Origin of the sequence: Halorubrum californiense DSM 19288 (assembly GCF_000336875.1) — an archaeon.
Taxonomy (GTDB): Archaea; Halobacteriota; Halobacteria; order Halobacteriales; family Haloferacaceae; genus Halorubrum; species Halorubrum californiense.
This window is the reverse complement of the sequence record NZ_AOJK01000064.1, coordinates 56,167-112,811: the sequence shown is the minus strand read 5'-3', so window position 1 is coordinate 112,811 and position 56,645 is coordinate 56,167. Positions and strand designations below refer to the sequence as shown.

At 69.6% G+C, this 56,645-nt stretch carries 53 protein-coding genes, 1 tRNA gene and 3 pseudogenes (2 of these 57 only partly in view); 39 read left to right on the top strand and 18 right to left on the bottom strand.

The annotated features are described in order from the left end of the window. From C463_RS13180 to C463_RS19960, 4 genes are all read right to left on the bottom strand, one after another. Window positions 1-949 carry the 5' portion of a TAXI family TRAP transporter solute-binding subunit gene (locus C463_RS13180; protein ID WP_008444576.1) on the bottom strand. The gene continues 95 nt to the left of window position 1, outside the view, so 949 of the gene's 1,044 nt are visible here — the first part of the coding sequence; it begins with the start codon at window positions 947-949; its stop codon lies beyond the left edge, outside the window. A gap of 190 nt (window positions 950-1,139) precedes the next feature. Further along, a complete protein-coding gene (locus C463_RS13175) occupies window positions 1,140-2,654 on the bottom strand; it encodes an acetyl-CoA hydrolase/transferase C-terminal domain-containing protein (RefSeq protein ID WP_008444574.1) in 1,515 nt (504 codons plus the stop codon). Beyond that, complete coding sequence (locus tag C463_RS13170) at window positions 2,651-3,307, bottom strand: MaoC family dehydratase (protein WP_008444572.1); 657 nt, start codon at window positions 3,305-3,307, stop codon at window positions 2,651-2,653. Before C463_RS13170 ends, C463_RS13175 begins: the two co-directional genes overlap by 4 nt. 95 nt (window positions 3,308-3,402) lie before the next feature. Beyond that, window positions 3,403-3,531 (bottom strand): hypothetical protein, encoded by a 129-nt coding sequence (locus tag C463_RS19960; RefSeq protein ID WP_008444571.1) that lies wholly within the window; start codon window positions 3,529-3,531, stop codon window positions 3,403-3,405. A gap of 148 nt (window positions 3,532-3,679) precedes the next feature. Between C463_RS19960 and C463_RS13165 the strand changes: the two genes are divergently transcribed. After that, window positions 3,680-3,928 (top strand): antitoxin VapB family protein, encoded by a 249-nt coding sequence (locus tag C463_RS13165; protein ID WP_008444569.1) that lies wholly within the window; start codon window positions 3,680-3,682, stop codon window positions 3,926-3,928. Then, a complete protein-coding gene (locus C463_RS13160) occupies window positions 3,918-4,310 on the top strand; it encodes a type II toxin-antitoxin system VapC family toxin (RefSeq protein WP_008444567.1) in 393 nt (130 codons plus the stop codon). Before C463_RS13165 ends, C463_RS13160 begins: the two co-directional genes overlap by 11 nt. Window positions 4,311-4,422: 112 nt before the next feature. Here the strand turns inward: C463_RS13160 and C463_RS13155 are convergent. Continuing rightward, a tRNA-Ala gene (locus tag C463_RS13155) sits at window positions 4,423-4,494 on the bottom strand. A 259-nt stretch (window positions 4,495-4,753) separates the two neighbouring features. On the opposite strand from C463_RS13155, the gene C463_RS13150 reads away from it, so the two are divergent. From C463_RS13150 to C463_RS13140, 3 genes are all read left to right on the top strand, one after another. After that, window positions 4,754-5,542 (top strand): DUF120 domain-containing protein, encoded by a 789-nt coding sequence (locus C463_RS13150; protein WP_008444565.1) that lies wholly within the window; start codon window positions 4,754-4,756, stop codon window positions 5,540-5,542. Continuing rightward, window positions 5,542-6,249 carry a 3,4-dihydroxy-2-butanone-4-phosphate synthase gene (ribB, locus tag C463_RS13145; protein WP_008444558.1) on the top strand — a complete coding sequence of 236 codons (708 nt, stop codon included), beginning with the start codon at window positions 5,542-5,544 and terminating at the stop codon, window positions 6,247-6,249. Before C463_RS13150 ends, ribB begins: the two co-directional genes overlap by 1 nt. 106 nt (window positions 6,250-6,355) lie before the next feature. Further along, window positions 6,356-7,285 carry a branched-chain amino acid transaminase gene (locus C463_RS13140; protein WP_008444557.1) on the top strand — a complete coding sequence of 310 codons (930 nt, stop codon included), beginning with the start codon at window positions 6,356-6,358 and terminating at the stop codon, window positions 7,283-7,285. Between the two features lie 89 nt (window positions 7,286-7,374). On the opposite strand, the gene C463_RS13135 is transcribed toward C463_RS13140, so the two are convergent. Both C463_RS13135 and C463_RS13130 read right to left on the bottom strand, forming a co-directional pair. Further along, the gene (locus C463_RS13135; protein WP_008444556.1) at window positions 7,375-8,103 is read right to left on the bottom strand and encodes a DUF502 domain-containing protein; all 729 of its coding nucleotides are present in this window, start codon (window positions 8,101-8,103) and stop codon (window positions 7,375-7,377) included. Between the two features lie 102 nt (window positions 8,104-8,205). Then, complete coding sequence (locus C463_RS13130) at window positions 8,206-9,045, bottom strand: proline dehydrogenase family protein (protein ID WP_008444555.1); 840 nt, start codon at window positions 9,043-9,045, stop codon at window positions 8,206-8,208. Between the two features lie 129 nt (window positions 9,046-9,174). On the opposite strand from C463_RS13130, the gene C463_RS13125 reads away from it, so the two are divergent. The 6 genes from C463_RS13125 to C463_RS13105 all read left to right on the top strand — a co-directional run bounded on the left by C463_RS13125 (window position 9,175) and on the right by C463_RS13105 (window position 14,732). After that, on the top strand, window positions 9,175-9,717 hold the full coding sequence (locus C463_RS13125) for a CDP-2,3-bis-(O-geranylgeranyl)-sn-glycerol synthase (protein ID WP_049905923.1): 543 nt from the start codon (window positions 9,175-9,177) through the stop codon (window positions 9,715-9,717). Window positions 9,718-9,889: 172 nt separating this feature from the next. Further along, window positions 9,890-10,072, top strand: a complete 183-nt coding sequence (locus tag C463_RS13120; RefSeq protein ID WP_049905922.1) for an HVO_0416 family zinc finger protein — start codon at window positions 9,890-9,892, stop codon at window positions 10,070-10,072. Window positions 10,073-10,158: 86 nt separating this feature from the next. Next, entirely contained in the window at window positions 10,159-10,317 is a 159-nt protein-coding gene (locus C463_RS19275; RefSeq protein ID WP_004598729.1) for a DUF7563 family protein, read from the top strand. 106 nt (window positions 10,318-10,423) lie between these two features. Further along, window positions 10,424-12,268, top strand: coding sequence for a UvrD-helicase domain-containing protein (locus C463_RS13115; protein WP_008444552.1), 1,845 nt, complete (start codon window positions 10,424-10,426; stop codon window positions 12,266-12,268). Further along, entirely contained in the window at window positions 12,265-13,647 is a 1,383-nt protein-coding gene (locus C463_RS13110) for a M24 family metallopeptidase (RefSeq protein WP_008444551.1), read from the top strand. The genes C463_RS13115 and C463_RS13110 overlap by 4 nt, the downstream gene beginning before the upstream one ends. Window positions 13,648-13,778: 131 nt before the next feature. Further along, window positions 13,779-14,732 (top strand): BGTF surface domain-containing protein, encoded by a 954-nt coding sequence (locus tag C463_RS13105; RefSeq protein ID WP_008444550.1) that lies wholly within the window; start codon window positions 13,779-13,781, stop codon window positions 14,730-14,732. Between the two features lie 82 nt (window positions 14,733-14,814). Here the strand turns inward: C463_RS13105 and C463_RS13100 are convergent, their stop codons facing one another. Next, window positions 14,815-15,114: a DUF7533 family protein gene (locus C463_RS13100; RefSeq protein ID WP_008444549.1), complete on the bottom strand. Its 300-nt coding sequence runs from the start codon at window positions 15,112-15,114 to the stop codon at window positions 14,815-14,817. 150 nt (window positions 15,115-15,264) lie between these two features. Between C463_RS13100 and C463_RS13095 the strand changes: the two genes are divergently transcribed. Further along, on the top strand, window positions 15,265-15,915 hold the full coding sequence (locus C463_RS13095) for a riboflavin synthase (RefSeq protein ID WP_008444548.1): 651 nt from the start codon (window positions 15,265-15,267) through the stop codon (window positions 15,913-15,915). 31 nt (window positions 15,916-15,946) lie between these two features. Here the strand turns inward: C463_RS13095 and C463_RS13090 are convergent, their stop codons facing one another. Then, window positions 15,947-16,654, bottom strand: a complete 708-nt coding sequence (locus tag C463_RS13090) for a phosphoglycerol geranylgeranyltransferase (RefSeq protein WP_008444547.1) — start codon at window positions 16,652-16,654, stop codon at window positions 15,947-15,949. Between the two features lie 91 nt (window positions 16,655-16,745). Continuing rightward, window positions 16,746-17,825 (bottom strand): tubulin/FtsZ family protein, encoded by a 1,080-nt coding sequence (locus tag C463_RS13085; RefSeq protein ID WP_008444545.1) that lies wholly within the window; start codon window positions 17,823-17,825, stop codon window positions 16,746-16,748. Window positions 17,826-17,899: 74 nt separating this feature from the next. Between C463_RS13085 and C463_RS13080 the strand changes: the two genes are divergently transcribed. The 12 genes from C463_RS13080 (at window position 17,900) to C463_RS19955 (ending at window position 30,753) form a co-directional block, all read left to right on the top strand. Beyond that, window positions 17,900-18,544, top strand: a complete 645-nt coding sequence (locus tag C463_RS13080) for a DUF7310 family coiled-coil domain-containing protein (RefSeq protein WP_008444528.1) — start codon at window positions 17,900-17,902, stop codon at window positions 18,542-18,544. Between the two features lie 7 nt (window positions 18,545-18,551). Next, window positions 18,552-19,016 (top strand): DUF7311 family protein, encoded by a 465-nt coding sequence (locus C463_RS13075; RefSeq protein ID WP_008444527.1) that lies wholly within the window; start codon window positions 18,552-18,554, stop codon window positions 19,014-19,016. 73 nt (window positions 19,017-19,089) lie between these two features. Then, window positions 19,090-21,030, top strand: coding sequence for an ATPase, T2SS/T4P/T4SS family (locus C463_RS13070; RefSeq protein ID WP_008444526.1), 1,941 nt, complete (start codon window positions 19,090-19,092; stop codon window positions 21,028-21,030). Then, the gene (locus C463_RS13065) at window positions 21,027-22,853 is read left to right on the top strand and encodes a hypothetical protein (protein WP_008444525.1); all 1,827 of its coding nucleotides are present in this window, start codon (window positions 21,027-21,029) and stop codon (window positions 22,851-22,853) included. The genes C463_RS13070 and C463_RS13065 overlap by 4 nt, the downstream gene beginning before the upstream one ends. Before the next feature lie 85 nt (window positions 22,854-22,938). After that, window positions 22,939-23,439 (top strand): DUF7283 family protein, encoded by a 501-nt coding sequence (locus tag C463_RS13060; RefSeq protein ID WP_008444524.1) that lies wholly within the window; start codon window positions 22,939-22,941, stop codon window positions 23,437-23,439. 6 nt (window positions 23,440-23,445) lie between these two features. Continuing rightward, entirely contained in the window at window positions 23,446-23,910 is a 465-nt protein-coding gene (locus C463_RS13055; RefSeq protein ID WP_049905921.1) for a DUF7285 family protein, read from the top strand. Then, the gene (locus tag C463_RS13050; RefSeq protein WP_008444522.1) at window positions 23,901-24,560 is read left to right on the top strand and encodes a DUF7284 family protein; all 660 of its coding nucleotides are present in this window, start codon (window positions 23,901-23,903) and stop codon (window positions 24,558-24,560) included. Before C463_RS13055 ends, C463_RS13050 begins: the two co-directional genes overlap by 10 nt. Continuing rightward, a complete protein-coding gene (locus C463_RS13045) occupies window positions 24,554-27,802 on the top strand; it encodes a DUF7286 family protein (RefSeq protein ID WP_008444521.1) in 3,249 nt (1,082 codons plus the stop codon). Before C463_RS13050 ends, C463_RS13045 begins: the two co-directional genes overlap by 7 nt. A 79-nt stretch (window positions 27,803-27,881) precedes the next feature. After that, window positions 27,882-28,334: a DUF5791 family protein gene (locus tag C463_RS13040; protein ID WP_008444514.1), complete on the top strand. Its 453-nt coding sequence runs from the start codon at window positions 27,882-27,884 to the stop codon at window positions 28,332-28,334. Continuing rightward, window positions 28,331-29,233, top strand: coding sequence for an SDR family oxidoreductase (locus C463_RS13035; RefSeq protein ID WP_008444513.1), 903 nt, complete (start codon window positions 28,331-28,333; stop codon window positions 29,231-29,233). Before C463_RS13040 ends, C463_RS13035 begins: the two co-directional genes overlap by 4 nt. Window positions 29,234-29,357: 124 nt before the next feature. Then, window positions 29,358-30,533: a DHH family phosphoesterase gene (locus C463_RS13030; RefSeq protein WP_008444512.1), complete on the top strand. Its 1,176-nt coding sequence runs from the start codon at window positions 29,358-29,360 to the stop codon at window positions 30,531-30,533. 88 nt (window positions 30,534-30,621) lie between these two features. Further along, window positions 30,622-30,753, top strand: coding sequence for a hypothetical protein (locus tag C463_RS19955; RefSeq protein ID WP_008444511.1), 132 nt, complete (start codon window positions 30,622-30,624; stop codon window positions 30,751-30,753). A gap of 56 nt (window positions 30,754-30,809) precedes the next feature. On the opposite strand, the gene pan1 is transcribed toward C463_RS19955, so the two are convergent. Next, window positions 30,810-32,027, bottom strand: a complete 1,218-nt coding sequence (pan1, locus tag C463_RS13025; RefSeq protein ID WP_008444510.1) for a proteasome-activating nucleotidase Pan1 — start codon at window positions 32,025-32,027, stop codon at window positions 30,810-30,812. A 184-nt stretch (window positions 32,028-32,211) separates the two neighbouring features. On the opposite strand from pan1, the gene C463_RS13020 reads away from it, so the two are divergent. The 4 genes from C463_RS13020 to rad50 all read left to right on the top strand — a co-directional run bounded on the left by C463_RS13020 (window position 32,212) and on the right by rad50 (window position 36,993). Continuing rightward, window positions 32,212-32,475 carry a MarR family transcriptional regulator gene (locus tag C463_RS13020; protein WP_008444509.1) on the top strand — a complete coding sequence of 88 codons (264 nt, stop codon included), beginning with the start codon at window positions 32,212-32,214 and terminating at the stop codon, window positions 32,473-32,475. 86 nt (window positions 32,476-32,561) lie between these two features. Further along, entirely contained in the window at window positions 32,562-32,939 is a 378-nt protein-coding gene (locus tag C463_RS13015; protein ID WP_008444508.1) for a hypothetical protein, read from the top strand. Further along, entirely contained in the window at window positions 32,936-34,303 is a 1,368-nt protein-coding gene (gene mre11 / locus C463_RS13010; RefSeq protein WP_008444507.1) for a DNA double-strand break repair protein Mre11, read from the top strand. Before C463_RS13015 ends, mre11 begins: the two co-directional genes overlap by 4 nt. Continuing rightward, a complete protein-coding gene (rad50, locus tag C463_RS13005; protein WP_008444506.1) occupies window positions 34,300-36,993 on the top strand; it encodes a DNA double-strand break repair ATPase Rad50 in 2,694 nt (897 codons plus the stop codon). Before mre11 ends, rad50 begins: the two co-directional genes overlap by 4 nt. A gap of 28 nt (window positions 36,994-37,021) precedes the next feature. Here rad50 and C463_RS13000 read toward each other — a convergent pair whose 3' ends face one another. From C463_RS13000 to C463_RS19270, 3 genes are all read right to left on the bottom strand, one after another. Further along, window positions 37,022-37,462, bottom strand: a complete 441-nt coding sequence (locus C463_RS13000) for a DUF7346 family protein (protein ID WP_008444505.1) — start codon at window positions 37,460-37,462, stop codon at window positions 37,022-37,024. A gap of 26 nt (window positions 37,463-37,488) precedes the next feature. Beyond that, window positions 37,489-37,911, bottom strand: coding sequence for a DUF7322 domain-containing protein (locus C463_RS12995; RefSeq protein ID WP_008444504.1), 423 nt, complete (start codon window positions 37,909-37,911; stop codon window positions 37,489-37,491). A 101-nt stretch (window positions 37,912-38,012) separates the two neighbouring features. Continuing rightward, window positions 38,013-38,186, bottom strand: a complete 174-nt coding sequence (locus tag C463_RS19270) for a DUF7331 family protein (protein WP_167539452.1) — start codon at window positions 38,184-38,186, stop codon at window positions 38,013-38,015. Window positions 38,187-38,288: 102 nt separating this feature from the next. Here C463_RS19270 and C463_RS12990 point away from each other — a divergent pair, with 102 nt between their 5' ends. The 6 genes and pseudogenes from C463_RS12990 to C463_RS12965 all read left to right on the top strand — a co-directional run bounded on the left by C463_RS12990 (window position 38,289) and on the right by C463_RS12965 (window position 48,433). Continuing rightward, window positions 38,289-43,637 (top strand): intein-containing DNA polymerase II, encoded by a 5,349-nt coding sequence (locus C463_RS12990; protein ID WP_008444502.1) that lies wholly within the window; start codon window positions 38,289-38,291, stop codon window positions 43,635-43,637. A gap of 146 nt (window positions 43,638-43,783) precedes the next feature. After that, window positions 43,784-44,704, top strand: coding sequence for an ABC transporter ATP-binding protein (locus C463_RS12985; RefSeq protein WP_008444501.1), 921 nt, complete (start codon window positions 43,784-43,786; stop codon window positions 44,702-44,704). Window positions 44,705-44,756: 52 nt separating this feature from the next. Beyond that, a pseudogene (gene sufB / locus C463_RS12980) lies at window positions 44,757-46,092 on the top strand (Fe-S cluster assembly protein SufB). Between the two features lies 1 nt (window position 46,093). Beyond that, a complete protein-coding gene (sufD, locus tag C463_RS12975) occupies window positions 46,094-47,305 on the top strand; it encodes a Fe-S cluster assembly protein SufD (RefSeq protein WP_008444499.1) in 1,212 nt (403 codons plus the stop codon). A 155-nt stretch (window positions 47,306-47,460) separates the two neighbouring features. Continuing rightward, window positions 47,461-47,946, top strand: coding sequence for a hypothetical protein (locus C463_RS12970; RefSeq protein ID WP_008444498.1), 486 nt, complete (start codon window positions 47,461-47,463; stop codon window positions 47,944-47,946). 43 nt (window positions 47,947-47,989) lie between these two features. Next, a complete protein-coding gene (locus tag C463_RS12965; protein ID WP_008444497.1) occupies window positions 47,990-48,433 on the top strand; it encodes a metal-dependent transcriptional regulator in 444 nt (147 codons plus the stop codon). A gap of 31 nt (window positions 48,434-48,464) precedes the next feature. Here C463_RS12965 and prf1 read toward each other — a convergent pair whose 3' ends face one another. The 4 genes from prf1 to C463_RS12945 all read right to left on the bottom strand — a co-directional run bounded on the left by prf1 (window position 48,465) and on the right by C463_RS12945 (window position 53,272). Next, a complete protein-coding gene (gene prf1 / locus C463_RS12960) occupies window positions 48,465-49,715 on the bottom strand; it encodes a peptide chain release factor aRF-1 (RefSeq protein ID WP_008444496.1) in 1,251 nt (416 codons plus the stop codon). A 75-nt stretch (window positions 49,716-49,790) separates the two neighbouring features. Continuing rightward, a complete protein-coding gene (gene argS, locus C463_RS12955; RefSeq protein ID WP_008444495.1) occupies window positions 49,791-51,599 on the bottom strand; it encodes an arginine--tRNA ligase in 1,809 nt (602 codons plus the stop codon). A 230-nt stretch (window positions 51,600-51,829) separates the two neighbouring features. Continuing rightward, window positions 51,830-52,765 (bottom strand): NAD-dependent epimerase/dehydratase family protein, encoded by a 936-nt coding sequence (locus C463_RS12950; protein WP_008444494.1) that lies wholly within the window; start codon window positions 52,763-52,765, stop codon window positions 51,830-51,832. 66 nt (window positions 52,766-52,831) lie between these two features. Next, window positions 52,832-53,272 carry a DUF302 domain-containing protein gene (locus tag C463_RS12945; protein WP_008444482.1) on the bottom strand — a complete coding sequence of 147 codons (441 nt, stop codon included), beginning with the start codon at window positions 53,270-53,272 and terminating at the stop codon, window positions 52,832-52,834. A gap of 159 nt (window positions 53,273-53,431) precedes the next feature. Here C463_RS12945 and C463_RS20210 point away from each other — a divergent pair. The 5 genes and pseudogenes from C463_RS20210 to C463_RS12925 all read left to right on the top strand — a co-directional run. After that, window positions 53,432-54,160 (top strand): annotated as a pseudogene (locus C463_RS20210) (M20 family metallopeptidase); the annotation flags it as partial. 43 nt (window positions 54,161-54,203) lie between these two features. Then, window positions 54,204-54,683: pseudogene (locus tag C463_RS20205) on the top strand (M20/M25/M40 family metallo-hydrolase); the annotation flags it as partial. Window positions 54,684-54,907: 224 nt separating this feature from the next. Next, complete coding sequence (locus tag C463_RS12935) at window positions 54,908-55,501, top strand: class I SAM-dependent methyltransferase (protein ID WP_008444478.1); 594 nt, start codon at window positions 54,908-54,910, stop codon at window positions 55,499-55,501. Window positions 55,502-55,705: 204 nt separating this feature from the next. Beyond that, a complete protein-coding gene (locus C463_RS12930; RefSeq protein WP_008444476.1) occupies window positions 55,706-55,942 on the top strand; it encodes a sulfurtransferase TusA family protein in 237 nt (78 codons plus the stop codon). Beyond that, window positions 55,939-56,645, top strand: the 5' portion of a protein-coding gene (locus tag C463_RS12925; RefSeq protein WP_008444474.1) for an NAD(P)/FAD-dependent oxidoreductase. The gene runs 439 nt beyond the window's last position; the window shows 707 of its 1,146 coding nt (coding positions 1-707); it begins with the start codon at window positions 55,939-55,941; its stop codon lies beyond the right edge, outside the window. Before C463_RS12930 ends, C463_RS12925 begins: the two co-directional genes overlap by 4 nt.

Below are 56,645 nucleotides of genomic sequence, written 5' to 3'. Positions count from 1 at the left end.
TCTGGGTCATCGCCTCGGGCGAGTACTCCAGCGTCGTCGGGTCGGACTCGCGGAGCGTGTCCTCGTGTTCGATCGCGAGCCGGCAGATCTCCTCGGTCGCGCGGGCCGAGATGTCGGGGCTGAACGCCCATTGGCCGGCGAGCGACCAGGTCGTCATCGTGTCGGTGTACGCCGTCACGTCCTGCTCGTACCCGTACGGCTCGACCTCCTCTAAGAGCGCGCCGGGGTTGTTCTCGATGACGGAGCGGAACTCGTCGTCGACCTCCAGCAGGTTCAGGCCGCCGCCACTCCGGACATCGACGTTCTGACACCAGCCGGAGAGGTTGACGCCGTTGGCGCCGTACAGACAGAGCGCGTCGACGCGGCCCTCCTCAACGGCGCCCGGAATGTCGCCGGTGTTGACGTTGAGAATGTCGTTGGGCTCCCACATGCCGGCCTCCTTGAGGATCTCCTCGGTGAGCAGGCGCGTCCCGAAACCGGGCTGGATCGGGTAGATCGTGTAGCCGCCCTCGCGGAGGTCGGAGACGGACTCGACGCCGCTGCCGTCGAGGCCGACCCAGTGGATCTGTAGCGACGTGAACAGGAACCCCTGGTTGGGGAGGGTGTCGACCGGGTCGTCCGCGAACGGACCCCCCTCGCTGAGCGCCTTCGCGAGCGAGTTGTTGTCGACGCCCATCGCCGGGATGTCGCCGTTGTCGTATGCGTAGAGGTTCGCCGTCCAGCCCTGCGTCTCCTGAACGGAAATGTTGAGGAAGTCGCTGTGCTGGGAGGCGGCCCGGGCGAGCGCCTGCCCGGCGGCCTGCGTCGAACTGCCGGTCGACGTCCCGCCGATGGTGACCGTCACATCGCCGCCGCTCCCTCCATCGCCACCGTCGCCACCGTCGCCACCGTCGCCGCCGCCGGAACAGCCGGCGAGTCCGACCGCGCCCATCGCGGCCGCGCCCTTCACAACGTCGCGTCGAGTCGTCTCATCACTATCAACCATGTAGATTCAGGCATATCGTGGATTGGTAAAAGGGTATCGTCGCATCCGAGAATTGACGGAGAGCGAAGGGATCGCTCGGGAAACGATACTACGGTGCGAGTTACTTTCCGGGTTTTTTCACTGTTTACGAGTTGGAAAAACAGATCGGCCTCGATCACGTGTCAGTCGAATCCCACGAAAACGCCGAGGGGAGGTGGTGCGGGGTGTTGCCGCCACCGTCGTCCGCTCGCGCGCGGTACGCTTCGAGGTCCCCGCGGAACGAGGGGTCGGCCACCGCGATCAGTTCCGCGGCGCGCTCGCGAGGCGAGAGTCCCCGGAGGTCGGCGACGCCGTGTTCGGTGACGACCACGCTCGCGTCGTGTTCGGAGTGGTCGACGTGCGGCGTCAGCGGGACGATTCGGGAGACGTCGCCGCCGACCGCCGTCGAGGGGAGCGCGACGACGCCGAGCCGGCAGTTGCGCGCGAAGTCGCCGCCGCCGCCGATGCCGTTGACGACGCGAGTGCCGCCGATGTGGGTCGCGTTCACGTTGCCGTACAGGTCGACTTCGACGGCGCTGTTGACGCCGACAACGCCGAACCGGTCGATCAGTTCGGGGGCGTTCGAGACGTCCGCCGGCCGCAACACCACGTCCTCGGCGTAGCGCTCGACGTCCGCGAACAGGCGCGCTTGGCCCTCGCTCGACAGCGCCAGCGAGGTGGCGCTCGCGCCGCGGAGGTCGCCCGCATCGAGCATGTCGAGGAGGCCGTCCTGGACGACCTCGCCGACGTACGCCACGTCGCGGTCGCCGAAGTCGACGTCCGCGAGCGCGCCCATCAGCGCGTTGCCGAGGCTACCGACCCCGAACTGGAGGTTCACCGCGTCGGAGAGCAGCGGGTTGCGGTCGAGTTCGGCCTCCAAGAACTCGCCGAGGTTCGCCGCGATGGCCTCGTCGGTGGCGGACACCTCGCGGAACTCGTAGGGGTCGTCCGCCCGGTCCGTCTCGACGACGGCGGCGAGCTTCTCGGGATCGAACCGGACCGCCGGCCCGTCCGTCTCGCCGAGGGGATCGTCGAGGGGGATCGGCGACCGATTCGGCGGGTCCTCGCGGACGTGGACGTCGTGGACACGGGCGAGGTCGAGCGGCTGCGCGCGGTTGACCTCGACGACGATCCGGTCGGCCGCGCCCACGTACGCCGGCGTGTGTCCGATTGACGTGGAGGGGACGAGCCAGTCGGGACCGACCGCGACCGCCTCGACCACCGCTATCGTCTTGCCGCGCATGCCCGCGCGGAGCCCGCCGAACCGCACCTCGTCGGCGAGCCGCGAGATGTGGCGGTCGTGGAACTGGATCCGGCCCTCGTTGGCCGCCTCGCGGGAGGTCTCGTTGGGGACGAACGGGTAGCGCCGGGCCATGTCGCCGGACTCGACGAGGTCGCGGTCGATCTCGTCGCCGACGCCGCCGCCGGAGATCACCGTGAGTTCGCGCTCCTCGTCGGCCGCGGCGACGGCCTCGGGGACGAGCTTCGGGTAGCCGACGCCGCCGAACCCGGAGACGAGCAGCGTCGCGGTCTCGGGGACGAGCGCGGCCGCCTCCGCGGGGCTGGCGAAGGGCAGGTCGCCGCCGAGCCGCGTCGCCGGTACCGGGTCGTCGAGCGTCGGCGCCGCGGGGCCGGAAGGCGCGGGCGTCACTCCAGGTCCTCCGGCTGGGTGCCGATCCCCTCGGGCCAGCCCGTCGGCTGCGCGGCGCTCGGCTGGGCGTGCGAGCGCTTCAGCACCATCGGCGTGCGCTCCAGAGAGAGGACCAGTTCGTCGTTCTGGTTGTACGCGCGCAGCTCCGTGGTGACGATGCCGACGTGGTCCCGGGAGGCGGACTCCCGCTTCTCGAGGACCTCCGACTCCGCGAACAGCGTGTCGCCGTGGAAGACGGGCGCGTGGTGGCGGATCTCGTCGTAGCCGAGGTTCGCGGTGGCGTTCGCGCTCACGTCGATGACGCTCATCCCGACCGCGAGCGCGATGACGAAGGTGCCGTCGACGAGGCGCTCGCCGAACTCCGTCTCGGCGGCGTACGCCTCGTTGAAGTGCATCGGATTGAGGTTCATCGAGAGGTTGGTGAACCAGACGTTGTCCGTCTCGGTCACCGTCCGCCCGTAGGGGTGTTTGTACACGTCCCCCACCTCGAAGTCCTCGTAGTAGCGCCCCTCCCAGCCGCCGACGAGCCGGCGGTCGGCGCCCCCGTCGGTCGCCGCCGCTCCGTCGGCCGCCACCCCTCCGGCGGTCGCCGCGTCCCCGTCGCCGTCCACTCGCGCCGGTTCCCCGTCGTGTGCGTCGCTGTCGCGTGCCATACCGACCCCGACAACGAACGAGTAAAAGAGGGTTGCGCTCGCGGCCCCGTCCGCCGGATCGGTCTCGGCGCGACCGAATCCGATCGCGCGGGGACCTACAACGACGACGTGTACAGCAGCAGACCGACGGCAACGAGCGAGACCAACAGGATCCACCCGACCATGATGGCCCCCATCTGCCAGTGCGTGAGGTTCGTGCCCTCGAGTATCTCGGAAACGCCCATAGGTGGCTCAACTTACTCGGAGTATATAAGCGGTCTGGGTCGGGAGAAGTCGGTCGGAAGACCGGGAAGGAACCGATGTCCGGGGTGCGGCGTTCGGCTTTCCGGCCTCGGAGAAAGATTCAAAAACGTTCGTATACGACGTATACGTATGAGTACTCGTAACGTTCGGCTCGACGAGGACGTCTACGAACGGATAAAAAGCGAAAAGCGGCCGAACGAGACGTTCTCCGAGACCGTAGAACGGCTGATCGGCGGGGCGTCGTTGCTCGATCTGGCCGAGATCTTGAGCGACGAGAAGGCCGACGAGTTCCGGCGCGCCATCGATGAGTCCGACGGGGCCGGCACGCGGGAGGTCGACGAGCTGGTCGACCGGTTCGGCGGTGACGATGATACTTGACTCGTCGTTTCTCATCGACCTGATGAACGGCGACGACGCGGCGATGGAGGCCGCGCGCGAAATCGAGGAGCGTAGCGTCCCGCAGAGAGTACCGGCGCAAGTCGTGTACGAACTGTACGTCGGGGTCGGCTACTCGGAGAGCGCGTCCCGGGAGGTCGAGACCATCCAGTCCGTGCTGGAGTCGCGTCCTATCATCGATCTCACCGAGGACGTCGCGAAACACGCCGGACGGATCGACGGGCGACTCCGTCGGGAGGGGAGTCGAACCGGACAGGGCGGCATCAAAATCGCTGCGGCTGCGATCCGTCACGACGAACCCGTTATCACCGGCGATCCGGCTGATTTCGATCGGATCCCGGACGTGGAAGTTCGCGAGTACTGAGACGCCGCGCGCGGCGCAAAAAACATGGACTCGCGGGGGTCCCGCGAGCGAGCGAAGCGAGCGAGTGGGACTACGCGAGGAAACGACTGAGCGAACGAAGTGAGCGAAGAAGTGGACTCGCGGGGATTTGAACCCCGGGCCTCTTCCTTGCGAAGGAAGCGATCTGCCACTGATCTACGAGCCCTCATCACGATTCAATCCCCGTTCGTATTTGTACCTTACCTTTCGCTGACCGGTGCGGGAGACGCTCACATCCGGGAACCGAACTGAGTCGGAGAATTACCGGAGACGCCACGAAGGCAACCGGCACCGACGGGATTACATATCCAGCGCCGGAACCTGTATTCCCGGCAGTCTCCGGTCGGTTCCGCCGACTGGTTAACGTTTCTGAGACGCATTCCATATTCGTTACCCTTTTGCCCGCGGGCGACCGAGCATCTCGTATGTCAGACGCGACGGCGACGAACGCGGACACCGACGTGGACCCGGCCGCGCTCGCGGCCCTCAAACACGTCGGGCTCGTCGGCGGCCTCTCCGAGACGAAGGTGTCGTGCGCGGCGCTCGGCGACCGGCTCGACGCCTCCACGCAGACCGCCTCCCGACGCCTCCAGACGCTCGAATCGGCGGGCTACGTCGAGCGCGACGTGGTCAGCGACGGGCAGTGGGTCCGCGTGACGGACGCGGGCGAGGCCGCGCTCCGCGCGGAGTACGCCGACTACCGCCGCCTGTTCGAGTCGGACGTCGAAATCTCCCTCCGCGGGTCGGTCACCGGCGGTATGGGCGAGGGGCGCCACTACATCACGCTCCCGGGGTACGCCGAACAGTTCCGCGAGCGGCTCGGCTACGACCCGTTCCCGGGCACGCTGAACGTCGACCTCACCGAGGAGAGCGTCCGCCGGCGCAGCGAGATGGCCGGCATCGACGCCGTCCCAATCGACGCGTGGGAGGGCGAGGACCGCACGTACGGCGCGGCCACCTGCTACGGCGTCACCCTCGTCGCGGGCGACGAGCGCTACGAGGAGGTCCACGCCATCGTCCCCGACCGCACCCACCACGACGACGACCAGCTCGAACTGATCGCGCCGGACCGGCTGCGCGACGCGCTCGACCTCGACGACGACGATCAGGTGGAGGTCCGCGTCGAGCCGACGAGCCGGGCGGACGGCCCGGACGGCGAGGCCCGCGAGGGCGACGCAGACGGGAACGACGTCGGCGAGACGGAGGTGGCCTGATGCGGGTCGATGCCGACGCCGACGGGGAAGTCGCCGGCGAGGCCGGGGCGTCCGCTGACTCGACCGAAGCCGTCGAGCGCGCGATCGACGCCTTCCGTCAGGGCGAACCGGTGTTGGTTCACGACGCCGACGACCGCGAAGGCGAGACGGACATCCTCTACCCCGCGGGTGCGGTGACCCCCGCCGACCTCGCGCGGCTGCGCAACGACGGCGGAGGGCTGGTGTTCGTGGCGCTGTCAGACGCCGTCGCCGAGGCGTTCGACCTCCCGTTCCTCCACGACCTGATCGACCACCCCGCCGCCCGGTTCGACGGCCTCGGCTACGACGTCCGGCCGTCGTTCTCGCTGACGGTGAACCACCGGGAGACGTACACCGGCATCACCGACGAGGACCGCGCGCTCACGGTGCGGACGCTGGCCGACGCCGCGAGCGACCCGGAGTCGTTCGACTTCGCCGGCGAGTTCCGCGCGCCCGGTCACGTCCACCTGCTGCGTGGCGCTCCCGGGCTGCTGGCAGAGCGGGAGGGCCACACGGAGCTGGGGCTGGCGCTGGCCGGGGTGGCGGAGCGGCCGCCGGCGGTCGTCGGCTGCGAGATGCTCGACGACGAGACGGGCGAGGCGCTCGCGCCCGCGGACGCCGCCGCGTACGCGGCCCAGCGCGACATCCCGTACGTGGAGGGCGCGGCGCTCGTCGAGGCGCTGACGTAGCGAGCCCCGCTCGCCGTCGACGCGCGGACGCGGACGAGGGCATCGCCTCGCGGCAGCCCCCGACCGGTTGTCACAGTTTTAAGCCCGCCGCCCGCAACGAGCGAGTATGGGATTCGACGAGATGGACGTCGACACGATCTGGAAGAACGGGGAGTTCCTCGACTGGGAGGACGCGACGACCCACGTTCTGACCCACGCGCTCCACTACGGGAGCGGCGTGTTCGAGGGTGTCCGCTGTTACGACACGGATCGAGGGCCGGCGGTGTTCCGGTGGGAGGAGCACCTCGACCGACTGTTCGACTCCGCGAAGATGTACGACATGGACATCGAACACTCCCGCGAGGAGATCACCGAGGCGACGCTCGAACTCCTCGACCGGCAGGACCTCGAGTCCTGTTACATCCGGCCGATCGCCTACTACGGGTACGACTCGCTCGGCGTCTCGCCGGAGGGCTGCCCGACCGACCTCGTCCTCGCCGCGTGGCCGTGGGGCGCGTACCTCGGCGAGGAGGCCCTCGAAGACGGCGTCGACGTGATGGTCTCCTCGTGGCGGAAGCACGCCTCCTCGCAGGTGCCGACGAACGTGAAGACGACCGGCCTCTACGTCAACTCCATGCTGGCGGGCGAGGAGGCGCGCCGGAACGGCTACGTCGAGGCCATCGTCCTCAACAAGGAGGGCAACGTCGCGGAGGGCCCCGGCGAGAACATCTTCATGGTCAACGACGGCGAGATCTACACCACCGGGCCGGCGCAGTCCATCCTCGAAGGGATCACCCGCGACACCGTGATCACGCTCGCCGAGGAGCGCGGCTACGAGGTCCACGACGAGGCCGTCATCTCTCGCGGGCAGCTGTACACCGCCGACGAGCTGTTCTTCACCGGCTCCGCGGCCGAGGTCACGCCGATCCGCTCGGTCGACGACACCGAGATCGGTGCGGGCACCCGCGGCCCGGTTACCGAGGAGCTCCAGAGCGCCTTCTTCGACCTGGTCGAACGGCGGACGGGCGACCACGACGAGTGGTTCACCTACCTCTGAGCGCGGTGGCCTGACCGCGACCGCCCGAATTCGGGCGGACCTATCTTCTTCCGGACAGCGCCGTCGGCGTCAGACCCGACGGGAGCGGGTCACTCGCTCGAACCGCCGCTCGCCGAGCCGCGCCCCTCGGCGGCCGACCCCTCGCCGTCGCCGGGGGTGCCGTCGGTCCGGACGTGTCCGTAGCCGTCCGGCGTGTCCGCGCCGTCGCCGTCGGCCGGGCTCTCCTCGTGGACGGGGACCTGATGGGCCGACTCCGCGAACCCGGCCGAGAGGACCCGCGTCATCCCCTCCTCGACCGTCTCGCCGGTCTCCTCGATGCGGTCCGGCTCGACCTCGATGACGAAGCCGGTGGTGATGTTCGGCGCGGTCGGCATGAACAAGACGATCTTGCCGTCGCGGGTCTTCTTCCCGGTCCGGAAGGCGGTCATCCGAATCCCCGGCCACGTCTCGATGTACACCGGGCTCTGAAGTTCGTCGGTGCCGGAGATCGCCGTCTCGATCGCGAGCTTCGAGGCGTTGTACACGACCCGGAGCGCCGGGATTCGGTTGATCGTGTCGTCCACGGCCGACTCCGCCAAGCGGCCGAGCGTGGTCCGCATGAAGTAGCCGACCGCGAGGACGACGGTCGCGAACACCGCAAAGGCGATTATCACGCGGGAGACGGGCTCCAGCGGCGCCGGGATGATCTCGGGTTGGAGCCCCTCGATCAGCGGGATCGACGCGATGTACTGGTAGATCCAGCGGAGGACGAGCAGTAGAACGAGGAGCGGCGCCAGCACGATGAGCCCGCTGGCGAAGTCGCGTTTCCACGTGGACATCTATCGGATCGGTATGTGTCGGCAATACTTAAGAGAGCTTCCACGCGGCGGCGCGCGGGCGACGGCGATCGGGTCCGGCTCCGGTTCGCTGTCCCGTCCCGCCTACCGGCCCAGCACCGCCCGCGCCGCGAACGTCAGGTTCTCCTTGCGCTCGCGGACGCGCCGGTAGAAGTACGAGAGCCACTTGTCGCCGTACGGCGCGTACTGGTACACGTCGACCCCCTGCGCCGCGAGGTCGCGCTGCGCGTCCTCGCGCACTCCCATCAGCATCTGGACCTCGTAGTCGGCCTCGTACTCGCGCGCGAGCCGATCCGCCAGCGAGATCATCTCGGGGTCGTGGCTGCCGACCGCGATCCCGCGGTCGCGCCGTTCGAAGAGGAACTGGAGGTCATCGCGGTACGCCTCGTCGACGTCCGCCTTGTCCGTGTACGCGATCGACGACGGCTCGTCGTACGCGCCCTTCACGAGCCGAAGCTTGCCGGGAACGTCGACGAGGCGTTCGAGGTCGTCCGCGGTGCGTTTCAGGTTCGACTGGATACACTGGCCGACGCTCCACGGGTAGTCCGCGGCGATCGACTCGAAGGCGTCGAGGGTGTCGTCGGTGGTGTCGGCGTCCTCCATGTCGCACCAGACGAACGCGTCGACCTCGTCGGCGCGGGCGACGATCGCTCGGTAGTGCTCCTCGAACAGGTCGGCCGAGACGTCCATCCCGATCTGGGAGGGTTTCACCGAGACGCAGGCGTCGAGGCCGCTGTCGGCGATGTCGTCGAGCAGCTGGAGGTACGCGTCGGTGTCCGCGCGGGCGTCCGCGGGGTCGTCGTAATGCTCGCCGAGCAGGTTCAGGATGACCGCGACGCCGTCCTCGTTCGCGGCGCGCGTGTGGTCGAGGGCCGCCGGGACGCTCTCGCCGGCGACGAACCGGCTGGCGATCGGGGGGATCATACTGAGCGTTCCGGCCGGAGCGAACTTTACCTTTGCCGAGTCGGCGGCGACGACCGCAATTGCGTCCGGGTGACGATCGGCGACGACGGAACCGGGGTTTATAACACGCCGCGCGCCGCCCGTGGGGACATGATCGGCACGCTCGTTGCGACCGCGTTCTGGGCGATGCTCCCGGCCTACGTCCCGAACAACGCCGCGGTGTTGGCCGGCGGGGGACGCCCCATCGACGGCGGCCGCGAGTGGCGCGGCGCGCGGCTGCTCGGCGACGGGAAGACGTGGCGCGGCACCGCGGTCGGGACCCTCGTCGGCGTCCTCCTCGCGCTCGCGCTCAACGCGCTCGCCGACCCCGCGAGCGCGGCGCTCGGCGCCGACCTGCCGACGTTCGCGCTTCCGGCGGCGTTCGCGCTCGCCTTCGGCGCGATGTGCGGCGACATCGGCGCCTCGTTCCTCAAGCGCCGGTCCGGGCGCGAGCGCGGCGCCGCGTTCCCGGGGCTCGACCAGTTGGACTTCGTCGTCGGCGCGCTGGGCCTCGCCTTCCTCGTCGACGCCGACTGGGCGCTCCGGGTTTTCACGCCGCGCGTCCTCGCGGTCGTCCTCGTGATGACGCCCGTCCTCCACGTCGTCACGAACGTCGGCGCGTACGCGCTCGGCGTCAAGAACGAACCGTGGTGATGAAGAACGAGCCGTAGTGGGCGGAGACGGGAGTCCGCTCCCCGGCGAGTACCTCGTTGAAAAGTTGTGTATCGAACTCATTTTTCGCAGAAGCTGATCGATCGATCGCGTAATTCGCAGCGACGAGAACGGCAGAAAGATATATATGCTGGTGTGGCATACCGTGTCACGCATGTCTAGTAGTGCACCCAGCTCGGACGACGACGTGTTCGACGAGTTCCTCTCCGACCACGGCCACGAGACAGAGATCGTCGACTGGGAGCGATCCTATAACAAGCTTCAGTGTCCCGAGTGCGGTGCGCTCCACGAGGAAGGAAGCGCGCGGTGTTCCGTCTGCGACTGGCGGCCAAACTGACGCCCGCGGCGACGCCGCGTTCCGGGAATTTTCTTTCCGTCATACTCCCCGGTAGTATTATGTGGAATTACTCGATAGTGGATACCATGCCGACCTGTCAGAACTGCGGTTCGTTCGTGACGACAGATTACGTTCGGGTGTTCACGCCGAACGAGGTCGATCGGCCCCGCGTCTGCCCGGCCTGCGAGGACATGGTCCGGGACGGCGCCGACGTCCGCGAGGCGCGCGCGACGCGGAGCAGCTGACGAGCCGAACGGGCGATGAGACACCGATCCGCCGGGACCGAACCGGGACCGGGTCGAGGACCGCCGAGCCACGGCGTTTAAGGAGAGTCGGGATCTGGGAGTAACAATGACCGATACCACGGTGACGCGGCTGTTCGGGGGGCCCGGGAGCGGGAAGACGACCGCGCTCCTGGACCGCGTCGAGGAGATTCTCGAGGCGGAGGACGCCGAGGTCCGCGACGTGCTCGTCGTCTCGTACACGCGCGCGGCCGCCGCGGAGATCCGCGAGCGGCTCGCCGAACGGCTCGATATCTCCCCGCGCAGCCTCCAAGGGAACGTGAGCACGATGCACGCGAAGGCGTACGAACTCCTCGACCTGTCGCGAGGCGACGTGGTCGGCGAGGACGACAAGGAGGCCTTCTGCGAGGAGTTCGGCATCGAGTTCGAGGACCAGCACGGCGGGGCCGGCCGCCGGACCGCGCGGTCGACGACCATCGGCAACAAGATCATCGCTACCTCGCAGTGGCTCCAGCGCACCGAGCGCGACGTGGCCGACTGGTACGACGTGCCCTTCCAGTGGAACGTCGAGGAGGTCCGGCTCCCGCCCGAGGAGGACCCCAACGCCCAGCAGGGGAACAAGTACACGCCGACGTGGCCCTCCGACGACGACCGGATCGACATCCCGGAGACGATCCGCGCGTGGCGGACGTACAAGGGGGAGAACGACCTCGTCGGCTTCGCGGACATGCTCGAACGCGTCGCGCAGCGCTCGCTCGTCCCCAGCGTCGACTACCTGATCATCGACGAGTTCCAGGACATCACGACGCTCCAGTACAACGTCTTCGAGGAGTGGCGCCCGCACATGGAGAAGGTGCTGATCGCCGGCGACGACGACCAGGTCGTCTACGCGTGGCAGGGGGCCGACCCCGACCTCCTCCTCGACACCGACGTCGACGAGGACGTGGTCCTCCCGAACTCCTACCGACTTCCGTCGGAGATCCTCAACGTCGTCAACGCGGAGATCCGCCACATCGATAAGCGACAGGAGAAGGACCTCCACCCGCGCACGGAGGGCGGCACCGTCGAGGCGATCGAGTCGCCGTCGATGATCGAACTCGTCCGGAACGTCCGGTACACCGTCGAGGACGACGAGGGCGACATCATGTGTCTGTTCCGCGCCCGCTACCAGATGTTCGACTTCATCGACGAGTTCATCGACCACGGCATCCCGTTCTCGATGCTCACCGACGGGCGGATGTGGACCGACCGGGTCCAAGACTACGTCAGCGCCATCGAGAAGGCCGAGGCCGGTGACCCGGTCACCGGGCTGGAGGCGCGCCGGCTGGCCGACATGCTCCAAGAGTCGGCGTTCGGCACCCACGACCGCGAGGAGTTCTACGACTTCCTCGACGACCGCGAGGAGGCGGCCGACAGCGACGACGTGGCCGACATCGACATCGCGGCCGACACGCTCGACGAGTACATCCCGTTCATGCCGGACACCGCCAGCGCGGACGACATGGTCCGGAAGGTGACGAGCTTCCAGCGCAAATCGATGGGGGCGTACTTCGAGGGGGACTATCGGGGCACCGAGCCGACTCGCGTCCGCGTCGGCACCATCCACTCCGCGAAGGGCCGCGAGGCGGACCACGTGTTCGTCGCCACCGACCTCACGGAGAAGGTGGTCGAGCAGATGGCCGCCTCCATCGACGACCCGACCGACGTCGACGGGGTCGAGGAGTTCACCAAGTCGACGAGCCCCGTCCCGGTCCTCACCGACAACGAGCGCCGCGTCTTCTACGTCGGGATGTCCCGCGCCCGCGAACGGCTCGTGATCATGGAGAGCCTCATCAGCGGCGCGCCGACGCTCCCGATCAGCGTCCTCCTGTTCAACGAACTCCGCGAAGAGCCGGCCCAAGAGCTCGTCGAGGAGGTCCAAGCGGAGCTGGCGGTGCCCGAGCCCGAGCCGTGAGCGGGGACGACGCGGTGCCGGGAGCCGCCGAGGAACCGACCGCCCCGCTCCGGACCGACCTCCGCCCGGTCGTCGAGGCGGTCCGCGAGGCAGACGCGGCCGCGTTCGTCGCCGTCGGCGACCGCTTCGACGACGACCTGCGCTACCTCACGCGCTTTTCGGGGCCCGACCGACCGTCCGCGCTGGTCGTCGTTCCGGACGACGGAGCGGCCGCCGAAGACGGCCCGAACCCCGAGGTGCCCGTCGGACGCGCCGTCCTCTGTGCCCCCGCGCTGTTCCGCGAGCAGGCGGAGCGGGAGTTCGTCGCGGCCGCCCGCGACCCGACCGCGGAGCCGACCGACGACGCGGGCGCGGGGTTCCACGACGGCGTCGTCCGCGAGGTCCGGACCGAGGCCGTCGGCGACCACGCCGGGGAGCGCGCGGCCGCGATCGTGAACAAACTCGGCGGCGGAGAGAACGGGAGCGGTCCGGAACCCGCCGAGCGAACGGTCCTCACCCCTGCGTCGATCCCCCACGACGCCGCGGTGTACGTGGAGCGCGCGGGCAACAGTCTTGCGTCGACCGACGCAGTCGCGAACGCCCGAGCACGCAAGACGCCGGCGGAGGTCGACCGGCTCCGAAGGGTTCAACGGGCAGCGGTCGCCGGAATGGACCGCGCCGAGGCGGTGCTCGCTGAGAGCGAGGTCGTCGAGGCCGCTGACGAGGAGGCGGGAGCCGACGGACGCGGCGACGGCCGCCGGCCTCCGCTCCGCTGGGCGGGCGAGCCGCTGACGACGGAGCGGCTCCGCCGGGAGGTAAACCGGGTCCTCGCCGCCCGCGGGGTCCGTGACGCCGGTAACACGGTGATCGGCGCCGGCCCGTCCGCGGCCGACCTCCACTACGTCGGCGACGACCCGATCCGGCCCGGCGAGACGGTGTTGCTCGATATCTCGCCGCGCGGTCCGGACGGCTACTACGGCGACGTGACGCGGACGTTCGTCGCCGACGGCGACGGCGGCTGGGAGCGTCGCGCGTACGTCGCGGTCGAGGCCGCCCGCGAGGCCGCACTCGACGAGGTCGAACCCGGCGTGCCGGCGAAGACGGTCCACGGCGAGGCGGCCGCGGAACTGGCCGCCTACGGCTTCGACCCGAACGCGGGCGAGGGCGAGACGGGCTTCACCCACGGCACCGGGCACGGGGTCGGCGTGAGCCTCCACGAGGGGCCGTCGCTGTCGGGCGCGGGCGAACTCCGGCCGGGCCACGTCGTGACCGTCGAACCCGGCGTCTACGACCCCGCGGTCGGCGGCGTCAGGCTGGAGGACCTGATCCTCGTCACCGAGGACGGCTACGAGATCGTAGCGGAGTACCCGTTCGACATCGCGCCGAGCGAACGCGACTGAGTCGGCGATCGGAGCGGGAGAGCCAGGAGGCGGACGGGCGATCGAATCGGGGAGTCGGTTTTGCCGATGACTACAAGAACCGTTTGAGGTATCGGCGTTACTTTGATCAGACGGCGAGACCGTTGACGCGCATGCGATTCAGACCCTCCACCTCGGCAGACGAACCCGAACGGATCGAACGCGTCGCGAACCGACTACGCCACGTCGGAACGAGGGCGTTCGTGGTCGCTCTCGCCGCCGTCGGAGTCATCGCTCTCGCCGGCGCCGGCACCGTCGCCGCCGACGAACGGGTCGGGCTCAACGAGTCGACCATCACGGTGAACGACGGCGGGGCCGGCGCTATCGTCGTCGAGTCCGACGGCGTCGAGTCGTTCGAGGTCGTGATCGGCGACGAAGACGAGGTCGGCTACGGACTACGGGCGACCGTGACGCCTGACGGCGACGGCGGGACCGCGCTCACCTACGACCACGGCGAGGCGGGGGTCGGCGGTGACCCGCTGACCGCCACCGGCGCCGAAGTCGAACTCGATGAGGAGACCGATCTGGGCGAGTCCCCCGCTCCCGGGGCCTACGAGGTGAATCTGTTCATCGGCGACGGGAGCGAACCGGCCGACGTCGGTACGCTGACGGTCGACACCGGCGGCGAGAGCGGCGATCGCGGTGACGGGAACGCGGTCGAAGCAGTCCGCGATACGGACGTCGAGGACGTGGACCTCCTCGTCGAGCCGCGCGCGACCGTCGTCACGGTACCCGTCGAACTCGACGACGGAGCGGCCGTCGAGGTTCGGCTTCGGTCGGCCGGCAACGCCAGCACGAATTACATCAAGACCCGAGATGCGACGGTGACCGACGGGGAGGCGACGGCGACGATCAACGCGAGCGTCGCCGAGCCCGGGGAGCGGGCGACGCTGACGGTCCGCGGGAACGAGGAGCTCGGCGAGCCCGTGACGCGGGACGTACTCGTGGTCGACGACGTCGATTCGCCCGAGACGGGAGATACCGGCGGCGAGGCTCCCGGATTCGGCTTCGTCGCCGCCGGACTGGGAGTTCTCGGTGCCGCGCTCGTCGCCCGAGTTCGGGGGTGACGACGCGACGACGCCCACGGCTGCCCTCAGTCGAGCCCGGACCTCCGCCTTCGGTCGCCGCGGGCCCGAAAACGGCCCGCGGTCAGCGGTCGTCCGAGTCGCTCCCGACCGCGGCGGACGGCGAGTCGTCTTCCGTCTCGGTAGCCGCCGCGTCGTCTCCCCGCAGCTGGGACGGGAGGAGTCCGGAGAGCAGCCGCCGGAGTATCTGCGCGGGATCGAGGAAGTACTGCGGGAGGACCACCATCGCGACGGCGACGACCAGCAGGCCGCCGCCGAGCGCGACCTCGCCGGCGAGTAGCCGGAATACGGCGTAGTTCCCCACCGGGATGGCGAAGATCAGCGAGGCCGCCAGCCCGATCATATCGAGCAGTCCGAGTCGCATTGGTGACCCGTTGGCTGCCAAGGGTCAAAAGGAACGCGGCGTGCCGGCAGCGGCGGTTGCGGTGTGCGCGGCGCGTACGCACCCGAACGTCGGTCTGCGCTCGGCGCGTCGACCCAGAACCGATAACCGTCGCCCGCCCCCAGTTCCGGTATGTTCACCGGCATCGTCGAGAGCACCGGGACGGTCCGCGAGCGGACCGAAACGGACGACGGACTCCGGCTGCGGATCGGCGTCGGCGGGTTCGACGACCTCCACCACGGCCAGTCGATAAGCGTGAGCGGCGTCTGCCTGACCGTCGAGGAGTACGGGAGCGACGACGGGGCAGACGAGGCGAGCGACGGCGACACGGCGGGCGACGAGACCGACTGGTTCTCGGTGTTCCTCGCGAGCGAGACGGTCGCGAAGACGTACCTCGGCGAGATCGGGGAGAGCGACGCCGTCAACGTCGAGCGCGCGATGCCCGCCGACGGGCGCTTCGACGGCCACGTCGTCCAAGGCCACGTCGACACCGTCGCCGAGGTGACGGGGATCGAGCGCGTGGGCGAGGACTGGCGGTTCACGTTCGCGATCCCCGAGGGCCACGGCGACTACCTCGTCGACAAGGGCTCCGTGACGCTCGACGGCATCTCGCTGACGGTCGCCGAGAAGCGTGACCGGGAGTTCGACGTCGCGATCATCCCGACCACCTACGACCTGACGACGCTCTCGGAGAAGTCGGTCGGCGACCCGGTCCACATAGAGGTGGACGTGATCGCGAAGTACGTCGAGAACATGCTGGACGGGTACGCGGGAGGGGACTGAGGACCCATCCCGTCTCGCGGGAACGGAGGCGTCAGTCCTCGTGCGCGTCCTTCGCGCCCTCCACCGTCTCGCGGACGGCGTCGACGCCCTCGTCGTGGAGCAGGTCGCCGACGACGATCACGTCGCTGTGGGCGGCCATCTCGTTGGCCGACTCGTAGTCGTGGATGCCGCCGCCGTAGAACAGCGTGGCGTCGTCGAGCGCGTCGTGGGCGGCCGCGACCTTCTCCGTGTCGCCGAAGGTGCCCGAATACTCGACGTAGACGATCTCCTGGCCGAACATGCGCTCCGCGACCTTCGCGTAGGCCCCCACGTCGTCGGCGGTGAGGTCGCAGTCTGCCTCGGTCAGCTGGGCGACCGACGCCTCGGGGTTCAACACGATGTACGCCTCGGTGTGGGTCCGGCTCCAGTCGAGGTCGTCGATCCGGACCCACTCCTTGTGGGCGCCGGTGATCCAGAAGGGGCCGCCGGCGTTGAACACGGTCGGGATCAGGTAGCCGTCGAGGGCCGGCGAGTCGATCACGACCCCGGGATTCGACGGCTCCTGATACAGCGGCACGTCGTACTCCGCGGCGGCGTCGACGACGCGGGTCATCTTCTCCGCGGTGACGTCGAGGGTGCCGCCGATCTCGATCGCGTCCGTCCCGGTCCGGCAGACGTCCTCGAAGGTCTCGCCCGAGCGGAGGTCCTTGTCGGGGTCGACCTTCAGCACGTGGTCCCAGTCGTCCCACGGATTAGTCATCGGCCGAGAGTCTTCCGGGCGAGAGTAAAAAGGTGCGGAAGCTGTCTCGCCGGCCGGACGGCGGCGGTACCGGTGGGTCCGCCCGACCCCTTCAGAGCAGGTCGTCGAGTTCGTCGTTCTCGAACGCGGCCGCCGGGTCCGGTTTCTCCTCGCGCTCGTCGCGGACCGCCTGCCTCGCGCGCTCCAAGAACGCCTCCACGCGTTGGGAGCGCTCGACGCCAGCGAGGAGGACCAAGGCGGCGATCCGGTCGGAGTCGAGCGGGAAGTCGCCGCCGCGGACCTGCATCGAGCCCGTCTCCTCTTGAAGCCACTTGCGCGCCTTCTCCGCGCCCTTCCGAGAGATCCGATCCGGGTCGCCCGCGACCGCGACGAGAGCGGCGTCGGCGTCGGTGGCGCTCGGCAGCGAGAGCCCGGTCATCACCGCGCTGCGGACCGCGCTCGTCACCGTGTTGACGTTCTCCTGCGGGTCCTCGGCCGCGGGCGCGGACGCGAACCCGACCGCGGCCATCCCGCCCGCCCGGAGCGTGTTTATCACCTCGCTCGTGTCGACGACGGACTCGGCGACCCCCTCGACCGCCTCGCCGGCGGCCAAGAGGAGGCCGATCCGCTTCGCCATCGAGGCGTTGATCGCCTCGTAGCCGCCCTCAACGGACTCGCCCGCGGAGCGCCACGCGTCGTTGTCGAGCAGGATCGTCGCGTCCGCCTCGCGGACCAGCGTCTTCAGCGACCGCCCGGCGTTCACCTGGTACATCGTCCCCTCGTCGCGGCCGGGGAGGATTCCGATCGCGTACACCGGAACGTCGTACACCCGGTTCAGCTCCCGGACGAGGATCGGCGCGCCGCCGGAGCCCGTCCCGCCGCCGAGGCCGGCGACGACGAAGACGGCCTCCGCCTCCGCGGTGACCTTCGGCGCCAGCGCGTCCAACACCTCGACGGTGTCTTCGTCCATCACTTCCGCGCCGAGTTCGTTGTCGCCGCCGACGCCGTGACCGTTGACGCGCGACTGTCCGACGAGGACCGTTTCGAGCGGGAGCGGGTCGAGGTCGGCCGCGGCCGTGTTGACGGCGATCGCGTCGAGGACCGCGCCGTAGCCGGCGTCGGCGTCGAACTCCGCGAGGGCGGTCGCCAGCTTGCCGCCCGCCTGTCCGACGCCGAGGAGGACTGCCTTCATGCGAGGACGTACCGTCCCCCGCGACAATACCCTTTCCCCGAGGTTTAAGAGTGAAACCGCGGGCAACGGGTCGCATGACCGACCACGCGCGGGGCGCCGAGCCGTCGAGGAGGGGAACGGAGGCGACGCCGACGGAGGCGGAGACCGAGGCGTCGACCGGAGCGGACGAAGCGGACGAGCGGATCGAGGCCCGGCTCAGCGCGGTCGAGCGCGCGGTAACTGGAAGCGACGCGCGCCCGGCGGACGCCGCCGCGGAGGCGGAGGCGACGGCCGAGCGCGAGCGGATCGAGTCGCGCCTCGACGACATCGAGGAGCGCGTCGCGGAGCTGGAGGCGGCGACGCAGGCGGTCCGCGGCTACGCGGGGGCGGTCAGGGCCGTCAACCGCGAGGTCGAGCGGCGGGCCGACCTCGCGCTGGCGCGGGCGACCGAGGCTGGACGAGAGTCCGGTCGGGACGGCGATATCGACGGGGGCGGGCGAGCCGGCCGGAGCGGCGCACCCGATCGAGACGGCCGGAGTGGGGCACCCGATCGAGTCGCGAGAGACGGGGACGGCCCCGGCGGTGCGGTCCCGTCGGAGAGCGCCCTCGACGCCGCCCTGCCGGGCGATCGGCCGACGTCCGGCCAGCGCACCGGCAACGGCGAGAGCGACGGGGACGGCGGGGACGACGACGGAGCGTGGGCGACGGACGCGCTGGACCGACTCCGGGAGTCGCTGTGAGCGCGCCGTGATCCGCGTGGTGCTCACCGTCCTCGTGGCGGTCGCGCTGCTGGCGGCGTCGATGCCCGCGGTCGAGACGGCCCGGGCCGCGACGACGGCGGAGCGGATCGGCGCGGGGGCGGACCGGCTGGAGCGAGCGATCGGCGGCGTCGTCGCGGACTCGACTCCCGTGAGCGATCCGGCGATGGCGGCGCAGACGACGGTCCTCCTCCGGGTTCCGACCGGGTTTGCCGCGTCGGACCTCGACCGCGTCGCGCTCGTCGAGTCGCCGGACAGACCGGGCGGCGTCTCGCTCGCGTACCGGATCGACGGCCGACCGGAGCGCACGCTCCGCGTCGGCACGGGCCCGGCGGAGACGGCCGTCGACCTCGTCGGGGGACCGATCGAACTTCGGACCGACGGACCGAGCCGGATTCGGGTCCGGTACGTCGACGACGACGGGCCGACGGTCCGGATCCGTCGTGTCGGATAGCTCCGACCGACCGGAGGAACCGGGAGCGGACGGCGGGCGATCGTTTATATACCAAACCGCGGCCACGTCCGCCATGAATCTCGGCCTCACCGAGCGGATGGCCGGCGACGACGGCGAGACGCCGCTCAGACGGCTTCCGTGGATCGACGGCGACGACGGCGGATGCCGGTGCGATCCGACGTTCCGCGAGCCCGTGGGGACGGGTGTCGAGAATCGGGTCGTCCTCGACGTCGACGCCGATGGCTGTCCCGGACGCGGTGACCTCGCCGCGAGCCCGGACTGTCTGGCGACCGTCGTCGCGGCGCTCACCGACCGGGACGCGGGCGTGATCCGGACTCGACACCGCGGGCGGGAGCGGTCCTACGCCGACTGCGCCGCCGAACTCCTGATCGCCGCGGGACGGTTCCGGGAGCGGATCGGATTCCACGAGGAGCGGCTCGCCGACCGGGTCGCCAGCGACCCGCTCGGTGCGGCGTCGGAGGCGGCCGGACGCGCGGGTCCCGCAAGGCGGATCGCGACCGAGACGGGGCTGCTGTCGGCCGCCGAGGACCTCGCGGGAGACGCGGACGGAGCCGAGAGCGACCGCGACCTGCGCGAGCGCCTTCGGGCGCACGTCGGGCCGACGGCCGCCACCGCGCGCGTCGCGGCCGCGCCGCCGCCGGGCGCGACGCTGATCGACCGCTGGACGGTCTTGACCGGGGCGACCGTCCGGCTCTACGAGGGCGACGACTCTCTCAGGACCTACCACCTCACGCCGCCGAGCGCCGACTTGGACGTCGAGAGCGTGGCGACGCTGGCCGCCGCGCGGGACCGACTGCTCGACGACCCCCGCGGCGGGGACAGGGCGCCCGGCCGGGCGGTGCGGGCGGTGGCGAACGACGACGACCCGGTCGCGGACCTGACCGAGGTCCTGCGGCGACACACGCACGGCTACGGCGCGTTCGAACACGTCTTCGCGGACGACCGGGTGAGCGACGCGACGGTGACGGCGCCGGTCGCGGAGAACCCGCTCCGCGTGGTCCTCGACGGCGAGCGCTGCCGGACGAACGTGCGGCTCCCGCCGGAGGGGGCCGCCACCCTCGCGTCGCGGCTCCGGCGAGAGAGCGGACGGGCGTTCTCGCGGGCGACGCCGACGCTCGACGCGACCATCGAGTCCGAAACCGGTCGCGTCAGGGTCGCCGCGGCCACGGCCCCGGCGAGCGACGGCCTCTCCTTCACTTTCCGTCGCGGGGACCCGGAGGCGTGGACGCTCGCTCGGCTGGTGTCCGTCGACACGCTCACGCCCGCGGCGGCCGGCCTGTTGTCGGTCGCCGTCGAGCGCGGCGTGACCGGACTGGTCGCGGGCGGCCGAGCGGCCGGGAAGACGACCGCGCTCGGGGCGCTGCTGTGGGAACTGGGCGCCGAAACCCGCACGATAGTCATCGAGGACACGCCGGAACTCCCGGTTGACGCGCTCGCCGACGCCGGGCGGGACGCCCAGCGACTCCGCGTCGGAGACGGCGCCGAACTCGCGCCGGCGGACGCCGTGCGAACCGCGCTCCGCATGGGCGGCGGCGCGATAAGCGTCGGCGAGGTGCGCGGCGAGGAGGCGCGAGCGCTGTACGAGGCGATGCGCGTCGGGGCCGCCGGCGAGACGGTCCTCGGGACGATTCACGGCGAGGACCCGGCGGCCGTCGAGGAGCGCGTCGTCACCGACCTCGGGGTCACCCGGTCGTCGTTCGCCGCGACCGACCTGATCGCGGTCCTCGACGACCACCGCGTCGAATCGATCGTCGAAGTCGGCGACCACGACGAGGGGGTGAGCTTCGATCCCCTCTTCGAGCGGACCGAGCGAGGACTCGTCGCGACGGGGCGGATCGACCGCGGCGAGAGCCGACTGATCGAGGACCTCGCCGCGTCGGACGAGTCGTACGCCGCGGTTCGGGAAGCCGTCGACCGGCGGAGCGACCGAGTCCGCGAGGCGGTTCGAACGGGACGGATCGCGCCGACGCGGTACGCCGGAGGCGACCGATGAGAGACGGCGGGTCGAGTCGGTCCGGCGGATCGCTCCGTTCTGTCGGCGAGGACGGGTCGACGGCTTCGGATGAGCTACGGCGGGCCGTCGCGTTCCTCGGGTGGGACGCCTCCGCCGAGCGCGTCGTGGCCGTCGGGTATCGGGTCGGCGCCGTCGCCGGCGCGGTCGTCACCGCCGTCGCGGCGCTCGTCGCCGGCGCGGTCGCCGCCGCACCGGCGGGGTTGGCCGCCTTCGTCGGCGGGGTTCACGCGGTCCACCGGGCGCCGGTGTGGCTCGCGTCGCTCCGGCGGACGCGGGCGCTCGGCGCGGCGCCGGGGCTCGTCGGGCGACTCGTGTTGCGGATGCGGCTGGACCCCTCCACCGAGCGGGCGGTACGGTTCGCCGGTCGGACCGGCGACGGGCCGCTGGCCGCGGCGCTCGCTCGCCACGAGCGGGGGAGCGCGGACGGACCGACGAGCGGGCTTCGGGCGTTCGCTCGCGAGTGGCGACCGTGGTTCCCGGCGATCGACCGCGCCGCGGCGCTGGTCCGGACGGCGGCGACCGCGCCGCCGGAACGCCGGGGGCGGTGTCTCGACCGCGCGCTCGACGCGACGCTCTCGGGGACGACCGACAGGCTCGCGTCGTTCGTCGGCGCGGTGCGGGGACCGGTCTCCGCGCTGTACGCGTTCGGCGTGCTGCTCCCGCTGGCGCTCATCGCGCTGCTTCCCGCGGGCGCCGCCGCCGGGGTCGCGATCAGGCCCGGACTCGTCGCCGGCCTGTACCTCGTCGCGCTCCCCGCAGGGCTGATAGCCGCCTCGGCGTGGCTGCTCTTCCGCCGACCGGTCGCGTTCCCACCGCCGGAGATCAGCGGTGACCACCCGGACGTGCCGGAGCGGCGCGGCCACGCGCTCGTCGTCGGGTGCGCCCTCGGGGCGGCGGCGGCCGTCGTCGCCGCGCGGGCAGTCGCGCCGTGGGCGTGGCCGGTCGGGGGGGTCGGCGTCGGCGTCGGGAGCGCGCTGTTCGTCCTCGCGCGTCCCCGCCGGGCGGTGTTATCTGACGTGCGCGACGTCGAGCGCGGGCTCCCGGACGCGATGACCGTGATCGGCGGGGACGTGGCGGAGGGGGTCGCGGTCGAGACCGCGGTCGCGAACGCCGGCGAGCGCTTGGACGGCGCGACCGGCGAGCTGTTCGAGCGCGCCGGGCGACGCAGCGACACGTTGCGGGTCGGCGTCCGCGAGGCGTTCCTGGGGCAGGGCGGACCGGCGGCCGCCGTCCCGTCGCCCCGGCTCCGGGGCGCGATCGCGCTCCTCGCCGTCGCCGCGCGCGAGGGCCGGCCGGCCGGCGACGTCCTGCTGGAGCTCGCGGACCAGCTGGAGTCCCTGCGCGACCTCGAACGCGACGCGCGGCGCCAGCTGGCGACCGTCACGGGGACGCTCTCGAACACCGCCGCGGTGTTCGCGCCGCTCGTCGGCGGGGCGACCGTCGCGCTCGCGACGGGGATCGACGCGGTCGACATCGGTAGTCTCGGCGCCGGGGCGGCCGCTGGCGCCGACGCGCTCAGCGGGGGCGGCCTGAGCACCGGAAGCGGAGCGACCGGCGGTAGTGCGGTCGGCGGGAGCGGCGCGGCCGGGGTGGGTGGCGGTGCGGGGACGCTATCTGTGCCGATTCTCGGACGGATCGTCGGGGCGTACGTGCTGCTGCTCGCCGCGCTCCTCACGGGACTCGCGACCGGGTTGGAGCGGGGGTTCGACCGGACGCTGGTGGCGTATCGGATCGGCATCGCGCTGCCGACGGCCACCGCGACGTTCCTCGTCGCGTTCGCCGGCGCCGGGCTCCTCTTTTGAGACCGGGAGCCGGGGGAACGGAGCCGAGAGTGGACCCGACCCGCGGCGCCGATAGTTTATATACCAAGCCGGGGCCAGCCGCGCCATGTTCGAGACGCACCTCGACGCCACGTACGCGTGGCTCGGTCTGGCCGTCGTGAGCGTCGCGGCCGTCGGCGTGGCCGCATCGTTCCCGGCCTCGCCGCCGCCGGACGCCGACGGCGTCGCGCGCACGGTCGACTCGGTCGCGGACGGGGAGTATCCGGCGACGGCCGAACACGGAATCGCCGCGGAGAGGCTCCGGCTCTCAGAGGGATCCGTCTCGCTCGGCGACGATCGGGTGACGGCGCGGGCGACGCTCGACGCCCCGCGGATCACCCCGGTGATCCGGCCCTCTGCGGGGGCGAGCCCCGAGGCGACGACGGATGCGCGGCTTCGGCGCGTCCTCGCCGGCGCTCCGCCGGGCGCCGCGTTCGACGATCCGGCGGCGTTCGCGGCGGCGGCCGAGCGTGCGCGAGCGGCGGACGCGACGTGGACGCCCGCACCGGAGCGGATCACGGTTCGTCGGGTCCACTACGGCGACGTCCACGTCACGCTCGTGGGGTGATCTCGCGTGTCACCAGATCCCGCGAGGTCGGACGCGTCGGGAGCTTCGAGGCGACCGGCCCCGGCGTTCTCGACAGCCGACCGCGCCGCCGTCGAACCGACTGCCGCGCTCGTCGCGGTGGTGATCGTCGGGCTCGCGCTGGGGCTGTACGCCGGCGCGTTCGCGGACGCGGCACCCGACGATGACCGATCGGCCGCGAGGGCGGCGCTCGACCGGATCGAGGGGATGGTCACCGTCGGCGGCGTCGTCGACCCGGACCGGATGCGGCGGGTCGAAGCGCCCGGGACCGCGACCGCGATCGAACTGGAGGCGGGCGACGAGCGGTGGCTGGCCGCGTCGGGCCCGGACGCGCCGGGACCGCCGGGAGTCCGGTCGCCGGACGCGGTCGCGGTCGCCGAGCGTCGGGTGACGGTCCGCGTGGCGCCGGGCCGGAACGTGCGCGGGACGCTCCGGGCGGTGGTGTGGCGGTGACCAGCACCGTGCTCGACGTGACCGTGCTGCTGCTTTGCGTCTCGGCGAGCGTCGTCGCGCTCGGCGCGAGCGACGCCGTCGGTCCCGACGGCCCGACCGCGACCGACGCCGCCGACCGGCTCGTCACCGAGACTACGACGGTGAGCTATCCCGACGAGGGCGCGCCGAACGAGACGCGTCGCATCCACGCGACCCGCGCCGAGTTGCTCGCGCTGCTCGCGGCCCGCGACGCGGAGACCGCGTTCGACCGCAGGGCCGTCGAGTCCGTCCGCGCGGGAGTCGGTCCGCGGACGCGGGTCGACGCGACGGTGAAAGCCGTCGCCGAGACCGACCGGAACGACGCCATCGGCACCGAGACGGACGGCGGCACGTGGAGGCTCCCGAGCCCGCCGGCTGTACGGGGCGGGGCGGCGTCGCGTCCGGCCTCGGTCGCCGGCGGGGCGGTTCCGGCGCCGGAGATTGGCGACCGAGGCCGAGCGGACGGGCCGAGCGATACCAGAAAGTCCTTCGCCATCGGCCCCGAACCGCCGCGGAACGCCGACATCGCCGTCGCCGTGGTCCGACACCCGGTTCCGGACCGGTTCGACGGCGAGGGGGGCGAGCGTCGATCGTCGGTCAACTTCGTTCGGGTCATCGTCCGGAGGTGGTGAGCGTGGGGAACCGAGGCCGCGGTCGGTCTGCGGACGCGGGTCGCGCTCGGACGTTCACCGTTGACGAACGGGCACGGGTTCCCTTCGCGCTCGTCGGCGTGCTGTTGCTCGTGACGAGTTCGGCGTACGCCGCGGGGCTCGCCGAGCAGGGACTGGTCGGCGAGGACCGTCGCGTCGAGCGCGCCGTCGAGCGCGTCGAGGCCGACGCCACCGCCGCACTCAGGAGCGCCGCGCGCGAGGCCGCCCACGACGCGGCGGCGGAGCCGGTGACGCGCGCGCCGGCGGGAGACGGACCCGGCGCCGAAGTGGTCCGGGAGGGATCCGCCTTCGAGGACGCGTTCCGGGTCCGGCTCGCGATCGCCGGGGCGGAGGCGTTGCGCGCGGTCGAGAGCGACGTCGGCGGCGTCGAGGCGAACGTCTCGCTCCCGGCGGTCGACTCGGCCGACGACCTCGTCGCGGCGCGCGAGCGGGTCGGCATCGAACCGGCCGCGAATGGGACCGCGACGCGGGTCACCTTCGAGGGCGTCGCGACGACCGCGACGCGGGACGGCCGGACCGTCGTGAACCGGACGCGATCGCGGACGGTGACGGTCGCCGTGCCGACGCTGGCCGCCCACGAGCGGACCGAGCGGTTCGAGCGGCGACTCAACCGCGGCCCCGTCGAGGGGCCCGGGCTCGGCCGGCAGGTCACCGCCAGCCTCTACGCGATGGCGTGGGCTCGGGGGTACGGGCAGTACGCCGGCGCGCCCGTCGAGAACGTCATCGCGAACCGCCACGTCGAACTGTCGACGAACGCCGGGATCGTCCGCGTCCAGCGGGACGTGTTCGGGACCAGCGACCCCGACGCGCGCGGCGGCGTCGCCCGCGCGACGGCTCGGACGGGCGTGACCGACCTGCTGTCGCCGACCGGCGTCCACGAGGCCTCCTGGACGGACGCCGTCCTCGGAGCCCCGACGCCGACGGGGGACGGTGGGGGAACGAATGCGGATTCGACGGAGGAATCGGCGAGGGACGCGAACGGTGACGCGACCGCGAGCGAGGACGCCGCCTTCGACCCGGCCGGGGACGCGACGAGCGAGACCGCGTCGGTCGAGGTCGGGCACGCGGCCGACCGCGCCGCGACCCGCGTCCACGACGACCTCGACTCGATCGTGCGGGCGAGCCACCGGGTCGAGGCGACCTTGGAGACGGAGGCGACGCGAGTCGTCGACGGGGGCCCCGTGACGCCGGATCGCCCCCGGTCGCTGCTCGACGAACCGTGGCGGCGGGTCGACACGTCGCGGACGGAGCGGGTCCGCGTGGGCGGCGGGAGCGACCTGCGAACGGGGACCGACGGCGAGACCGTGTCGGCCGGCGACTCGGTGTCTTTCGGCGGCGCGACCCGGGAGGTCGCCGTCGAGCGCGCCGCGACCACGACGTGGGAGCGGCGGGTCGTCGAGCGGGGGCCGAACGGGACGGTACAGAACGTGCGCGTCGACCGCGCCGTGACGAGCGACGAGGCGACGGACCGGTACCGCGTCCGCGTCTCGGTGACCGGGACGTACGCGCCGCGCGACGGCGCTCCCGACAGACCGACGGCGACGTTCGGCGCCGCCGAGGGCGGCGACGTCGAGGGGGCGGATCTCGCCGACACCCCGGCGGCCGCGAGGGCGGATCTGAACGTCGAGACGGACGGCGACGTCGACCGGCTGGCGCGCGACGCCGTCGAACGTGGCGACGAGACGCGCTCGACGGTCGTGTACGGCGACCGGTCGGACGCGGATCTGGACCGGATCGCGAGGGACGTCTTGTCGATGTCGGAGCGCGTCCGCGAGTTCGAGACCGAGGCGTCGATGGCCGACGCCGCGGTCGGCGAGGCGACGCCGTACCGCGACCTCGCCGCGACCGTGCGTGACCGGCGCGACGCGCTGCGCGACGCCCCGGCGAGGTACGACGGCGTGGTCGACCGCGGCCGGATCGCCGCGCGCGTCGCGTACCTCGACGCCGTGATCGCCGAACTCGAATCGGCTGCCGAGGACAGGAAGTCCGCGACCGACGGCGTTCTCGACCGCGTGAACGACGCGTTCGGCGGACCGCCCGTGGGCGAGGTGATCGCCAGCCGCGAGGCCGCACGCGACCCGGGGACGTACACCGTCGGCGACAGGGGGCCGGGGGGCGCCGTCACGTTCGCCCCGGAAGGGTCGCCGGGGTACCTCCCGCGGACGGCGGTCGACGGGGAGCGCGTCGAGGGCGTCGACGGCACGACCACGCGACCGCTCGCGACCCGGAACGTGAACTACGTCACGCTCCCGTACAGCGACGTCTCCGGCGGGATCGCCGACCGGATCCTCGGCACCGACGACACGGTCCGCCTCGGCGTCGCCGGGCGGTCGCTCCTCGCGGCCGGAGAGGCCCTCGCGGCGGCCGACGACGAGGACCTGCGCGCCGACCGACGCGCGCTCGCCGGCCGGGTCGACGCGTCCTTGGAACGTCTCGACGACGCGCTGGCGGAGCGCCTCGCGGAGCGGACCGACCTCTCGCGCGAACAGCGGAGCGCGGTGTTGGAGAACGCCGCGAGCGAGTACGACTCGCTCGGCGAGAGGGCCGTCGCGGTCGGCGAGGGCGAGTATCCGGATCGCATCGCGAGCGAGGCCGCGCGGGTCGGGTCGCTGTCGACTGCCGAGCGGCTCGGGCTCGCCGCGCACCTCCGCGTCGAGACGCGCGAGGAGGCGGGGCGAGACGCGGTCCGCGTTCCGGCGCGGTTCATCGACGAAACGACGGCCGCGGCCCGGCAGATTCGCCGGAAGAAGGTCGAATCGGCGATCGAGTCCCGCGCCCAGAAGGCGGTCGCGTCGGTGCCGGACGAGCGCGTTCCGAAGCCGGTTCGGACCGTCGGGGCGGGACTTCCGGTCGCGCCCGTGCCCGGGTACTGGGTGGCGACGGTCAACGCGTGGAAGGTCCGGGTGCGCGGCGAGTACCCCCGGTTCGCCCTCCGCGCGAACGTCGGGACCCCCGACCACCCGTTCGAGTACGTCCGGGAGCCCGGCGCGGTCAGCGTCGACGTGGACGGCGAGTCGGTCGCGCTCGGGGCGACGGAACCGGTCGCCTTCGAGACGCGGACGGTCGTCGTCGTCGCCGTCCCCGCCGGGCCGCCGGGCGTCGGCGACGTCGACGGGACCCGCGACGAGACCTCCGGCGGCTGGCCATGTCCGGGACCCCTGAGTCCGACTCCGGGAGAGGGAGACGACTGTACGGAGTCGTGAGAGGCTCGCCGACCGAGCGGCGAGCGGACGGGACGCGTCCGACCGCAGCCGTTTTGAGACACGGCGACCGAGTGGCGGTATGTTCCACGAGGTCGTCGACGGCCGCGGATCCGGACCCGACGTCGACGCCGACGAGCCGGCAGCGGGGGACTTGCTCGCCGCGTTCGAAGCACTGGTGTCGGAGGCGGCAGCGAGCGTCGAGCCCGACGGGCTCGTCGACGAGATCGGACTGTCCGCGGCGGACGCGACCGCCGTCCGCGACGGGGAGGTCGCGGCGCTCTCGCTCGCCGACGGAGCGGCCGTCCTCGCGGCGGCGAACCCGGACCGCGAGGCCGACGCCATGGTGGCGGAGGTGCGCGACCACCTGCTGATGGGGATGGCGACCGCCGTCCTCGACGTCGACGCGATCGCGGCGAAGATCGACGCCGACCTCACCGGTCAGGAGGTCCAGCAGGCGCTGGAGGGGCGGACCGCGATGACGCTCGGACAGCTCGCCGAGATCCTCGCGGTCATCGAGCGCCGGAAGCCATGAGGGCCGTCGTCGTCGGCTGCGGCTACGTCGGGCTGGCGCTGGCGGAGCAGCTCCACGCCCGCGGTCACGCGGTGACCGGCGTCCGTCGGTCGGATACCGGGCTCGACGCGGTCGACGCCGTCGGTCCCGACGTCGAGGCCGTCCGCGCGGACGCGACCGACCCCGAGTCGCTCTCGGCGCTCCCGGACGCGGACGCGGTCGTCTTCGCGGCCAGTTCCGGCGGGCGGGGCGCCGACGCGGCGCGGGAGGTGTACGTCGACGGACTGGCGAACGTCGTCGACGAGTACGAGTCGCGGCCCGCGCCGCCGGACCGGCTGGTGTACACCTCCTCGACGGGCGTGTACGGCGACCACGACGGCGGGTGGGTCGACGAAGAGACGCCGGTGCAGCCGACCACTGAGAAGACGCGCGTCCTCGCCGAGGCCGAGCGGATCGCGACCGAACGCGCGGGTGACGCCGGGATCGACGGGACCGTCGTCCGGTTCGCAGGGCTGTACGGCCCGGACCGGTACCGACTTGAGCGGTACGTGGAGGGGCCGGTGACGGCCGGCTACCTGAACATGGTCCACCGTGCTGACGCCGCGGGGTCGATCCGACACCTGCTGGAGACGGACCGCGCACGCGATCGCGTCGTCCTCGTCGTCGACGACGAGCCGGTCGACAAGCACGCGTTCGCCGACTGGCTCGCCGACGCCTGCGGCGTCCCGCGCCCGGAGAAGCTATCGAAGGACGAGCGGATCGCGGCCGGCGACCTCTCCGCGGCCGCCGAGCGTCGGATCCGAACGAGCAAGCGGTGTTCGAACGCGCTGCTCCGCGATCTCGGCTACGAGTTCGTCCACCCGACGTTCCGGTCGGGGTACCGCGACGCCGTGCGCGCGCACCGGGCACGGACCGAGTAGCGCGTCCCGACCGGACGGCAGCCGGTTCGGTTCGTAGTCGCCCGACAACGGCCGATTTCCGTCGGTTCCAGTCCGTCGGAACGGTAACGAACCTTCATGTGTCGGGAGTGACTCGCCACAAGCCATGCGAGCGATGAGCGCGGCCGGCGACCGGTTCTCGCAGGCGGAGGCCATGGCCCGGGAGAATCCCGAACTCGCCGTCGCCGTGGCGCTCGCCGTCCTGATCGCCGTCGCGACCGTGGTGGTGGTGCTGCGGTCCCGGCGGACGCCCGGGGTGCGGTTCCGTCGACTGCTGGCCGACGAAGACGAAATAACGGTGTTGATGCACCCGAACCCGGACCCCGACGCGATGTCGGCCGCGGTCGGGGTCGCCTCGCTCGCCGACCAGGTGGACGTCGAGGCGACCGTCCAGTACCCCGGCCAGATCCGTCACCAAGAGAACCGTGCGTTCCGGACCGTCCTCGACCTCGAACTGGAGCCGATCGAACACGTGAGCGACCTCGCCGCGGAGTCCGTCGTGCTGGTCGATCACAACGAGCCGCGGGGGTTCGCCGGCGCGGACGGCGTGTTGCCGATGGCGGTCGTCGATCACCACCCGGGAGACGGTGCCGGCGGGTCGTTCACCGACGTGCGGACCGACTACGGCGCGACCGCGTCGGTCGTCGCCGAGTACTTTCAGGACAACGACGCCGTCCCCGTGCCCCCCGACAAGCACGCGAGCGAGACGGCGAGCGCCCTGACGCTGTCGACCGACACGGCGACCGGGCTGCTGTACGGGATCTTGGCCGATACGAAACACCTCACCGTCGGCGCCAGCGAGCCCGACTTTGCGGCGGCCGCCTACCTCTATCCCGGTGTCGATCAGGACCGGCTTGACCGGATCGCGAACCCGGCGGTCGACGCGGAGGTGCTGGAGGTGAAGGCCCGGGCGATCGCGGGACGCCGCATCGAGGGGTCGTTCGGAGTCGCCGACGTCGGCGGCGTGAACAACGTCGACGCGATCCCGCAGGCGGCGGACGAACTGATCCAGCTCGAGGGGGTCAGCGCCGTCGTGGTGATCGGCGAGCGGGACGGGACCGTCCACCTGTCGGGGCGGTCGCGCGACGACCGGGTCCACATGGGCAACGCGATCGCGGCAGTGCTGGACGACGTCGACAACGGGAACGGCGGGGGCCACTCCCGGATGGGCGGCGGAACGATCCAGCCGGAGGTCGACCCCACCGGGGAGGAAGAGACGGAGACCGTCGACCGCGACGCCCTCGCCGACGGGCTGTTCCGGGCGATGGCGGGCGATGTGTGACCGGGACCGGCGCGGCGGGACGAGGAACCGAGCGGTCACGTCGGACGCGAGCGCCCGGATTTAAGTTCCGAGCCGCGGTTCCTCCGACATGGATGTCGCTGACGCGCTCGACGACGGGTGGCTCGCGCTTGCCGGCGTCGGCGCCGGCTACGCCCTCGCGGTCGGACTGGTGTTCCTGCTGTTCTTCGTCCTCCCGTACCTCACGGTCGCGGCGCTGTAAGGACAGTTAAGCGAAAAAGCGAGTCGACGGCGGCTCCGAATCGGAGAACGGTCCGCTCAGGCGAACGCCAGCGAGTCGTCGACGCTCGTCTCCTCGTCCTGCCGGAGCTTTTCGTGGGCCTCAAGGAAGTCGTCGAGCGTGACCTCGGTGCGGTCGTCGCGGATGGCGAACATCCCGGCCTCCGTACAGATCGCCTTGATGTCGGCGCCGGAGGCGTCGGGGGTCAGCTCGGCCAGCTCGGCGAAGTCGACGCCGTCGGCGAGGTTCATATTGCGGGTGTGGATCTGGAAGATGATCTCGCGGCCCTCGGTCTCCGGCTTGGGGACCTCGATGAGGCGGTCGAAGCGGCCGGGACGGAGGATCGCGGGGTCGAGCATGTCGAAGCGGTTGGTCGCGGCGATGATACGGACCTCGCCGCGCTCGTCGAAGCCGTCCATTTCGGAGAGCAGCTGCATCATCGTCCGCTGGACCTCGGCGTCACCTGAGGTCTTCGAGTCCGTCCGCTTCGAGGCGATCGCGTCGATCTCGTCGATGAACAGGACGGCGGGCTGGTTCTCCCGGGCGACCTCGAACAGATCCCGGACCAGCTTCGCGCCCTCGCCGATGAACTTGTGGACGAGTTCGGAGCCGGCCATCTTGATGAACGTCGCGTCCGTCTCGTTGGCGACGGCCTTCGCGAGCATCGTCTTGCCCGTTCCCGGCGGGCCGTACAGGAGCACGCCGCTCGGGGGCTGGATGCCGACGTCCTCGAACATGTCGGGATGTTCGAGCGGCATCTCGACGGTCTCGCGGACCTCCTGCATCTGGTCTTCGAGGCCGCCGATGTCGGCGTAGGTGACGTCCGGGGAGTGCTCGACCTGCATCACGCGGGCGCGGACATCGGTCTCCTTCTCGAGCTTCTTGACCACCGACAGGGAGTTGTTGACCGCGACGCGGTCATCGGGGTCGAGATCCTCGCGCAGCTCGTCGGTGATCTCGGTGAGCGCCTCCTGGTTGTTCCCGTGCTGTTTGATCACGGCCCCGTCGGGCGTGATCTCTTGGACCGTCGCCACGAACAGCGGGGACTGCTTCAGCTTCTTGTTCTCGTGGGTGAGCCGTTCGAGCTTCTGCTGGTACTTGTTGTTCTCCGCGTTGGCGTCGAGGAGCTTGTCGCGCATCTCCTCGTTCTGGGACTCGAGGACGTCGAGCCGCTCCTGAAGGGAGTCGATCTTCTCCTGTTTCGACGCCGAGCCCTCGTCGTAGGGCATATCGACGTCGTCGACCGTGTCGCTCATTGTGTTTATTAAGGCGTCTCGCGGATAAGAGGCTTCGGGTGGGGGAACGACGTGGCCAGTTTCGCCGGCCTCGACGACGGACGGCCGCCGTCCGAGTTCGCGATATAGGCGCTGTTTGATTTCCAGCAGTAATTAGAGCTGATAGTAAATATTATCATCCGGCATGCCAATGATCGGAACACGAATGAGTACGACCGACGCCGTCACCGCTGACGACGGAGCCGCGGACCGCTGGGCGGCCGTCCGCGACCTGCCGCCGAGCGCCAAGCTGGTCGCGAAGGTGCTGGACTACAACGACACGCTGACCCAGAGCGAACTCGCCGAGGAGACGCTCCTCCCGCCGCGGACCGTCCGCTACGCGCTGTCTCGGCTCGAAGAGGAGGACGTCGTCGACTCGCGGTTCTCCTTCACCGACGCCCGCAAGCGGCTGTACTCACTGGGGATCTGAGCGCGGGACCGTGCGGGTGTCGCTACCCGCCCCGATGCGGGCCGGCGTCCGCGACGGTTTATATCCGATACCGCGCCAGTCCGCCCGTGGTCTCGACTACCGCCGTCAAGCGCGCACTGGCCGCGCTCGCGACGCGCACCGACACCGCGAGACGCCCGTACGTGGCCGTGATCGACGAGGCGGACGCGGCGCGGTCCGACGTGCGGCGCGCGGCAGGGTTCGTCGACGCCGTCGGCATGGACCGGCTGGCGGACGCGGTCGACGCCGCTGAGCGCGCGGGCGACGAGTCCGCCGCCGAGCGCGGACGCGACGCGCTCGCCGCGTACCGGTCGTTTCGGCGGGCGGCGGACGGACGCAACGAGGGCGCCGACGGAGGGCCGGATGCGGGCCGCGACGACCGCGACCACTTCCGCTCCGGCCCCGGAATCCCTAAGCCGGACAGCGGCCAAGGCCCGGACAGATGACACGGGTGATCCACACCGGCGACACCCACATCGGGTACTCGCAGTACCACTCGCCGGTCAGACGCCAGGACTTCCTCGACGCGTTCGAGGCCGTGGTCGACGACGCGGTCGACGGCGGCGTCGACGCCGTCGTCCACGCGGGCGACCTCTTCCACGACCGCCGGCCCGACCTCCAAGACCTGATGGGGACCATCTCCGTCCTCCGCCGGCTCGACGACGCCGGGATTCCCTTCCTCGCGGTCGTCGGCAACCACGAGTCGACGCGGGGCGGACAGTGGCTCGACCTCTTCGAGCGCCTCGGCCTCGCCACCCGACTCGGCGACGAGCCGGTCGTCGTGGGCGACACCGCCTTCTACGGGCTCGACCACGTCCCCGTCTCGCGGCGCGACGACCTCGACTACGCGTTCGCCGACCACGACGCCGAGTACGCGGCGCTCGTGGCGCACGGTCTCTTCGAGCCGTTCGGCTACGCGGACTGGGACACGGAGACCGTGCTGACGGAGAGCGACGTCGCCTTCGACGCGATGCTCCTCGGCGACAACCACACCCCGGACACCGCCGAGGTCGCCGACACGTGGGTGACGTACCCCGGGTCGACGGAGCGCGCGAGCGCGAGCGAGCGCGAAGGGCGCGGCTACAACCTCGTCGTCTTCGACGCCGACGCCGCGGGCGGCGACGACCGCGTCGAGATCCGGCGCCGCGCGCTCGACACGCGCCCCTTCGTCTTCGTCTCCGTCGAACTGCGCGAGAGGGAAGGCGAACCCCGAGTCCGCGAGCGCGTCCGCGAGTACGACCTCTCCAAGGCGGTCGTCCACGTCGAGATCACCGGCGAGGGCGACCCGGTGACGCCGGCGGCCGTCGAGGAGTTCGCGACCGACGAGGGCGCGCTCATCGCGCGCGTCACGGACCGGCGCGAGGTCGACGCCGACGGCGAGGTGGACGTGAGCTTCGCCGACCCCGAGGACGCCGTCCGCGACCGGCTCGACGAGATGGCCCTCTCGACCGCCGCTCGCGACGTCGAGCGCGCGGTCCGGGAAGACACCGTCCCCGACGCCAACGTCCGTGAGACGGTGAAGCGCAGAGTGGAGGAGCGGCTCGACGAGGAGGAGGACCTCGACGCGTTCGAGCCGGTCGAGGGGGACGCGGAGACGGTCGAGACGGACGAGGACGACGGCGACGGCGATGGTGACGAACCGGATGACGAGGCCGTCGATGGCGGTAGTGACGAACCGGAGGACGAGACCGCGGACGGCAGTAGCGACGAATCGGACGACGAACCGGAGCCCGAGTCCGACCCCGCGGAGGCGACAGATGCCGATCCGGCGGCGAACGACGGGCAGGTCTCCATGGAGGACTACCTGTGAAGTTCGACCGCGTCCGCCTCGCGAACTTCAAGCCGTACGGCGACGCCGACCTGCGCCTGACGGAGGGCGTCACCGTCATCCACGGGCTCAACGGCAGCGGGAAGTCGTCGCTCTTGGAGGCCTGCTTCTTCGCGCTGTACGGGTCGAAGGCGCTCGACGGGACCCTCGAAGACGTCATCACGAACGGCGAGGCGGAGACGGAGGTCGAACTGTGGTTCACTCACGACGGCGTCTCCTACCGAGTCGAGCGGCGGCTCAGGGCCTACGACGACCGGATCGACCACCAGTGTACGCTCGAATCGACCGACGGGAGCGACGTGACTCGCGACGGCGCGCGAGCGGTCCGCGAGTTCGTCACGGAGCTGTTACGGATGGACGCCGAGGCGTTCGTCAACTGCGCGTACGTGCGGCAGGGCGAGGTGAACAAGCTCATCAACGCCACCCCGCGAGAGCGGCAGGACACGATCGACGACCTCCTCCAGCTGGGGAAGCTGGAGGAGTACCGCGAGCGCGCCGGCGACGCCCGGCTCGGCGTCGAGGACGTGCTGGAAAACAGGCGCGGCCGGCTCGACCAGCTCGACGAGCAGATCGAATCGAAGGAGGACCGCGATCTCCACGGGCGGCTCAACGAGCTGGAGGGCGAACTCGGCGAGGTCACCGACGAGATCGATCGGTACGAGTCCCAGCGGGAGCAGGCGAAGGAGACCCGCGACGCGGCCGCGGAGACGCTGTCGACCCACGCCGAAAAGCGGGAGGAGCTGGAGGCGGTCGAGGACGAAATCGACGAGATCGAGGCCGCGATCCGGGCGGCCGAGCGCGAGCGCGACGACCACCGGGAGAAGATTCGGGCGGCCCGCGAGCGGATCGACGAGATCGAGGCCGCGATCGACGACCGGCTCGACGACGCCGGCCTCGACGCGGCGAGCGAGGCGGCGATCGCCGACCGCCGCACGAAGCTCGACGGTCGGGAGGAAGCGGTCCGCGAGGAACTCGACGACGAGCGGGTGAGCGCCGAGGCGCTCCGTAATCAGGCGACGAACCTCGCCGGGAAGGCCGACGACCGCGCCGAGCGCGCCGCCGAGATCGAGTCCGAGGCCGACGACCTCGCGGATGAGGCGGAGACGGCGGCCGGGGAGGTCGACGAGCGCGAGGCATCAATCGAGGAGCTGCGCGAGGAGGCCGCCAGGCTCCGCGAGCGGTTCGCGGACGCCGACGCCGACGTCGGCCGCGAGGGGGTCGCCGACGAGCGCGACGCGCTCCGCGACGAGCGCGGCGAGGTCCGCGAGCGGATCGCCGAGCTGTCGGCGGAGCTGAAGAACGCCCGCGAGCGCGTCGACGAGGCCGAGGCGCTGCTGGCGGCCGGGAAGTGCCCCGAGTGCGGCCAGCCGATCGAGGACTCCCCGCACGCCAGCGGGATCGACGAGGATCGCGAGCGAGTGGAAGAACTCGAAGCCGAGTTGGAGGCTGCCCGCGAGCGCGAGGGCGACTTGGACGAGCGGGTCGCGGAGCTGGACGAGCTCGCGAGCGCTGCGGACCGGCTCGACGAGATCGACGAGCGGATCGAGACCCTCGAGGAACGGGTCGAGGAGAAGCGCGCGGAGGCGGAGCGGAAGCGAGAGTCGGCCGCGGAGAAGCGCGAGCGTGCCGCGGAACTCCGCGAGGAGGCCGAAGAGACCCGCGAGGTCGCCGCGCAGAAGCGCGAGGAGGCGGCGGAAGCCGCGGAGCGCGTCGAGGAGCTGGAGGCGTCGCTGTCGGCGGTCGACGCCGCCCGCGAGGCGGTGACGGCGGTCGAGGAGCGCCTGTCCGCGATCGCGGACGCGGAAGACGATATCGAGCGCCGCCGCGAGAAGCGGGAGAACCTGACGGAGGTGAACGACGAGCGGCGCGACCGGCTCGCGGACAGGCGCGAGCGGCGCGACGAACTGGCGGACGCCGTCGACGAGGACGCCGTCGAAACGGCGAAAGATCGGAAGGAGGAGGCCGAGCGGTACCTCGAACAGGTCGCCGAGGAGCTCGACGCGCTCGACGACCGTCAGGAGGAGCTCCAGAACGCGATCGGCGGAGTGAAAGGCGAGCTCGCCGAGCTGGAGGCGCTCCGCGAGGAGCGCGAGGCGCTCGGCGAGCGGGTCGAAGCGCTCGAAGCGCTCCACGAGGAGACGAGCGAGCTGGAGACGATGTACGGCGATCTGCGCGCGGAGCTCCGACAGCGCAACGTCAGCGAACTGGAGCGCACCCTCAACGAGACGTTCGAGCTCGTCTACGGGAACGACGCCTACTCGCACATCGAACTCGACGGCGAGTACGTCCTCACCGTCTACCAGAAGGACGGCGAGCCGCTCGACCCCGAGCAGCTCTCCGGCGGCGAGCGCGCCCTCTTCAACCTCTCCTTACGCTGTGCGATCTACCGGCTGCTCTCGGAGGGGATCGAGGGCGCGGCGCCGACCCCGCCGCTCATCCTCGACGAGCCGACGGTGTTCCTCGACTCCGGGCACGTCTCGCGGCTCGTCCGGCTGGTCGAGGAGATGCGCGGTTTCGGTGTGGCCCAGATCGTCATCGTGAGCCACGACGACGAGCTGGTGGGCGCGGCCGACGAGCTGGTCACGGTGGAGAAGGACCCGCGCTCGAACCGCTCGACCGTCCGCCGGAAGGACGCCGCCGAACTCGACATCGCCTCGCTCGCGGACGACTGATCGGGCGTAGCGCCCCGGATCGCAGAGGCTACGCGTCTCCGTTCGGCTCGTCGCGGAGGAACTCTATCGCCTCGACCGCGACCGCCGTCGCCTCGTAGCCGCGTCGGCCCGCGACCTCGCTCTCTTCGACGAGTCCGGCCGCGCGGAACTCCGTGATCGAACCGTGGAGGTCGGACTCGCACATGTCGGCGGCGTCGAGGAGGTCGATCGCCGCGATCGGTCCCTCGTCGACGACCACCGCGAGCAGGCCGAGCGACCGGTCGTCGCGGACCGCGCCGAGCGTCCGGCGAACCGATTCCGGCACGCCGGAGGCGGCGGTCGCGAGCGGCGACTCGCCGTCGACGACGCTGATGTCGTCGTTGTCGACGTATCGCTCCGCGCCGGTGGCCGGGTCGCGCACGCGGCTCGACTCGGCGGAGCGCTTCACGAGGAGGTACGTCTCGCCGTCGCCGTCGCGGACCGTCTGCATGGTCGGAGGAGCGCGCTCGTCGGACATTACGCTTCCGGGCGCTCGGCAGTAGGGTCGGCATCAGTGTCGTCGGCCTCGGCGGAGGGATCCGACGCCGATTCGTCCGCCTCGTCCCGCGAACGGTTCCAAGACCGGTACGTCTGGTACGTGCGGACCCCGGCGAGGAGGCCGACGACGAACAGCGCCGGACCGATTCTGGACAACCCCTCGAAGAACCACACCATCGGGCCGAGGGAGACGAGGAGGACGGCGGCGTTGGCGTAGATGACGGCGACGACGAACGCGCGGAGCGTCCGCTCGTCCACGTCGCTCGCGCCCTCGAAGTCGCCGCCGTCGTCGAACGACTTCACCGACGGCGCCTCGGGGATGTCGGGCGTCATCTCCCGCTCGGCGTCGGAACTCTCGCCGACGGAGATCTCGCCCTCGTCGTCCTCGTCGAGGCTGAACACGCCGAGGCGTACGCCGCGCCGGGGCAAAGGGGTTCCGTCCGCCCGCGGCGCCGCGGCTACTGGAGGAAGTGGACGGAGAGCGCACGGACTCGGCAGTCCGGTCAGAGCGCGTCGGCGAGCCGTACCGTTCGGCTCGCTTCGACCCACGCGAGGGGGTTCGTGGCGTCGAAAAGCACCACGTTCCCGTCGTCCTCGTACGCCTCCACCTCGGCGTCGACCGCGTCGGAATCGGCCGGACGAGCCACCTGGGGTTCGGAACGTGGGTCCGAAGACATAGACCGTGGTAAGTCATCACACAATATATGCCTTTCCGTGGCGGGGTAGCTCGCCGCACCCGAAAGCCGAGTTTTTTAGCCGGGTGACGCCGAAGCACGGATATGACTCAGTCGGGGCTGTCGGACTTCTCGTCGACCGGAGACGCGGGCGACGAGGCCGACGGCGACACGGACACCGAACGGGAGGAGCTGGCCGCGCAGGAGGCGGCCGCCGTCGCCGGCGGCGGGCGGGGCCACGTCAGCGACGTCGTCGACGTCGACGAGGCGAAGTTCCCGGAGTCGACCGGGACCGTCGAGCTGATGATCACCCAGATCGACTACGCCGTCGAGGGGTACGGCAGCGACGAGTACCCGGTGGTCCACGTGTTCGGCCGGCGACCGGCGGAACACGTCGAGGACGCGGATCACGACGTCGTCGAACACCTCCGCGTACTGGGGGTAGAGCCGTACTTCTACGTCCCGACGGCCGACCTCGACCGCGACCCCGTCGAGGAGTACGACGTGGTGATCGGGACCAGAGAGGAGAATCCCGACGGGGAGCCGTACGAGAGCATCCGCGGCGAGCAGCTCACCCGGATCGTCACCCGGACGCCCCGCGACGTGGGGAACATCCGCGACGACTTCGCGACCAGCTTCGAGGCTGACATCCTCTTCCCGAACCGCTTTCTGATCGACAACGGGATCAACGGCGGGATCAGGGTCGAGGAGCGGCGGCTCGACGACGGGGAGGGGACGATTCAGGTCCACGAGGGCCACCTCGAACCGGCCGAGGTCGACGCCAACCTGCGCGTGAACACCTTCGACATCGAGGTGGACGACCGACGCGGGTTCCCCGAGGACGGGGAGGAGCCGATCATCTGTCTCACCAGCCACGACTCCTACGACGACGAGTACGTCGTCTGGCTGTACGACGCGCCGGAAGCGGAGATCCCCCCGCCCGAAGACCTCCCCGACTACGAGGGGATCGTCGGGGACGGCGGCGAGGTCGATTTTGAGGTCCGCACCTTCGAGGAGGAGGCCGCGATGCTCGACGCGTTCGTCGAGTATATAAATAAAACCGACGTAGATCTTATGACGGGGTGGAATTTCGAAGATTTCGACGCGCCGTACCTCCTCGACCGGCTGGAGGTGCTCGACGACGGGAGCCAGTACAACCTCGACGTCGACCGACTCTCCCGGATCGGTGAGGTGTGGCGTTCGGGCTGGGGCGGCCCGGACGTGAAGGGCCGAGTCGTCTTCGACCTGCTGTACGCCTACAAGCGCACGATGTTCACCGAACTGGAGTCGTACCGCCTCGACGCGGTCGGCGAGCGCGAACTGGGCGTCGGCAAGGAGCGCTACACGGGCGACATCGGCGATCTCTGGGAACAGGACCCCGAGCGCCTGTTGGAGTACAGCATCCGCGACGTGGAGCTGTGCGTCGAGATCGACCGGAAACAAGACGTGATCGCGTTCTGGGACGAGGTGCGCACCTTCGTCGGCTGTAAGATCGAGGACGCGCCGACGCCCGGCGACACCGTCGACATGTACGTCCTCCATAAGGCGTTCGGGAAGTTCGCACTCCCCACGAAGGGCCAACAGGAGTCGGAGGATTTCGAGGGCGGCGCCGTCTTCGACCCGATCACCGGGGTCAAGGAGATGGTGACGGTCCAGGACCTGAAGAGCCTCTACCCGATGTGTATGGTGACGATCAACGCCGGTCCCGAGACGAAGGTCGACCCTGACCGGTACGACGGCGAGACGTACGTCGCGCCCAACGGGACACACTTCCGGAAGCAGCCGGACGGGATCATGCGCGAGATGGTCGACGAGCTGCTCACCGAGCGCGAGGAGAAGAAGGCGCTCCGGAACGACCACGACCCCGGCACCGAGCCGTACGAGCAGTACGACCGACAGCAAGCTTCTGTCAAAGTTATTATGAACTGCTTCACGCCGGACACCGAGGTCGTGACTCCCGACGGCGTTCGGCCGATCACGGAGCTGGAGGTCGGCGACGCCGTGTATTCACTCAACCCCGACACGGAGGAGATGGCGGTCAAGACCGTCGAGGAGACCCACGCGTACCCCGACTACCGGGGCGAACTCGTCGACGTCGAGACCTCGAAGATCGACTTCCGCGTGACGCCGAACCACCGGATGCTCGTTCGGAAGAACGAGACGAACGGGATCACCGAAGACGGGTATAGTTTCGTCGAGGCCGGCGACCTCGATCGGGCGACCAACTACGAACTCCCCCACGATTGGGACGGCCCGGACGGGGAGCGGATCGACGAGGTCGATCTGACTGAACTCGTCGACGGCGAGTACGAGGTGTGGGTCCGACCGAGCGTCCACGGCCACACGTTCACCGCCGAGCTCGGCTGGACGCCGCGACGCGTTCCGAAGGCGGACGTGGGTCAGACCGGGTACGTGTTCACCGCCTCGGAGTTCGAGGAACACCGCGAATACATCGAGTCAGTGTGCGAGACGAGCTTCGTCCACCGCGAATCCGGTCGGAAGTGGATCCCGCGGACGTTCGACGGCGACGACTTCCTCGAACTGCTCGCGTGGTACGTCACGGAAGGGAACGTGTACACGTCGACCGAGAAGCGGTTCGGCGACAACCTTCGCGGCTCCGCGACGACGGTGAAGATTGCGCAGGACGCCGTGCCGGACGGCGGCGACTCCGATCACGAGACGATCGGTCAGCTCCTCGATCGGATGGAACTGGACTACTACGTCGACGACCGCAGCTATCAGTTCACCTCTGAGCTGCTCGGGGACCTCCTCCGAGACCGCTGCGGCGACGGCAGCTTCGAGAAGCGGATCCCGGACCGCATCTTCAAGGCGGCGAGGGCGCAGAAACGCGCGTTCTTGGAGACCCTGATCGACGGTGACGGGGACCGTCAGACGGGGTCGTGGCGGTACACGACGTCGAGCGAGGAGTTGCGGGACGACGTGCTCCGGCTGTGTGCCCATCTCGGGCTCACCGCGAATTACAATCGCGACAGCGGAAGTTGGCGGATTTACGTCACGGAAGGCGGGAAGAACACCCTCCGGATGAATCGGAGCGGGTCTCGGAGCGAGGCCGAGGACGGGGTCTACTGCGTGACCGTCGAGGACAACCACACGCTGCTCGCGGGGCGGAACGGGAAGTTCCAGTTCGTCGGGCAGTCGCTGTACGGCGTGACGGGATGGGATCGGTTCCGTCTCTACGACAAAGAGGGCGCAGCGGCCGTCACGGCGACGGGACGCGAAGTCATCGACTTCACGGAAGAGGCGGCGGAAGAACTCGGCCACGACGTCGCGTACGGGGACAGCGTCACGGGCGGCAGACCCGTCGTCGTGCGCGATCCCGAGGGTATCGTTCGGATCTTGCCGATTGCCGATCTCTTCGAACGCTCGGACGCGACTGCGAGCGAGGATCTGATTGTTACCGCCGACGGCGGGCCTGTCGCTTCGGTGTCGATCGACAAGGAACGGCGCCGCGCGGGCGGCTGGGAGGCGCTTTCGGTGACCGAGGACGGCGAGCCGGAGTGGCAGCCGATCGAGCAGGTGATCAGACACGAGACCGACAAATCGGTCGTCAATCTACAGCACAAGTTCGGCGAGTCGACGACGACCAGAGACCACTCGTACGTCGTCGAAGAAGACGGACAGCTGGTGGAAACGAAGCCGGAAGACGTCGAAGAGCCACTTCGGGTTCCCGGTCTTCCCGAGGTCGAAACGGTGGAGAAGATCGACGTATACGACGTGTTGGAGGGGTACACGCGCGAGTACGAGGACGGCCGAAGCGTCGGCAGCGAGAACGCGGAGACGAAGGTCAAGCGAGTCCACGCGAACGACGAGTGGGTCTGGTTCGGCCACAAGCATCACAACGCGATAGAGCGGAGCATCAAGGTACAGCGATACGTCGACTTGGACTCCGAAGACGGACGGGCGCTCGTACGGTTGCTCGCCGCGTACGTCACCGAAGGGAGTGCCTCGACGATCGAAACGACCGACTCCCGGTTCGGCGCGAGCATCGCCGAATCCAGAACGGAGTGGCTGGAAGGGCTTCGAGAGGACTACCAGCGTCTATTCGACGGAGCGACGGCGAGTGTCATTGCGTCGGACGCGTCCGATAGGCGGACCGTCGAGTACGGAACCGAGGACGGAGACCAGTCGGTGACGTACGACGACGGCACCCACAAACTCCAGATGATGAACGAACTCTCGGCGGTGTTCTTCCGCGAGTTCGCCGGGCAAACGTCGCGTGGGAAGCGTATTCCGGGGTCCGTATTCAACCTCCCCGAAGACCTCCAACAGCTCTTCGTCGACGTACTCGTCGAGGGCGACGGCTCACGCGAATTCCCGCGGTACTCGACCGAGTACTGCGAGCGAAACTTCGACTTCGAGACGACGAGCCGAGAACTCGCGGCGGGGCTCTCTACGCTTCTCACGCAGCGCGGGGAGAAGCACTCGCTGAAGTACAGGGAGAGCAAGGGGAGCTACACGATTCGAACGTGTGATTACTACCGGAGCGGACGGGACCCGGTGGTCGAAGAGGTGGATCACGACGGGTACGTGTACGATCTCAGCGTCGCCGAGAACGAGAACTTCGTCGACGGTGTCGGGGGTGTCGTCCTCCATAATACCGATTCAGTCATGTTATCTCTCGGCCAAGACGTGGACAAGGAGGAGGCGATCGAGACCTCCTTCGAGATAGAGGACCACATCAACGAGCGCTACGACGACTTCGCGCGCGAGGAGCTCAACGCCGACGACCACCGCTTCCAGATCGAGTTCGAGAAGCTCTACCGGCGGTTCTTCCAAGCGGGCAAGAAGAAACGCTACGCCGGGCACATCATCTGGAAAGAGGGGAAAGACGTCGACGACATCGACATCACCGGCTTCGAGTACAAGCGCTCGGACATCGCCGGGATCACGAAGGAGGTCCAGCAGAACGTCATCGAGACAATCGTGACGGGCGACGACATCGACGACGACATGGAGGAGGTGAAGGCGTACCTCGTGGACGTCATCGCGCGCGTGCTCGACGGCAACATGGACCTCGACGAGATCGGGATCCCCGGCGGGATCGGCAAGAAGCTCGACGCCTACGACACGCCGACCGCACAGGTCCGCGGGGCGAAGTACGCGAACCTCATGCTCGGGACGAACTTCGGGAGCGGGTCGAAGCCGAAGCGGCTGTACATCGAGAAGGTCCACCCCGACTTCTGGGCGCGGATGGAAGACGAGGAGGGACTCGACCCGCAGCGAGATCACCTGTACGGGGAGTTCAAGCGCGACCCGGACGTGATCTGCTTCGAGTACGCCGATCAGGTCCCCGACGAGTTCGAGGTCGACTGGGAGAAGATGCTGGACAAGACCCTGAAGGGCCCCATCGAGCGCGTGATAGAGGCGCTCGGAATGTCGTGGGAGGAGGTCAAGACCGGCCAAGAACAGACCGGACTCGGCTCGTTCATGTGACCGACGGCGGGCGGAAACGCAGTCTATCGAAAGCAGTTTTCGATCGGAAGAAAATTTCTTGGTCGATCTGCGATTTTTGACGGGGAAATGCGTAAGCATTAACCCCAACAACACCTACTATACGCACACGAGGCACGAGAATACACATGGCTACTCTCGAAATCAACGATCTTCACGCACGAGTGGCGGAAGAGGGCGGCGAACGCATCCTTCGCGGGGTCGATCTGACCGTCGAGTCCGGGGACATCCACGCGCTGATGGGTCCCAACGGCTCGGGGAAGTCGACGCTGGCGAAGGTTATCGCCGGCCATCCGGCCTACGAGGTGACCGACGGGTCGATCACGCTCCACCTCGAGGAGTCGGATGTCGACGACATCGACGCCGACCTCGACGAGGACGACTACAGCTGGGAGCTGCTCGACCTAGAGCCGAACGAGCGCGCCGCGCTCGGGATCTTCCTCGGCTTCCAGTACCCCGCCGAGATCGAGGGCGTCACCATGACGAACTTCCTCCGACAGGCCCTCAACGCGAAGGCCGACGAGCGCGAGGAGCTGTTCGAAGACGAGGACGAGGAGGAGGCTGCCGAGGCCGACGACGACGAGGGGTACGAGACCTCCCCGATGGAGGGGCCCGCGGACGACGGCGAGATCGGCGTCGCCGAGTTCCAGGAGATCCTCTCCGAGAAGATGGAGCTGCTCGACATGGACGAGAAGTTCATGCAGCGCTACCTCAACGCCGGCTTCTCCGGCGGCGAGAAGAAGCAGAACGAGGTCCTCCAGGCCGCGATGCTGGAGCCGAGCGTCGCCGTGCTCGACGAGATCGACTCCGGGCTCGACATCGACCGCCTGAAGGACGTCTCGAAGGGGATCAACGCGCTCCGCGACGAGCAGGGCACGGGCATCCTCCAGATCACCCACTACCAGCGCATCCTCGACTACGTCGAGCCCGACCACGTTCACGTGATGCTCGACGGCGAAGTCGTCAAGAGCGGCGGCGCGGAACTCGCCGAGAAGCTGGAAGACGAGGGCTACGACTGGGTCCGCGAGGACGCCTTCGAGGCGGCGTAACCGAATGCGGGCACGCGACACACGTAAACACGGGAATCCGTAACAACACACTATGAGTTCACAACAGGACGACCTCAAGGAGACAGACACCGAAGCCCGCTTCGAGTTCAAGAAGGAGGAGAACTCCGCCTTCAAAAGCGAAAAGGGGCTCACCGAGGAGACGGTCCGCGTCATCTCGGAGGACAAAGACGAACCGGAGTGGATGCTGGAGCGGCGCCTGCGCGCGCTCGAGCAGTTCCAAGAGATGCCGATGCCGACCGACTGGCCCGGGCAGCCGGACCTTTCGGAGGTCGACATCAACGAGATCGTTCCGTACATCCGACCGGACATCGACAAGCGCGGCGGCGCCGACAGCTGGGAGGACCTCCCGGAGGAGATCCAGGACACCTTCGACAAGCTCGGCATTCCGGAGGCCGAAAAGAACGCGCTCTCGGGCGTCGGCGCGCAATACGAGTCCGAGATCGTCTACCAGAACATGCAGGAGCGGTGGGAGGAGAAGGGCGTCATCTTCTGTGACATGGACAAGGCGGTCCAAGAGCACGAAGAGATCGTCCGCGAGCACTTCATGACGAAGTGCGTCCCCCCGAGCGACAACAAGTTCGCGGCGCTTCACGGCGCCATCTGGTCGGGCGGCTCGTTCGTCTACGTGCCGGAGAACACCACCGTGGAGATGCCGGTCCAGGCGTACTTCCGGATGAACTCCGAGGGGATGGGTCAGTTCGAGCACACGCTCATCATCGCCGAGGAGGGTGCCGAGGTCCACTACATCGAGGGCTGTTCCGCGCCGAAGTACTCGGCGTTCAATCTTCACTGTGGCGGCGTGGAAGTGTTCGTCGATGAGGACGCTCACGTCCAGTACTCGACCGTCCAGAACTGGTCGAAGAACACGTACAACCTGAACACCAAGCGCGCCATCGCCGAGAAGGGCGGGCGCATGGAGTGGATCTCCNGCCTCCGACAACCACATCACCATCGCCTTCGCGGGCGAGGGGCAGGACATCGACACCGGCGCGAAGGTGTACCACAACGCGCCGGACACCAAGTCCACGGTCGAGTCGAAGTCGATCGCGAAAGACGGCGGCCGCACCAACTACCGCGGGCTCGTCCACATCGCGGACGGCGCGGAGAACTCCTCGACCGCCGTCGAGTGCGACGCGCTGATGTTCGACAACGAGTCGACCTCCGACACGATGCCGTACATGGAGATCAACGAGTCGAAGGTCGACGTCGCCCACGAGGCGACCGTCGGCAAGATCGGCGACGAGGACATCTTCTACCTCCAGTCGCGCGGNGGGTTCATCGAGCCGATCACGGAGGAGCTGCCGATCGAGTACGCCGTCGAGCTGAATCGGCTCGTCGAGCTGGAGATGGAAGGGTCGCTCGGATAACATGAGCACGCAAGCAATCGAGAGCCTCTCGGAGGACACGGTACGACGCATCGCCGACGAACGCGACGAGCCCGAGTGGCTCTTGGAGACCCGTCTGAACGCGCTTTCCGCGCTGGAGACCGCGGACCTGCCCGACGTCATCCAGACGCCGGGCCGCCGCTGGACCGACTTGGAGGCGCTGGACTTCGAGTCGCTCGTCGACCCGCTGAACCAGGCCGACGAGACCGAGCGGACCGCGGGCGACGACGAGGTCGTCGTCCTGCCGTTCACCGAGGCGCTCGCCGAGTACGGCGACGTCATCGAGGCGAATTTCGGTAGCGTCCTCGACCCCGAACACAACTACCTGACGGCGCTTTCGGTCGCGCTGTTCACCACCGGCACGTTCGTCTACGTCCCCGAGGGCGTCGACGTCGAGGACGTGACAGTGCGCGCGGAGATGAACTCCCGCTCGCTGTTCAGCCAGACCCTCGTCGTCGCCGAGGAGTCGTCGTCGGTGACGATCCTCGAGTCGATCACGACCGGCGACGCCGAGGTCGACGACCGCTACTTCTCGAACCTCGTCGAGGTCGTCGCGGGCGAGAACTCGAACGTCCAGTTCGGCTCGCTCCAGAACCTCGACGACGACTCGTACACCTACTCGCTGAAGCGCGGCGTCACCGGCACGTACGCGACGGTCGACTGGATCGAGAGCAACTTCGGCTCGAAGCTCACCCGATCCGACATCGAGACCGAACTCAACGGCGACGGCTCCGAGAGCCAGATCGTCGGGACGTTCTTCGGCACGGAGGACCAGCACTTCGACATCAACGCCCGCGTGTGGCACCAGGCGGAGCAGACGACCGCCGACCTCGTCACCCGTGGCGTGCTCGACGACGTGGCGCGCTCGGTCTACGAGGGCGTCCAGGACGTCGGCGAGGACGCGTGGAACACATCCAGCTACCAGCGCGAGAACACGCTGATGCTGTCGGACGACGCCGAGGCCGACGCGTCGCCGAAGCTGATCATCCACAACCACGACACCGAGGCCTCCCACTCCGCGACCGTCGGACAGGTCGACGCCGAGGACCTGTTCTACCTGGAGAGCCGCTCGATCGACTCGCGGACCGCACGGAACATGCTCGTCGAGGGCTTCTTCGTGCCCGTCCTCGAGGAGATCGCCGTCGACGAGTTCCGCGACGACGTCCAGGAACTCGTCCTCGAACGGCTCCAGTAGGCCGTCTGGGCGCGCTCGCTTTTCGCCCGTCGAACGGATTTTTCCGTCCTGCCACGCCGCAGAGCGATCGGCGCGCGAGGGGAACCGCTTAAGACCGACGACGCCCGAGTCGGAGGTATGCGAACCCGCGTATCGTGCCGTCTCGGGTGGTCGCGGTGAGCGTGAGCCAGCGGGTCGCCTCCGACGACCAACTCGCGCGGCTGCTCCAGATCGGAATCGTGCTCGAAGAGGTCGTCGAAGCGCGGGCGCACCGCCACTACCAGCAGCTGGACGCCGAACTCGACGCGGAGGTGGAGGCGCTGCTCGCGGACGCGGCCAAGGAGTCGGCCGACCACCGCGAGCGGCTGGAGGCCCTCATCGACGGGCTCGGCGTCGACAGCGTCCCGTTCGACGAGATCGAGTCGCTGGTCGACGCCCGCTACGGGCGGACGCGACCGGAGGACTTCGACGACGTGTTGTACGACCAGCTGTGCAACGAGGAGACGGCGTACAAGTTCTACGACGACCTCATCGAAGCGATCGAGAGCTCCGACGCCGCGTTCTCGATCGACCGCGAGGAGCTGATCGCCACCCTAACCACGATCCGCGACGAGGAGGCCGAGGGAGTGCGCGAGGTCACGGAGGTCATGGAGCGCCGATGAACCGGGCAGACGAGTCGCCGACGAGCGCCGACGGAGGACAGCCGTGAACACCGCAGATCAGTACCTCAAGACGATATACGTCGTACAGGACAGCGAAGACGGCCCCGCCTCGACCGGGTCTGTCGCCGACGCGCTCGGCGTCAGCCCGGCCAGCGCCAACGAGATGATCGGCAAGCTCGAAGAGCGCGGCCTCGCGGAACACGAGAAGTACAAGGGGGTCAAGCTCACCGACGACGGCATCGTCCGCGCGCGAGACGCCCTCCAGACCTACTGCATCATCGAGCGGTTCCTCGCGAACGTCCTCGCGGTCGAGGACTTCCAGGCCGAGGCCCGCGAGCTGGAAGCCGTCATCGACGACACGGTGGCGGAGCGGCTCGACACGATTATCGACCGCCAGCCGGAGTGTCCCGACTGCTTCGACCCAGAATCCGACGCCTGCGCGTGTTTGGAGATCGCGCCGGAGCCGGTCGAGCCGGAACAGCAGTAGAAACGTTCGCGGAAGTTCTCTTCTGAGAAGTTTAGACGCCGGTCGAGTACCGAAGGATACCGGCGATGCCGCCGAACGCGTCGAGCAGCTGTTCGCCCTTCTCGAAGTCCGTGGAGATGAACTTCGTGTCCGTCCCGCGCTGTTCGGCGATGGCCATCAGGTGTTCGATCACGTCTTCTCGCTCCTCGACGTCGGCCGCCTCGCCGCACTCGCTACACTCGTGGTCGGGCGTCGAGTGGCGGGCGTCGAGCACCTCGTACTCCTCGTGGCCGTTGGGGCACTCGTAGACGACGACGTCGGAGCGGAGGTCCTCGGAGATGAGCAGGCGGTCCACCGACCCCATGATCAGGTTCCGGCGGGTCTGTTCGAACCCGTAGGTCGCCTCCTCGCCGGTGTTGAGCTTCTCGAAGAACTCCTCCATGTTGCGTTTGTCCTCGACGATCTCCTGGTCGGCGAGCGCCTCGCTGGCGTTGTCGACGAGGTCTTTCAGGCCGGACTCGTCGGTGTAGGCTACGTCGAACTTGCCGAGCACCTTGTCCTGCAGCTCGTGGTGGAGGTAGTCGCCGTCGAGGAACTCGTCTTTCGTCGGCGAGGGGCCGCCGACGAGGATGCCGTCGAGCTCGTGGCGCTTGTCGACGAACAGGTCGTCGGCCATCCCCGCGACCTCCTGATAGAAGTTGTCGATGGCCTCCAACCGCAGGCGAGCGAACCGCTGTGCTGACTGACCGCCCTTCCGCTGTTTGCCGGGGACGAGCGAGGAGGCGGACTTGACGGGGACGACGCGTTTCCCCTTCAGCCAGCCGACGTTCGCCTCGCGACGGTCCAAGACGATGAGCCCGAACAGCCCGGAGTCTTCGAGCATGTGTTCGAGCGGCTCGGTGAGGAACTCCGAGTCGCAGTGGTAGCGGAACGACTCGACGGGCTGCGGGGGCGACTCCAGCGTCCGGGTGACCATGTCGGTCTGACCGCCGCCCGCGTCGATGGCGCCCGAGAAGATCACGATCCCGTTCTCGGGCGGGAACGTGTCATAGTAGCGCAGTCGGTCCTTGATCGACGTTAGCGCGTCTTGGACGGCGGTCCGGGTCTGCTTCGATTTGATGTTCGACGCCTCGCTGTGTTCCTGCGTGACGTGGGCGACCACGTCGGAGATCTGCCGATCCTCGGGGATGTAGATGGTGACGAGTTGGGTACCGGAGCCCTCGAAGTCTTTGAGCTCTTCGATGACCTTGCGGAACTCGTACTTCCGGCGGTCCGCGTTCGCCTCCTGTGCGTCGCTACTCATTGTCCGAAATACGGTCGCGTGCGTGTAAGTAATCTTTGACCTGTCGATACGGCCGGAAGCGTCCGTCTCGCCGCCTTACATCGACTCCGGGGCCTCGACGCCCAACACGTCGAGCGCGTTCGCCATCGTGTGCTTCGCGGCCGCGACGACCGCGAGCCGAGCGTCGCGCAGCGCGTCGCTCTCGGCGGTGACGACAGGACACTCGCGGTAGAAGGCGTTGTACGCGTCCGCGAACTCGCGGGTGAACGTCGCGATCGTGTGCGGTTCGAGGTCGTCCGCGGCGGCCTCGATCGCCGCCGGGAAGCGCGCGACCTCGCGGAGGAGGTCGCGGGCCGCGTCGGTTTCGAGCGCGCCCGCGTCCACGTCGAGGGCGTCGGGGTCGACCGCGCCGTCGGCGCCTTCCGTCACGCCGGGCACGTCGATTCCGGCGGCCGCGGCCTCGCCGAGGATGCCGGCGCAGCGCGCGTGGACGTACTGGACGAACGGCGCGGACTGCGCCTCGAAGTCGAGCGCGTCCTCCCACTCGAAGGTGATCGCCTTCGCGGGCTGCTTCGAGACGATGTCGTACCGGACCGCGCCGATCCCGACCTGATGGGCGATGCGCTCGACGTCCTCGTCGGTGAGGTCGTCGTCGCGGATGCGGTCGTCCATCCGGGACTCGACGGCGTCGCGGGCGCGGTCGATGGCCTCGTCGAGGAGGTCGTCGAGCATCACGCCCGTTCCCTGCCGGGTCGACATCTTCCCGTCGGGGAGGTTGACGTACGAGTAGATGACGTGGCCGAGGCGGTCGGTGTCGTTGCCGAGCAGTTCGAGCGTCGCGTCGAGCTGGTCGGCCTGCAGCTTGTGGTCCTCGCCGAGGACGGTGACGGCGCGGTCGTAGGTGTCGAACTTCCACTCGTGGTGCGCCAGGTCGCGGGTGGTGTAGAGGCTCGTGTCGTCCGAGCGCAGGAAGACGAGGTTCTTGTCGATCCCCCACTCGTCGAGTTCGAGCTGCCACGCGTCCTCCTCGTAGACCGCGTGGTCGGTCTCCTTCAGCCGCGCCGCGATGTCGTCGGTCGAGCCGTCGCGCATGAACCGCGTCTCCTTGACGAACTCGTCGAACTCGGCGGGGAGGCGGCCGAGACACGCCTTCATCCCGCCGAGGACGGCGTCGACGACCTCGCCCACGCGCTCGTAGGTCGCCTCGTCGCCGGCCTCCAGCCCCTTGAGGATCGACTGGATCTCTTCCTCGGCGGCCTCGACGTCGTCGGCGTCGGCCTCCTCTAAGAAGGCGTTCCCCTTGCGGTAGTAGCGCACGAGGTCGTACTCGGCGCGGTCGCGGGCGGGCTCCGAATCGAGGTCGCCCTCGTCGAACCGCTCGTACGCCCACGTGAACACCGCCATCTGGCGGCCGGCGTCGTTGACGTAGTAGTGGCGGTCCACGTCGTAGCCCGCGTACTCTAGCAGGTTCGCGACCGCGTCGCCGACGATGGGGTTGCGCGCGCGGCCGACGTGGACCGGGCCGGTCGGGTTCGCGCTGGTGTGTTCGACGACGACCGAGGCGTCCCGGTCGGGGAGCGCGCCGTAGTCGGCGTCGACGGCGGCCGCGTCGAGGGTGTCCGCGAGGTAGCGCTCGTTCGCGTGGAAGTTTACGTACGGCCCGGCGGTGTCGACGCTCGCCACGTAGTCGGCGTCGGCGACCGACACCGCCTCGGCGACGGTCGCCGCGACGTTCGGCGGCGCGTCGCCGACCTCGCCCGCGAGCCGGAAGGCGACGCTGGAGGCGAGCGTCGCGTCCATGTCATCCGGCGGGCGTTCGATACCGAGGTCGTCGGTCGGGAGGTCGAGCTCGGCGAGCGCGTCCGCGAGCGCCGCCTCGACCGCCGACCGGAACTGCCTGAACATACCGTCCGTTCGACGGGCGGGTTAAAAGGCCCTTCCGAAGCGGCTCGGCGGCCGAAGGCACGGATCGAGCCGCGAGCAATATCTCCACGGGAAACGCACCGCGTTGTGCGCAATAGCCGTCCGTATCGCTCCGGTGACGCCGGCGCCTTCTGCCGGTTATCGGGGCGGTTTCGGCGGTCGAACGATCCGGACGGCGTTCGGGAACCCCTCCGGTTCGCCTGCGGAGAAACCTACTCCACGATCTCGTCGATCAGCTGTCGGGCCGCCCGCCGGACCGCCGCGTCGCTCTCGACCGACGGCTCCCAGCCGAGGTCGGCGAGCTTCGCGATCGACAGCCGCATCTTCGGCACGTCGCCGGTCCAGCCGCGGTCGCCGCCGGTGTAGGCGTACGCCGGGTCGGCGCCCAGTTCCTCGCTCACGATGTCGGCGATGTCGGTGACGGAGGTCGTCGTCCGCGTCCCGAGGTTGTACACGTTGTACGCGTCGTCGGCGTTCTCGACGACGTGTTGGATCGCGTCGACGCACTCGGAGACGTGCATGTACGACTTCTCCTGCCGGCCGTCGCCGAGTATCTCCAGTTCGGTCGGGTCGTCGTCGAGCTTCTCGATGAAGTCCGGGATCACGTTGCCGCGCTGGCGCGGCCCGACGATGTTCGCGAAGCGGAACACCCACGACTGGACGCCGTAGGAGTGCGCGAACGTCGAGATGAGCGCCTCGTCCGCGAGCTTCGACGAGCCGTATATCGAGATCGGTTCGAGCGGGCCGAAGTCCTCGGGCGTCGGCCGCGGCGCCTCGCCGTACACCGTCGACGAGGAGGTGAACGCGAGGCGGTCGACGCCGACCTCGCGCATCCGTTCGAGGACGTTGTACGTCATCTCGGTGTTCTCCTCGAAGAGGACGCGGTCGTCGTCGTAGTTCGTGTCCGTGTACGCCGCGAAGTGGAAGACGATATCGAGGTCGTCGGTGACCGCGCGGGCGACGTCGTCCGGGTCGGTCACGTCTGCCTCGACGAACTCCGCGCCGTCGGGGACGCGGTCGCGGGTCCCCTTCGAGAGGTCGTCGGCGACGCGGACGGTCGCGCCGCGGTCGAGCAGCGCGGCGGCGAGGTGACTCCCGACGAGGCCGGCGCCCCCGGTGACGAGGACGCGCGAATCGGCGATGTTCATACCGGTCCGTCGGCGCTCGCGGATAAGTACGTGTGGAATCGGGACGGAAACGGCGGCGGGGTCCGACTACAGGTTCTCGAACGCTGCGTCGACGAGTTCGCCGGTCTCGGCGACGATGTCCGCCATCTCGTCGCCGTCGGGCGCCATCCCCACGAGGCGGGCGATGCGCATGATGGAGACGTGGTAGACGCGCTGCGTTCCGGGTTCCTCCTCCCAGACGACGACGTTGCACGCCATCAGCGCGCCGAGCTTGTTGTCGGTCGCGTCGAGGGCGCGGTCGGCGACCTCGGGGTTACACGCGCCCAGCACGTAGTAGGGGTCGCGGCCCGCGTCGACCTTCTCGTTGAGCATCTCGGACGGCGAGAACTCGACGGGCACGCCGAAGCCCGCGTCGGTGAAGGCCTCGCGGACGTGTTCGATCGCCTCCTCGTGGCCCATCTCGAGCGTCGTCTGGGCTTCGCCGATGTCGTCGGGATCGATCTGGCTCGGGTCGATTGGGAGCGTCATTCGTGTACCGTCTTGGGCCTACGTAACAAAATCTCTTCGGATAGCACGCGGTGAGAGAACCGAAGAACCAGCTGAAACATCACGAGGCGGCACGTGGGGGATATAGTATTGCTATAAATGCGCAATACAACTAAACCACCGGGGAGCGAACGTGAACTCATGGTCGACGACACGGGAGCGGCCCGCCCGACGACGACCGGCGACGACGCTCCCGCCGAGTACGTGCGGGCCGACCGCGGGGCGCTGGTCTCGCTGGCCCTCGATCTGCTCGCGGTCGACACGTCGAACCCGCCGGGCGACACGCGCGAGATCGCCGCCGTGATCGAACGATTCCTCGACCCGCTTCCGGTCGCGGTCGAGCGGTTCGCCGCCGACCCGGCGAAGCCGAACCTCCTCGTGCGAGTCCCCGGCGAGTCCGATCGCACGCTGCTGTACAACGGGCACCTCGACACCGTGACGTTCGATGCCGACGCGTGGACGCGGGACCCGCTCGGCGAGTGCGTCGAGGACCGCGTCTACGGCCGGGGCGCGACCGACATGAAGGGCGCCGTGGCGTCGATGCTGTTCGCGATCCGCGCGTTCGCCGCGACCGACACGGAGCCGCCCGTCGACCTCCTGTTCGCCTTCGTGAGCGACGAGGAGGTTGGCGGCGACGCCGGGCTCCCGGCGCTGCTCGACGCAGGGCTGCTCGACGCGGACGCGTGCGTGATCGGTGAGCCGACCTGCGAGGCGGGCCGCCACTCCGTCACGGTCGCGGACCGGGGCAGCATCTGGCTGACGCTCGAAGCGGAGGGCGAGGCGGCGCACGGGTCCCGGCCGACGCTCGGCGTCAACGCCGTCGACCGGCTCTACGACGCCGTCGAGACCATACGCCGGCGGTTCGGTTCCTGTCTCTTATACACATCTCTGANCCGCTCAGAGATGTGTATAAGAGACAGCGCGGGACCTGTTCCGGTACCCGTCGATCAACCTCGGCGTCTTCGAGGGCGGCGACGCGGTGAACGCCGTCCCGAGGTCCGCGCGCGCCGAGGTCGACGTGCGCCTGACGGCGGGCATCCACACTCCCGACGTGCTCGCCGGGATCCGCGAGTGCGTCGCCGACTGCGAGGGGATCACGGTCGCCGACGTCTCCTGGAGCGTCGGCACCGCCGAAGCGCCGGACAGCCCGCTCGTCGAGGCCGTCGCGTCGACGGCAGCGGCCGTCACGGGGGACCGCGTCTTCCGGCGGAGCGCCACGGGCGGCGGCGACGCAAAGAAGCTCCGAACCGCCGGAATCTCGACCGTCGAGTTCGCGCTCGGGACCGACACGCCTCACGCCCCCGACGAGTACGTCCCGGTCGACACACTCGTCGACAACGCGGTCGTCTACGCCCGGCTTCCGGCGGCGTGGCTATCGGAACCCGACCCGTAGCGGTCCGCGAACGGGCGGGAAGGGGTGTCTCACCAGCCCTCCCGCGACGGGTGAGAAAGAGTTGGATAGAGAAACACCACAAATATGTACATAACGTACAATACTAACGCGGCGAACGGACGCTCCCGCGGAGACGACGAGAGCGACTCGGCGGCCGTCGGCGGCGACCGACGCCGTCTCTCGTACGGCCCGCCGGACGACGACGGAACGGCCGCGCGCTGACGATGGAGCGGTTTCAGAACACCGGCCAGCCCGACTGGGACTGGTGGGGGAAGCTCTGGCCGACGCCGGGCGCGACGCTCCGAGACCTCGGGATCGGGGCCGGTCAGTCGGTCGCCGAGGTGGGGTGCGGGAGCGGCTACTTCGCGCTCCCGGCCGCCCGGATCGTCGAGCCCGCGCCCGTGTACGCGGTCGATCTGGACGCGGCGCTGCTCGACGAACTCGGGTCGCTCGCCGAGCGACAGGCGATCGGAAACGTCGTCACGGTCCGCGGTGACGCCCGAGACCTGACCGAACTCCTCCCGGAGCGGGTCGACGCGCTCGTCGTGGCGAACACCTTCCACGGCGTCGACGACCGGCCCGGGTTCGTCGAGGAGGCGTTCGAAGCGATCGAACCCGGTGGCAGCCTGATCGTCGTCAACTGGCGCGACCGTCCGCGCGAAGCGACGACCGTCGGGGGTGAGCCCCGGGGGCCACCGACGGAGCTCCGGATGCCCCCCGAAGAAACGGAAACGGCCGTCACCCGGGCCGCGCCGTTCGATTTCGACAGGCGGGTCGATCTGCCGCCGTATCACTACGCGCTCGTGTTCGATCGGTAGGCGCGCGGCTACGGCGCGACCGCCACTGCCGCCGAAACCGCCAGCAGCCGAAACCGCCAGCCGCCGAAGCCGGCAGCCGCCGAAAGCGCCGCTACCGCCGCCGCCACGGTCGGCCCGCGACGAGAGATACAGTGTTTTTAGAATAGTGGAATTCTCGCACAACACTAATACCACACGCCCGCAACTGTCGCGTGTGAGACTATCATGACCGACATCGAACCCGACGACACCGTCGACGCCAGAGGCGCAGCGTGCCCCGGTCCGCTGATGGACCTCATCGGCGCGATCCGGAGCGCCGAGTCGGGCGAGGTCGTCCGGCTCCTGAGCGACAGCGACGGGTCGCTTACCGACGTTCCCGAGTGGGCCGAGGAGGCCGGCAACGAACTGCTCGCCGTCGAGGAGCTTGACGACCACAACGCGTTCTACGTGGAGAAAGCATGACCGAACGCATCGTCATCGTGGGCGGCGGGACCGGCGGATCGGTGCTCGCCAACGACCTCGCGGACCGGCTCGGCCCGGAGCTCGACGCCGGCGACGTGGAGGTCACCCTGATCAACGACGGCCCCGACCACGTGTACAAGCCGGTCTGGCTGTACGTGCCGTTCGGCAAGCGCGAACCGGCGGACGGTCGCCGCGCGCTCGACGAACTCGTCGACGACGCGGTCGACCTCCGGATCGACCGCGTGTCCGAGATCGACACGGATTCGCAGACGCTCCGGTTCGACGGTACCGCGCCGTCGATGGAGTACGACCGCCTCGTGCTGGCGACCGGGTCGACGCTGGAGCCCGAGCAGATCCCCGGGCTCGTCGAGGGCGGACACGACTACTACAGCGAGTCGGGCGCGACCGACCTGCGCGAGGAGCTGCTGGCGTTCACCGAGGGCGAGATCGTGTTGAGCGTGATCGGGACGCCCCACATGTGTCCGGCGGCGCCGCTGGAGTTCGTCTTCATGATCGACGACTGGTTCCGCGAGCGCGGGCTCCGCGAGGACGTCGAGGTCACCTACACGTACCCGATCCAGCGCGTCCACGGGAACCCCCACATCGCCGAGTGGGCCCGCCCCATCATGGAGGAGCGTGACATCGCGGTGGAGACGTTCTTCAACGCAGAGTCGGTCGACCCCGACGCGGAGACGATCACGTC

What these genes read in the sequence shown, in the direction of transcription:
- C463_RS13095 (WP_008444548.1), top strand. Translation starts at nt 15,265, where the DNA reads ATGTTCACCGGCATCGTCGAGAGCACCGGGACGGTCCGCGAGCGGACC.
- C463_RS13170 (WP_008444572.1), bottom strand. Translation starts at nt 3,307, where the DNA reads ATGGCACGCGACAGCGACGCACACGACGGGGAACCGGCGCGAGTGGAC.
- C463_RS12985 (WP_008444501.1), top strand. Translation starts at nt 43,784, where the DNA reads ATGGCTACTCTCGAAATCAACGATCTTCACGCACGAGTGGCGGAAGAG.
- C463_RS13160 (WP_008444567.1), top strand. Translation starts at nt 3,918, where the DNA reads ATGATACTTGACTCGTCGTTTCTCATCGACCTGATGAACGGCGACGAC.
- ribB (WP_008444558.1), top strand. Translation starts at nt 5,542, where the DNA reads ATGCGGGTCGATGCCGACGCCGACGGGGAAGTCGCCGGCGAGGCCGGG.
- C463_RS13100 (WP_008444549.1), bottom strand. Translation starts at nt 15,114, where the DNA reads ATGCGACTCGGACTGCTCGATATGATCGGGCTGGCGGCCTCGCTGATC.
- C463_RS19270 (WP_167539452.1), bottom strand. Translation starts at nt 38,186, where the DNA reads ATGTCTTCGGACCCACGTTCCGAACCCCAGGTGGCTCGTCCGGCCGAT.
- C463_RS19960 (WP_008444571.1), bottom strand. Translation starts at nt 3,531, where the DNA reads ATGGGCGTTTCCGAGATACTCGAGGGCACGAACCTCACGCACTGGCAG.
- C463_RS13030 (WP_008444512.1), top strand. Translation starts at nt 29,358, where the DNA reads ATGCGAGCGATGAGCGCGGCCGGCGACCGGTTCTCGCAGGCGGAGGCC.
- C463_RS13085 (WP_008444545.1), bottom strand. Translation starts at nt 17,825, where the DNA reads ATGAAGGCAGTCCTCCTCGGCGTCGGACAGGCGGGCGGCAAGCTGGCG.
- C463_RS13070 (WP_008444526.1), top strand. Translation starts at nt 19,090, where the DNA reads ATGAATCTCGGCCTCACCGAGCGGATGGCCGGCGACGACGGCGAGACG.
- C463_RS13130 (WP_008444555.1), bottom strand. Translation starts at nt 9,045, where the DNA reads ATGATCCCCCCGATCGCCAGCCGGTTCGTCGCCGGCGAGAGCGTCCCG.
- C463_RS13140 (WP_008444557.1), top strand. Translation starts at nt 6,356, where the DNA reads ATGGGATTCGACGAGATGGACGTCGACACGATCTGGAAGAACGGGGAG.
- C463_RS13090 (WP_008444547.1), bottom strand. Translation starts at nt 16,654, where the DNA reads ATGACTAATCCGTGGGACGACTGGGACCACGTGCTGAAGGTCGACCCC.
- C463_RS12945 (WP_008444482.1), bottom strand. Translation starts at nt 53,272, where the DNA reads ATGACGCTCCCAATCGACCCGAGCCAGATCGATCCCGACGACATCGGC.
- C463_RS13115 (WP_008444552.1), top strand. Translation starts at nt 10,424, where the DNA reads ATGACCGATACCACGGTGACGCGGCTGTTCGGGGGGCCCGGGAGCGGG.
- C463_RS13125 (WP_049905923.1), top strand. Translation starts at nt 9,175, where the DNA reads ATGATCGGCACGCTCGTTGCGACCGCGTTCTGGGCGATGCTCCCGGCC.
- C463_RS12950 (WP_008444494.1), bottom strand. Translation starts at nt 52,765, where the DNA reads ATGAACATCGCCGATTCGCGCGTCCTCGTCACCGGGGGCGCCGGCCTC.
- sufD (WP_008444499.1), top strand. Translation starts at nt 46,094, where the DNA reads ATGAGCACGCAAGCAATCGAGAGCCTCTCGGAGGACACGGTACGACGC.
- C463_RS13120 (WP_049905922.1), top strand. Translation starts at nt 9,890, where the DNA reads ATGTCTAGTAGTGCACCCAGCTCGGACGACGACGTGTTCGACGAGTTC.
- C463_RS12935 (WP_008444478.1), top strand. Translation starts at nt 54,908, where the DNA reads ATGGAGCGGTTTCAGAACACCGGCCAGCCCGACTGGGACTGGTGGGGG.
- C463_RS13060 (WP_008444524.1), top strand. Translation starts at nt 22,939, where the DNA reads ATGTTCGAGACGCACCTCGACGCCACGTACGCGTGGCTCGGTCTGGCC.
- C463_RS13105 (WP_008444550.1), top strand. Translation starts at nt 13,779, where the DNA reads ATGCGATTCAGACCCTCCACCTCGGCAGACGAACCCGAACGGATCGAA.
- C463_RS13165 (WP_008444569.1), top strand. Translation starts at nt 3,680, where the DNA reads ATGAGTACTCGTAACGTTCGGCTCGACGAGGACGTCTACGAACGGATA.
- C463_RS13065 (WP_008444525.1), top strand. Translation starts at nt 21,027, where the DNA reads ATGAGAGACGGCGGGTCGAGTCGGTCCGGCGGATCGCTCCGTTCTGTC.
- C463_RS13080 (WP_008444528.1), top strand. Translation starts at nt 17,900, where the DNA reads ATGACCGACCACGCGCGGGGCGCCGAGCCGTCGAGGAGGGGAACGGAG.
- mre11 (WP_008444507.1), top strand. Translation starts at nt 32,936, where the DNA reads ATGACACGGGTGATCCACACCGGCGACACCCACATCGGGTACTCGCAG.
- C463_RS13020 (WP_008444509.1), top strand. Translation starts at nt 32,212, where the DNA reads ATGAGTACGACCGACGCCGTCACCGCTGACGACGGAGCCGCGGACCGC.
- C463_RS13040 (WP_008444514.1), top strand. Translation starts at nt 27,882, where the DNA reads ATGTTCCACGAGGTCGTCGACGGCCGCGGATCCGGACCCGACGTCGAC.
- pan1 (WP_008444510.1), bottom strand. Translation starts at nt 32,027, where the DNA reads ATGAGCGACACGGTCGACGACGTCGATATGCCCTACGACGAGGGCTCG.
- C463_RS13135 (WP_008444556.1), bottom strand. Translation starts at nt 8,103, where the DNA reads ATGTCCACGTGGAAACGCGACTTCGCCAGCGGGCTCATCGTGCTGGCG.
- C463_RS13035 (WP_008444513.1), top strand. Translation starts at nt 28,331, where the DNA reads ATGAGGGCCGTCGTCGTCGGCTGCGGCTACGTCGGGCTGGCGCTGGCG.
- C463_RS19955 (WP_008444511.1), top strand. Translation starts at nt 30,622, where the DNA reads ATGGATGTCGCTGACGCGCTCGACGACGGGTGGCTCGCGCTTGCCGGC.
- prf1 (WP_008444496.1), bottom strand. Translation starts at nt 49,715, where the DNA reads ATGAGTAGCGACGCACAGGAGGCGAACGCGGACCGCCGGAAGTACGAG.
- C463_RS13000 (WP_008444505.1), bottom strand. Translation starts at nt 37,462, where the DNA reads ATGCAGACGGTCCGCGACGGCGACGGCGAGACGTACCTCCTCGTGAAG.
- C463_RS19275 (WP_004598729.1), top strand. Translation starts at nt 10,159, where the DNA reads ATGCCGACCTGTCAGAACTGCGGTTCGTTCGTGACGACAGATTACGTT.
- C463_RS12930 (WP_008444476.1), top strand. Translation starts at nt 55,706, where the DNA reads ATGACCGACATCGAACCCGACGACACCGTCGACGCCAGAGGCGCAGCG.
- C463_RS13150 (WP_008444565.1), top strand. Translation starts at nt 4,754, where the DNA reads ATGTCAGACGCGACGGCGACGAACGCGGACACCGACGTGGACCCGGCC.
- argS (WP_008444495.1), bottom strand. Translation starts at nt 51,599, where the DNA reads ATGTTCAGGCAGTTCCGGTCGGCGGTCGAGGCGGCGCTCGCGGACGCG.
- C463_RS12990 (WP_008444502.1), top strand. Translation starts at nt 38,289, where the DNA reads ATGACTCAGTCGGGGCTGTCGGACTTCTCGTCGACCGGAGACGCGGGC.